The sequence below is a fragment of the Pseudomonas sp. efr-133-TYG-23 genome (assembly GCF_030209215.1).
GTDB classification, from domain to species: Bacteria; Pseudomonadota; Gammaproteobacteria; order Pseudomonadales; family Pseudomonadaceae; genus Aquipseudomonas; species Aquipseudomonas rhodesiae.
This window is the reverse complement of the sequence record NZ_JARVSL010000047.1, coordinates 1-57,539: the sequence shown is the minus strand read 5'-3', so window position 1 is coordinate 57,539 and position 57,539 is coordinate 1. Positions and strand designations below refer to the sequence as shown.

50 protein-coding genes are annotated in these 57,539 nt (G+C 64.2%); 14 read left to right on the top strand and 36 right to left on the bottom strand.

Features of this window, described 5'->3' with window-relative positions; genetic code table 11:
• Genes nadE through QRN41_RS25305 form a run of 3 tightly spaced genes read right to left on the bottom strand, consistent with a single transcriptional unit; the run spans nt 1 to nt 2,694 of the window.
• A complete protein-coding gene (gene nadE / locus QRN41_RS25315) occupies nt 1-816 on the bottom strand; it encodes an NAD(+) synthase (RefSeq protein ID WP_285422252.1) in 816 nt (271 codons plus the stop codon).
• Nucleotide 817: 1 nt separating this feature from the next.
• Nucleotides 818-2,035 carry a nicotinate phosphoribosyltransferase gene (gene pncB / locus QRN41_RS25310; protein ID WP_034138673.1) on the bottom strand — a complete coding sequence of 406 codons (1,218 nt, stop codon included), beginning with the start codon at nt 2,033-2,035 and terminating at the stop codon, nt 818-820.
• Between the two features lie 11 nt (nt 2,036-2,046).
• Complete coding sequence (locus tag QRN41_RS25305) at nt 2,047-2,694, bottom strand: isochorismatase family protein (RefSeq protein WP_094066893.1); 648 nt, start codon at nt 2,692-2,694, stop codon at nt 2,047-2,049.
• A gap of 145 nt (nt 2,695-2,839) precedes the next feature.
• Here QRN41_RS25305 and QRN41_RS25300 point away from each other — a divergent pair, with 145 nt between their 5' ends.
• Nucleotides 2,840-3,532, top strand: a complete 693-nt coding sequence (locus QRN41_RS25300) for an NUDIX hydrolase (RefSeq protein WP_123480841.1) — start codon at nt 2,840-2,842, stop codon at nt 3,530-3,532.
• Nucleotides 3,533-3,550: 18 nt separating this feature from the next.
• Here QRN41_RS25300 and QRN41_RS25295 read toward each other — a convergent pair whose 3' ends face one another.
• Nucleotides 3,551-4,324, bottom strand: a complete 774-nt coding sequence (locus QRN41_RS25295) for an L-iditol 2-dehydrogenase (RefSeq protein ID WP_285422251.1) — start codon at nt 4,322-4,324, stop codon at nt 3,551-3,553.
• Between the two features lie 16 nt (nt 4,325-4,340).
• Nucleotides 4,341-5,666, bottom strand: a complete 1,326-nt coding sequence (locus QRN41_RS25290; protein ID WP_034113067.1) for an ABC transporter substrate-binding protein — start codon at nt 5,664-5,666, stop codon at nt 4,341-4,343.
• A 209-nt stretch (nt 5,667-5,875) separates the two neighbouring features.
• Here QRN41_RS25290 and QRN41_RS25285 point away from each other — a divergent pair, with 209 nt between their 5' ends.
• The 3 genes from QRN41_RS25285 (at nt 5,876) to QRN41_RS25275 (ending at nt 8,954) form a co-directional block, all read left to right on the top strand.
• Complete coding sequence (locus QRN41_RS25285; protein WP_285422250.1) at nt 5,876-6,796, top strand: helix-turn-helix domain-containing protein; 921 nt, start codon at nt 5,876-5,878, stop codon at nt 6,794-6,796.
• A 172-nt stretch (nt 6,797-6,968) separates the two neighbouring features.
• The gene (locus QRN41_RS25280; protein ID WP_034138679.1) at nt 6,969-7,916 is read left to right on the top strand and encodes a nucleoside-specific channel-forming protein Tsx; all 948 of its coding nucleotides are present in this window, start codon (nt 6,969-6,971) and stop codon (nt 7,914-7,916) included.
• A gap of 15 nt (nt 7,917-7,931) precedes the next feature.
• Nucleotides 7,932-8,954: a purine-nucleoside phosphorylase gene (locus QRN41_RS25275; protein ID WP_167418363.1), complete on the top strand. Its 1,023-nt coding sequence runs from the start codon at nt 7,932-7,934 to the stop codon at nt 8,952-8,954.
• Nucleotides 8,955-9,007: 53 nt separating this feature from the next.
• On the opposite strand, the gene QRN41_RS25270 is transcribed toward QRN41_RS25275, so the two are convergent.
• The 3 genes from QRN41_RS25270 to QRN41_RS25260 all read right to left on the bottom strand — a co-directional run bounded on the left by QRN41_RS25270 (nt 9,008) and on the right by QRN41_RS25260 (nt 11,022).
• On the bottom strand, nt 9,008-9,967 hold the full coding sequence (locus tag QRN41_RS25270; RefSeq protein ID WP_167418364.1) for a quinone oxidoreductase family protein: 960 nt from the start codon (nt 9,965-9,967) through the stop codon (nt 9,008-9,010).
• 27 nt (nt 9,968-9,994) lie between these two features.
• A complete protein-coding gene (locus QRN41_RS25265; protein ID WP_080758717.1) occupies nt 9,995-10,168 on the bottom strand; it encodes a DUF1427 family protein in 174 nt (57 codons plus the stop codon).
• Nucleotides 10,169-10,257: 89 nt separating this feature from the next.
• Entirely contained in the window at nt 10,258-11,022 is a 765-nt protein-coding gene (locus QRN41_RS25260; protein ID WP_167418365.1) for an AraC family transcriptional regulator, read from the bottom strand.
• Between the two features lie 116 nt (nt 11,023-11,138).
• On the opposite strand from QRN41_RS25260, the gene QRN41_RS25255 reads away from it, so the two are divergent.
• A complete protein-coding gene (locus QRN41_RS25255; protein ID WP_034096942.1) occupies nt 11,139-11,381 on the top strand; it encodes a DUF6555 family protein in 243 nt (80 codons plus the stop codon).
• A 16-nt stretch (nt 11,382-11,397) separates the two neighbouring features.
• The gene (locus QRN41_RS25250) at nt 11,398-11,670 is read left to right on the top strand and encodes a hypothetical protein (protein WP_034096941.1); all 273 of its coding nucleotides are present in this window, start codon (nt 11,398-11,400) and stop codon (nt 11,668-11,670) included.
• 61 nt (nt 11,671-11,731) lie between these two features.
• Here the strand turns inward: QRN41_RS25250 and QRN41_RS25245 are convergent, their stop codons facing one another.
• The 3 genes from QRN41_RS25245 to QRN41_RS25235 all read right to left on the bottom strand — a co-directional run bounded on the left by QRN41_RS25245 (nt 11,732) and on the right by QRN41_RS25235 (nt 12,937).
• Entirely contained in the window at nt 11,732-11,902 is a 171-nt protein-coding gene (locus tag QRN41_RS25245) for a metallothionein (protein WP_080758716.1), read from the bottom strand.
• 89 nt (nt 11,903-11,991) lie between these two features.
• Nucleotides 11,992-12,444 (bottom strand): DMT family transporter, encoded by a 453-nt coding sequence (locus QRN41_RS25240; protein ID WP_034096940.1) that lies wholly within the window; start codon nt 12,442-12,444, stop codon nt 11,992-11,994.
• A 4-nt stretch (nt 12,445-12,448) separates the two neighbouring features.
• Nucleotides 12,449-12,937, bottom strand: a complete 489-nt coding sequence (locus tag QRN41_RS25235; protein ID WP_094066886.1) for a DMT family transporter — start codon at nt 12,935-12,937, stop codon at nt 12,449-12,451.
• Between the two features lie 117 nt (nt 12,938-13,054).
• Between QRN41_RS25235 and QRN41_RS25230 the strand changes: the two genes are divergently transcribed.
• The 3 genes from QRN41_RS25230 to QRN41_RS25220 all read left to right on the top strand — a co-directional run bounded on the left by QRN41_RS25230 (nt 13,055) and on the right by QRN41_RS25220 (nt 14,721).
• On the top strand, nt 13,055-13,987 hold the full coding sequence (locus QRN41_RS25230) for a LysR family transcriptional regulator (protein WP_167418366.1): 933 nt from the start codon (nt 13,055-13,057) through the stop codon (nt 13,985-13,987).
• A gap of 141 nt (nt 13,988-14,128) precedes the next feature.
• Nucleotides 14,129-14,347 (top strand): type II toxin-antitoxin system prevent-host-death family antitoxin, encoded by a 219-nt coding sequence (locus tag QRN41_RS25225; protein WP_167418367.1) that lies wholly within the window; start codon nt 14,129-14,131, stop codon nt 14,345-14,347.
• Entirely contained in the window at nt 14,344-14,721 is a 378-nt protein-coding gene (locus QRN41_RS25220; protein ID WP_034138684.1) for a type II toxin-antitoxin system VapC family toxin, read from the top strand. The genes QRN41_RS25225 and QRN41_RS25220 overlap by 4 nt, the downstream gene beginning before the upstream one ends.
• 12 nt (nt 14,722-14,733) lie before the next feature.
• Here the strand turns inward: QRN41_RS25220 and QRN41_RS25215 are convergent, their stop codons facing one another.
• Both QRN41_RS25215 and QRN41_RS25210 read right to left on the bottom strand, forming a co-directional pair.
• Nucleotides 14,734-16,053 (bottom strand): Nramp family divalent metal transporter, encoded by a 1,320-nt coding sequence (locus QRN41_RS25215; protein ID WP_034096936.1) that lies wholly within the window; start codon nt 16,051-16,053, stop codon nt 14,734-14,736.
• Between the two features lie 41 nt (nt 16,054-16,094).
• Entirely contained in the window at nt 16,095-17,648 is a 1,554-nt protein-coding gene (locus QRN41_RS25210) for a DUF726 domain-containing protein (protein WP_167418369.1), read from the bottom strand.
• Between the two features lie 282 nt (nt 17,649-17,930).
• Between QRN41_RS25210 and QRN41_RS25205 the strand changes: the two genes are divergently transcribed.
• Complete coding sequence (locus QRN41_RS25205) at nt 17,931-19,739, top strand: monovalent cation:proton antiporter-2 (CPA2) family protein (protein ID WP_167418370.1); 1,809 nt, start codon at nt 17,931-17,933, stop codon at nt 19,737-19,739.
• Nucleotides 19,740-19,811: 72 nt separating this feature from the next.
• Complete coding sequence (locus QRN41_RS25200; protein WP_034096933.1) at nt 19,812-20,366, top strand: DcrB/PsbP domain-containing protein; 555 nt, start codon at nt 19,812-19,814, stop codon at nt 20,364-20,366.
• A 135-nt stretch (nt 20,367-20,501) separates the two neighbouring features.
• On the opposite strand, the gene QRN41_RS25195 is transcribed toward QRN41_RS25200, so the two are convergent.
• The 22 genes from QRN41_RS25195 to gspG form a co-directional block, all read right to left on the bottom strand.
• A complete protein-coding gene (locus tag QRN41_RS25195; protein ID WP_167418371.1) occupies nt 20,502-21,221 on the bottom strand; it encodes an alpha/beta hydrolase in 720 nt (239 codons plus the stop codon).
• Between the two features lie 11 nt (nt 21,222-21,232).
• The gene (gene cobF, locus QRN41_RS25190; protein WP_040267982.1) at nt 21,233-21,988 is read right to left on the bottom strand and encodes a precorrin-6A synthase (deacetylating); all 756 of its coding nucleotides are present in this window, start codon (nt 21,986-21,988) and stop codon (nt 21,233-21,235) included.
• Nucleotides 21,985-22,587 (bottom strand): histidine phosphatase family protein, encoded by a 603-nt coding sequence (locus QRN41_RS25185; protein ID WP_167418372.1) that lies wholly within the window; start codon nt 22,585-22,587, stop codon nt 21,985-21,987. Before QRN41_RS25185 ends, cobF begins: the two co-directional genes overlap by 4 nt.
• 83 nt (nt 22,588-22,670) lie before the next feature.
• Nucleotides 22,671-23,648, bottom strand: coding sequence for a LysR family transcriptional regulator (locus QRN41_RS25180; RefSeq protein ID WP_047882897.1), 978 nt, complete (start codon nt 23,646-23,648; stop codon nt 22,671-22,673).
• 51 nt (nt 23,649-23,699) lie between these two features.
• Nucleotides 23,700-24,641 carry a peptidylprolyl isomerase gene (locus tag QRN41_RS25175; RefSeq protein ID WP_167418373.1) on the bottom strand — a complete coding sequence of 314 codons (942 nt, stop codon included), beginning with the start codon at nt 24,639-24,641 and terminating at the stop codon, nt 23,700-23,702.
• The gene (locus tag QRN41_RS25170; protein ID WP_034138689.1) at nt 24,638-25,114 is read right to left on the bottom strand and encodes a YbjN domain-containing protein; all 477 of its coding nucleotides are present in this window, start codon (nt 25,112-25,114) and stop codon (nt 24,638-24,640) included. The genes QRN41_RS25175 and QRN41_RS25170 overlap by 4 nt, the downstream gene beginning before the upstream one ends.
• A gap of 20 nt (nt 25,115-25,134) precedes the next feature.
• On the bottom strand, nt 25,135-25,761 hold the full coding sequence (locus QRN41_RS25165; RefSeq protein ID WP_047882895.1) for a hypothetical protein: 627 nt from the start codon (nt 25,759-25,761) through the stop codon (nt 25,135-25,137).
• Nucleotides 25,762-25,779: 18 nt separating this feature from the next.
• A complete protein-coding gene (locus QRN41_RS25160; protein WP_034138691.1) occupies nt 25,780-27,480 on the bottom strand; it encodes a putative porin in 1,701 nt (566 codons plus the stop codon).
• A 42-nt stretch (nt 27,481-27,522) separates the two neighbouring features.
• Complete coding sequence (locus QRN41_RS25155; protein ID WP_034138692.1) at nt 27,523-28,224, bottom strand: energy transducer TonB family protein; 702 nt, start codon at nt 28,222-28,224, stop codon at nt 27,523-27,525.
• A gap of 3 nt (nt 28,225-28,227) precedes the next feature.
• Complete coding sequence (locus QRN41_RS25150; RefSeq protein ID WP_010211136.1) at nt 28,228-28,653, bottom strand: ExbD/TolR family protein; 426 nt, start codon at nt 28,651-28,653, stop codon at nt 28,228-28,230.
• 11 nt (nt 28,654-28,664) lie between these two features.
• Nucleotides 28,665-30,464 carry a DUF2341 domain-containing protein gene (locus tag QRN41_RS25145; protein ID WP_167418374.1) on the bottom strand — a complete coding sequence of 600 codons (1,800 nt, stop codon included), beginning with the start codon at nt 30,462-30,464 and terminating at the stop codon, nt 28,665-28,667.
• Nucleotides 30,465-30,488: 24 nt separating this feature from the next.
• Nucleotides 30,489-32,072: a ShlB/FhaC/HecB family hemolysin secretion/activation protein gene (locus QRN41_RS25140; RefSeq protein WP_167418375.1), complete on the bottom strand. Its 1,584-nt coding sequence runs from the start codon at nt 32,070-32,072 to the stop codon at nt 30,489-30,491.
• A gap of 59 nt (nt 32,073-32,131) precedes the next feature.
• A complete protein-coding gene (locus QRN41_RS25135) occupies nt 32,132-32,725 on the bottom strand; it encodes a transposase (RefSeq protein WP_034096922.1) in 594 nt (197 codons plus the stop codon).
• A 240-nt stretch (nt 32,726-32,965) separates the two neighbouring features.
• A complete protein-coding gene (locus tag QRN41_RS25130; protein ID WP_167418376.1) occupies nt 32,966-45,532 on the bottom strand; it encodes a filamentous hemagglutinin family protein in 12,567 nt (4,188 codons plus the stop codon).
• Nucleotides 45,533-45,716: 184 nt separating this feature from the next.
• On the bottom strand, nt 45,717-46,898 hold the full coding sequence (locus tag QRN41_RS25125) for a substrate-binding domain-containing protein (protein ID WP_034138697.1): 1,182 nt from the start codon (nt 46,896-46,898) through the stop codon (nt 45,717-45,719).
• A 345-nt stretch (nt 46,899-47,243) separates the two neighbouring features.
• Entirely contained in the window at nt 47,244-48,449 is a 1,206-nt protein-coding gene (gene gspF / locus QRN41_RS25120) for a type II secretion system inner membrane protein GspF (protein WP_034138698.1), read from the bottom strand.
• Nucleotides 48,446-49,867, bottom strand: a complete 1,422-nt coding sequence (gene gspE / locus QRN41_RS25115) for a type II secretion system ATPase GspE (RefSeq protein ID WP_167418377.1) — start codon at nt 49,865-49,867, stop codon at nt 48,446-48,448. The genes gspF and gspE overlap by 4 nt, the downstream gene beginning before the upstream one ends.
• A gap of 139 nt (nt 49,868-50,006) precedes the next feature.
• Nucleotides 50,007-52,325 (bottom strand): type II secretion system secretin GspD, encoded by a 2,319-nt coding sequence (gspD, locus tag QRN41_RS25110; RefSeq protein ID WP_167418378.1) that lies wholly within the window; start codon nt 52,323-52,325, stop codon nt 50,007-50,009.
• A complete protein-coding gene (locus tag QRN41_RS25105; protein WP_167418379.1) occupies nt 52,322-52,834 on the bottom strand; it encodes a type II secretion system protein M in 513 nt (170 codons plus the stop codon). The genes gspD and QRN41_RS25105 overlap by 4 nt, the downstream gene beginning before the upstream one ends.
• Nucleotides 52,827-53,891, bottom strand: coding sequence for a type II secretion system protein GspL (gene gspL, locus QRN41_RS25100; protein ID WP_167418380.1), 1,065 nt, complete (start codon nt 53,889-53,891; stop codon nt 52,827-52,829). The genes QRN41_RS25105 and gspL overlap by 8 nt, the downstream gene beginning before the upstream one ends.
• Nucleotides 53,888-54,766, bottom strand: coding sequence for a type II secretion system minor pseudopilin GspK (gspK, locus tag QRN41_RS25095; RefSeq protein WP_167418381.1), 879 nt, complete (start codon nt 54,764-54,766; stop codon nt 53,888-53,890). Before gspK ends, gspL begins: the two co-directional genes overlap by 4 nt.
• A gap of 8 nt (nt 54,767-54,774) precedes the next feature.
• Entirely contained in the window at nt 54,775-55,224 is a 450-nt protein-coding gene (gspG, locus tag QRN41_RS25090) for a type II secretion system major pseudopilin GspG (RefSeq protein WP_034096914.1), read from the bottom strand.
• A 148-nt stretch (nt 55,225-55,372) separates the two neighbouring features.
• Here gspG and gspI point away from each other — a divergent pair, with 148 nt between their 5' ends.
• On the top strand, nt 55,373-55,738 hold the full coding sequence (gene gspI / locus QRN41_RS25085; RefSeq protein WP_034113028.1) for a type II secretion system minor pseudopilin GspI: 366 nt from the start codon (nt 55,373-55,375) through the stop codon (nt 55,736-55,738).
• Here gspI and QRN41_RS25080 read toward each other — a convergent pair.
• Entirely contained in the window at nt 55,725-56,156 is a 432-nt protein-coding gene (locus QRN41_RS25080) for a type II secretion system protein N (protein WP_167418382.1), read from the bottom strand. The two genes, gspI and QRN41_RS25080, sit on opposite strands and share 14 nt — an antisense overlap.
• Nucleotides 56,157-56,249: 93 nt before the next feature.
• Between QRN41_RS25080 and gspH the strand changes: the two genes are divergently transcribed.
• Nucleotides 56,250-56,702 carry a type II secretion system minor pseudopilin GspH gene (gene gspH / locus QRN41_RS25075; protein ID WP_167418383.1) on the top strand — a complete coding sequence of 151 codons (453 nt, stop codon included), beginning with the start codon at nt 56,250-56,252 and terminating at the stop codon, nt 56,700-56,702.
• The gene (locus QRN41_RS25070; RefSeq protein WP_034113026.1) at nt 56,699-57,301 is read left to right on the top strand and encodes a PulJ/GspJ family protein; all 603 of its coding nucleotides are present in this window, start codon (nt 56,699-56,701) and stop codon (nt 57,299-57,301) included. The genes gspH and QRN41_RS25070 overlap by 4 nt, the downstream gene beginning before the upstream one ends.
• Nucleotides 57,302-57,539: the final 238 nt, after the last annotated feature.

Below are 57,539 nucleotides of genomic sequence, written 5' to 3'. Positions count from 1 at the left end.
TTAGAGGGGAACGACAGGCAGCGCGCGTTTGTGTGCGGTCTTGCGGTAGGCGCTCTCCACTATCGTGCGTACCTGCTCACTGACGGGTTCGCCCATCAGGTAGGCATCGATATCGTCATAGGTGCAGCCGTAAGCGACTTCGTCCAGTTTGCCCGGCGCCAGTTCTTCGAGGTCGGCGGTGGGGGCTTTTTTGACCAGGTTGGCCGGCGCGCCCAGTGCGGTGCCGAGCAGGCGTACCTGGGTCTTGGTCAGGCCGGACAGCGGCGCCAGGTCACAGGCGCCGTCGCCGAACTTGGTGAAGAAGCCCATCAGCGCTTCGGCGGCATGGTCGGTGCCCACCACCAGGCCGTTGTGCAGGTTGGCCACCGCGTACTGCGCGATCATACGGGCACGGGCCTTGACGTTGCCTTTGATGAAATCCACCTGCGCGGCGCTGGCTTCGCTGGCCGCCAGGCTGGCCATCAAGCCGTCGACACTGGAGGCGATATTCAGGGTGTCGATCTGGTCCGGCTTGATGAAGTCCAGGGAGGCCTGAGCATCGTGCTCATCGGCCTGGCTCTTGTAAGGCAGGCGCATGGCGATAAACCGCGCGGGATAGCCATCGTCACGCAGTTGCTCGGCAGCCAACTGGCACAAACGGCCGGCCACCAGCGAGTCGACGCCGCCGCTGATGCCCAGCACCAGCGCTGTGCAGCCGGACTGGCGCAATGTGTGTTTGATGAAATCGATGCGGCGCTGGATTTCCTGGGGCTCACCGCCCTTGACCAGCCCGCGGTTGATGTTCAGCTCCTGAGCGATGCGGTCCTGGGTTTGCATGTCACACCTCCACTTTGCCAACGTTGAAGACTTGCGCGGCGTACTGCAAAAACGAGGCGTCTTCGCAGACGTTTTTCACCGGGTCATCGGAGAACTTCACCACCGGTTCGCCGTGGACCCGCACCAGCTTCATCACAATGCTCAGCGGCTCCACGCCGTCCACATCGCAGGCCAGGCTGGTGCCCATGCCGAAACCGAAGCGAGCCTTGCCGCGAATGTGGCGCAGGATCGGCAGGCATTTTTCGAAGTTCAGCCCATCGGAAAACATAAGGTCTTTGGTCATGGGGTCGATGCCGAGTTCCTTGTATCTGGCCAGCACTTTATCGGCCCACACGATGGGATCACCGGAGTCCTGGCGCAGGCCGTCGTAGAGCTTGGCGAAGTACAGGTCGAAATCCTTGAGGAAAAAATCGGTGCTGATGCAGTCGGTCAAGGCAATGCCGAGGCGGCCGCGGTATTCACGTACCCAGTTTTCCAGCGCGGCGTTCTGGCTTTCGCGCAGGCGCCCCAGTTGCTGGTGCACCATCAGCCATTGGTGGGCCATGGTGCCGATCAGCGGCAGGTCAAACTCGTAGGCCAGGTGGGCGTTGCTGGTACCGACAAACTGGCCGGGGAAATCGCGGCGCATGATGTCTACCACTTCGCGCTGGGCCTTGAACGACAGGCGCCGACGGGTGGAAAAATCGGACACCCGCAGGTCGGCGAGTTCGTCGCGGCTGAGGTTTTTTTCCAGCCAGTCGAATTTCTGATAGAGCTTGCGGGTGACGTCTTCCAGAGTCACGTCGGGGTATTTATCGCGGTTGCGCAGTTCGCTGACCAGGGCCAGCACCGGTTGCTCGAACATGATGCAGTGCAGCATCGGGCCGATCACGCGGATGTTGAGCTGGCCGTCCACTTCACTCACATGGATATAGCGCAGGTTGAAGCGGAACAGACCGAGGAAGCGCTCGTAGTCGGGTGTAAGGTATTCGCGAAAACGCGGGTTGAACAAAAAGCGCAGCTCGCCTTCGCGCATTTGCAGGCCAGCGAGTTTTTCCAGCTCGGCGCGCAATTCGGGGATCAAGTGGCCGAGCTTTTCCTTGGAACGCACGATGAAGTTGTATTCGACATCCACGTTGGGGTGCTGGTGCAACACCGCTTGCATCATGGTGAAGGTGTAGTAATCGGTGTCGAGCAAGCCCTGAATCACCGGGGATTCGTAGTCGTATGCACTTTCCATGGTGTCTCTCCTTAACGCGTGGCCATCGCGGCCAGTTCTTCGCGGGTGCGGCTGATAACGGCCCCCGCCTTGAGCAACTCATTGACGGCCTGCACACCGCCCTCCTCGCTGATCCCACGGCACGCCGGCAGGTGCAGGACCACTTCCAGGCCGGCCTTGAGCAGTTGCAAGGCGGTGGTCTTGACGCAGAAATCCAGGGCCAGGCCGCCGACGATCACCCGGGCCACGCCGTGGGCTTTCAAATATTCGATGACGCCAGTGGACAGCTTGTCGTGCAGGTCGTGGTAACAAGCGCCGTAGGGATGCAGGTCGGGTTCGACGCCTTTCCAGACGAAGTAATCGTAGTCATACGGGGTGGGCAGTTCGTCGAGCAAGGTGAAGCCTTCGGTGCCCGGCACGCAGTGGCTGACCCAGGTGAGGTCGGCGTGTTCCAGGCCGGTGGCTTGCATCATGTCGCTCTGCTGCTGGACCACCCACGGAGCGTTAGGGGTGTGCGCATCTTTGCTGCCGATACGGTGGCCGACCAGGCTGGCCATGTAGTTCAGCTCGGCACCAATCTGATCACCGCCGACCACGGGCAACTCGTTGGGGCACAGGGGCGTAAAGCTCTTCTGGGCATCGACGTCGAATGAAGCAATGGCAGTTTTGGAAAGGGTCATGGCGGTTCTCCTGTGGCCTGGAAACAAAAGTACACGTCATGTACTTTCATTGCAAGAAACATTTATCAATATGTATCAGCGCAAGTACATGACATATTTTTTCGATCTGTTAGACTGTCCCCACCGCTGTTTAGAAGGATGCCCCATGTCACTCAGCCCCTACCTCCACACCGTCGACCTATGCGTGCTGTTTTATTGCCGCGAATCGGGAGAGATCAAACTGCTGCTGAATCAGCGCGAAGCCGAACCGTTCGCCGCGCACTGGGCGCTCCCGGGTGTGGTGGTCAATGGCGACGTGCAAGATCTGAGCCTCAAGGATGCCGTGGAGCGATTGCGCGCCAGTGACAAGGTCGGCCTGGAACTGGCGTGGTGCGAACAGGTCGGCACGGTGGGCGATGCGTTTCGCGACCCGCGCTGCTGGTCGTCGTCGACGTACTACCTGGCAATCGTGGCGGGTGAGGTCAGCCTGGGTGAGCGTCAGGGCTGGTTTTCACTCAATGCCGTGGCGGACGGCAGGATCCGGCTGCCATTCGATCACAACCTGATCGTCGCAGCCGTGCTGGAGCGGTTGTTGTCCAAGTCGCTATACAGCAGCTTGCCGTTGATGTTCCTCGGCCAAGAATTCAGCGCGCCGCAAGCGACGGCGATCTTTTCCGTGGTACTGGGCAGACCGGTGCTCAAGACCAGTATTCGTCAGCGTTTGTTGAAGCTGACCGAGGCGGGCTACCTGCGCGAGACTGGCCGTAAAAAGCCGGGCGAAGGCGGCAGGCCCCAGGCGACGCTGCAACAACTGAAGCCTGGGGCGGTGTACTTTTTTGATCGCAGTTTTGCCGAGTAGCCTGGCTGCCCGGCTGGCTCAACTCATCCAGTTACCCCCGTCGACGTTGTAGGTCTGGGCCACCACGTAATCAGCGTCCTTGGTCGCCAGGAAGATCGCCATGCCGGTCAGATCCTCGGTAGTGCCCATGCGCCCGAACGGTACTTCGGCCCCCACGCGTTTTTTCTTCTCGCCCGGTGCCAGGCCCTCATGCCGGGCGAACAGCGCGTCGACACCCTCCCAGTGCTCGCCGTCCACCACGCCGGGGGCGATGGCGTTGACGTTGATGCCGTGTTGGATCAGGTTCAGCCCCGCCGATTGCGTCAGGCTGATCACCGCCGCCTTGGTCGCGCAGTACACCGCCACCAGCGGTTCGCCACGCCGTCCAGCCTGGCTGGCCATGTTGATGATTTTGCCGCCGTGGCCCTGGCGGATCATCTGCCGCGCAGCCGCCTGCAGGGTGAACAGGGTGCCGGCGACGTTGATCGAGAACAGCCGTTCGAAGCTTTCGCGGGTGATGTCGACGATGGGCGCCAGGTCGAACAACGCTGCGTTGTTGATCAGAATATCCAGCTTGCCGGCGTGGGCCACCACGGCGCCAATGGCCGCATCGATGGAGGCTTGGTCGGTCACATCCATGCCCACCGCATACGCCTGGGGGCCCAGTTCGGCAGCGGTTTGCCGCGCCTGTTGCAAGTTGATGTCGGCGATGGCGACCGTGGCGCCTTCTGCGATATAGGCCTGGGCAAACGCGCGGCCAATGCCCCGCGCCGAGCCGGTGATCAACGCGCTCTTACCGTCGAGTCGTTTCATGGTGATGTCCTGATCATTATTTGGGATAGCCGGCGCGTTTCATCTCGCGTTCGGTGCTGGTTTGCGCCTGCTGCAAGGCTTGGTCGACCGACATGCCGCCGGTCAACGCGGCCGAGAACAGCTTGCCGACCGACGTACCGATGGCCTGGAACTCGGGGATGGTCACGTACTGAATGCCCACGTACGGCACCGGTTTAAGCGACGGGTGGGCGGGGTCGGCGTGTTGCATCATCGCCAGGGTCACTTGGGCAAACGGTGCAGCTTTCAGATAGGCCGCGCTATAGGTGGATTGGCGGGTGCCCGGCGGTACGTTGGTGATGCCGTCTTGATCGGCGACCCATTGGATGTAGTCCTTGGACGTCGCCCAGGTGATAAAGGCCTTGGCCGCATCCTTGTGCTTGGACGTGGCCGGAATCGCCAATGACCAGGCGTATAACCAGGAAGAGCCTTTGTCGGTGACTTCGGTGGGCGCCGCCGCGAAACCTACGCGGTCGGCGACCTTGCTCTGACTTTTGTCGGTGGTGAAAGAACCAGCCACGCTGGCATCGACCCAGATCGCGCATTTACCGCTGTTGAACAGCGCCAGGGTTTCGTTGAAACCATTGCTGGACACGCCCGGCGGCCCGTACTGCTTGAGGGTGTCAACGTAGAAATTGGCCGCCGCCGTCCACTCGGGGCTGGTCAGTTGCGGTGTCCATTGCTCGTCGAACCAGCGCGCACCGAAGGCGTTGGCCATGGTACTCAGCAGCGCGATGTTCTCGCCCCAACCGGCTTTGCCGCGCAGGCACATCCCGTATTGGCCCTGGGCTTTGTCGGTGAGTTTGGCGGCGAATTCGCCGAGCTGGCTCCAGGTCGGGTGCGCGGGCATGCTCAGACCGGCTTGCTGGAACAGATCGGTGCGGTAGTAGGTCACGGTGCTTTCACCGTAGAACGGCAAGGCGTACAGGGTGTTATTGACCGACAGGCCCTGGCGCACCGAGGGGAAGATATCGTCGACATCGTAGTCGGGCGGCAGTTGAGTGAGCGGCTCCAACCAGTGCTTGGCGCCCCATAACGGCGTCTCATAAGTGCCGATGGTCAGCACGTCGAACTGCCCACCCTGGGTGGCGATGTCGGTGGTAAGGCGCTGGCGCAAGACGTTCTCTTCAAGCACCACCCAATTGAGTTTGATGTCCGGGTGCTGCTGCTCGAACACCTTGGACAAGCGCTGCATACGGATCATGTCGCTGTTGTTGACGGTGGCGATGGTCACGGTGTCGGCAGCCTGGCTGGGCAGTGCCAGGGCCAGGCCGCTGAGCGCGAACAGCGCATGGGCAAGTGTGGTTTTGCAGGTTGGGAGCATGGCGGTTTCCACCTGTTGTTTTTGTTGTTGAGCGCCGATTACAGCAGCTTGGTCACGCCCTCACAAACCCGTGGCGGATGCCCTTCTGGTACTTTTTTAACCCTTGGCGCCGAGGCAAAAAAGTATCAGTGGCGGGCCGAGGCGCGGGTAGCGCACGGGTGACCAGCGGCGTATTTTTAGGCAATCCCCCTCCAACAAGAGGCATCCCCATGCCCGTCAGCCGCGCCACCCTGTTCGAACATCGCCCGGCAGAGCGCGAAGTGATCCTGCCCGAGCCGGACCATTGCTTTCGCTGGTTCGAACACGACTATCCCTATGAACTGGCGCGCTGGAACCATCATCCCGAGTTTGAAATCCACCTGATCCGCCACGGCAGCGGCAAGTTGGTGGCGGGCGATTACATTGGTGCGTTCAACGCCGGGCACGTCGCGCTGATCGGCACCGACCTGCCCCACGACTGGATCGGCGACCTCGCCCCCGGCGAATACCTGGCCGGCCGCGACGTGGTGTTGCAATTCGACGGGGCTGCCCTGCTCGCCTTGCGCAACACCCTGCCGGAACTCGGCGACTTACAACGCTTGTTCGAACAGGCGAGGCGCGGCCTGGCCTTCAGTGGCGACACCGCCGTGCGGGCCGCGTGCCTGATGGAAGACATCGGTCGCGCCCAGGGCCTGCAACGCTTGATCTTGTTCCTGCAATTGCTCGACACCCTGAAAAACGCCCCGACGCATCAGATGCAAACCCTGGCCAGCCCCTGCTACGCCCCCACCCTGGACGCACGCAGCGCCGAACGCATCCACAAGGCGTTCGACTACCTCATGCGCGAACTGACCGGCGACGTGCGCCTGTCGGAGATCGCCCGTCAGCTGGACATGAGCGAGCCGGGGTTCTCGCGTTTTTTCAAGCGCAACACCGGCCATGGTTTTATCGACCTGATGCGCAAATTTCGCGTGCAGCGCGCCTGCCGCTTGCTGCTGCAAAGCGAGATGTCGGTGGCGGATATCTGCTTTGAAGTGGGCTACGCCAACCTGTCCAATTTCAATCGGCACTTTCGCATCGAGATGCAGCAAACCCCGAGCGACTATCGGCGCGACACCGCCGTGCACCTGTTCGACAGCAGCAAAAAATGACACCCAGCCAATGTTGATCAACAGGTCGACTATTAACCGAATTTCCCCGGTATTTCAGTGCGCTAAACAAAGTTGGTACAGCCTGTGCAAACGTTTGCGCTAAGAACTTGCCAGACAAGTTCCGAGCTGCCCGAAGAATCGGGTTCAAACCGCGCAAGAACAGGGATTTTCAATGCATCGCACCTCTCGGCTCCCCGCTCCATTGGCTGTTTCTGTGCTACTGGCCGCCGTTACGGGACTACTCAGCGCACCCATTTTGGCGCAGTCCAAGCCCACCGATGACTCAGCACAGGGCGAAACCCTGGCCCCCGAAGCCAGCCCGGCGAAAAAAGGCGTGTACCTGTCGGACTGGTTCAACCAAGACCTCACGCTGATCGGCAGTAAAGACATCAGCTTCGGCCCCAAGCCCACCGATGACATCTACCTGGAATACGAGTATTTCGGCCGCAAAGGCCCGTTTGAGCTGTATGGCTATATCGATGTGCCCAAGATCCTCACCATCGGTAACAGCAATGACAAAGGCGTGTGGGACCATGGCTCGCCGGTGTTCATGGAGCACGAACCGCGAATCTCCATCGACTACCTGGCCGGCCGCAGCCTGGCCGTCGGCCCGTTCAAGGAATGGTACGTGGCGTTCGACTGGATCTACGACCACGGCAGCAACAAGGAAAACCGCGCCAATACGCTGTACAGCGGGCTGGGCACCGACATAGAGACCCACTCGCGGGTCAACCTGTCGGCCAACTTCTACGGGCGCTACCAGTGGGAAAACTACGGGGCCAGCAACGAGTATTCGTGGGACGGCTACCGCGCGCAGATGAAGTACATCGTGCCCATCGGCAAGTTCGACAACGGCGCCTCGCTGACCTACATCGGCTTCACCAACTACGATTTCGGCTCGGACCTGCACAAGGACAACCCGGCGCGCACCGCCAACGCCTTGGTGGCGACCAACGTGCTGCTGTATTCGTTCACGCACCTGCGCTTCACCCTGGTCGGCCGCTACTTTCACAACGGCGGCAACTGGGAGGACGGCAGCGAGTTGAATTTCGGCGAAGGCAACTTCCGCGCGCGTTCCGACGGCTGGGGTTATTACGCCGGCGTAGGCTACCAATTCTGATCTAAGGAGCACTCGATGAATGTATTCAACCGCCTCTCAATCGCCATCGGCCTCGCCTTGCTGGCCCCTGTGGCGCTGGCACAGGCGCCGATCAAGCCCAAAGTGATGCTGATCACCATGTTCGCGCCCGAGGCGCAAACCTGGATCGACCGTCTGGCGCTCAAGCAGGAAGTGCGCGTGCCGGGTCTGTCGGCCGAATATCCAGTGATCCGCTGCAATACCCAGGACGTGTGCCTGCTGGTCACCGGCATGGGCCAGACCAACGCCGCCGCGTCCACCCTGGCGCTGGCGTTGTCGTCGCAGTTCGACCTGCGCCAGAGCTACTTCCTGGTCGCCGGTATCGCCGGTATCAGCCCCAAGCACGGCACTCTCGGCACCGCCGCGTGGGCCCATTACCTAGTGGAATTCGGCACCCAGTGGGAGTTGGATTCACGGGATGCACCCAAGGCTTGGCCGACCGGTTACCTGGGTATCAACACCAAAGGCCCCAACGAAAAGCCGCCGCTGGACTACAAGACCGAAGTATTCGAGCTAAACCCGGCGTTGCAGGCCAAGGCGTTTGCCTTGTCCCATAAGGTCGAACTCAGCGAAAGCAAAGAGTCGGCCGCCTGGCGCAAACACTACCCCGCCGCCCCCGCCAACCAGCCGCCGCAGGTCACTCGCTGTGACACCCTTGCCGGCAATACCTGGTTCTCCGGCACGCGGCTGAGCGAACGCGCCGAGGTCTGGACCAAGCTGCTGACCGACAACAAAGGCGAGTACTGCACCACCCAGCAGGAAGACAACTCCACCTACGAAGCCCTGCTGCGCGCCAGCCGCGAGGGCCGGGTAGACATCCAGCGCCTGGCGGTAGTGCGTGCCGGCTCGGACTTCGACCGCCCCTACCCCGGCTACAGCGAGGTGGATAACCTGCTCAAGTACGCCGACCAGGGCGGCTTCGTGCCGGCGCTGGAGAACCTGTACCGCGCCGGTAACCCGCTGGTGCAGGCGATTTTGAACAACTGGTCGGCGTGGGAAAAAGGGGTACCAGACGCCTGAGCCGATGGCCCTGCGCGAGGGGCTTGCTGTATCAGGCAAGCGCCCTCGCCCTCTCACGGCAGCAGAATGAATTTATCCGCGCTGCCCCGGTTCACCGCGTCATAACAGGCTACCCCATCGGCCAGCGCCACCTCGCGCAGGCCCGTCGGCAGCGGCAACGTACCTTCATCGAAGAAGCGCCCGAATTGCGCGAGCATCACCGCGCATTGTTCGCAGTTGTAGAGCAATGAATTGATGCCCACCACCGAGCCGCCCTTGCGATACAGGGCCAGGGCCGGCAGTTGCACATGACCGTCCGCCGGCGCGGCGATGATCGCGATGCGCCCGAACGGAGCCAGACCCGCTACCGCCGCCGGCAGCCAGAAACCGGTGGTGTCGAAGATCACCTCTGCGCCGCCCTCGAACACCCCATGTACCTGGGCGCCCAGCGCATCAGGCTCGCCCAGGGCAATCGCGGTGTACCCCTCGGCCTGCAACGTCTCGACTTGATCCGCACGGCGCACCGCCGCCAGTACCTGGGCCCCACGAATCTTCCCCAAGGCCAGGGCCGCGCGGCCCACGGCGCCATTGGCACCGATCACCAGCAACCGTGTGCCGCTGCCGACACCGCTGCGCTCCAACGCATCCCACGCGGTGGTGTACGGCACGCCGAGGCTGGCGGCCTGAGCAAAGCTCAACTGCGCCGGTTTACGCGCCACACCTTGGGCCGACACGGTCAGATACTGGGCGTGGGAGCCGTCGGCAAAGAACCCCAGGTCCCGACCCGTGCCCCACACTTCCTGGCCGAGCAGCGCCTGGGGGCCCTGCACCACCACGCCGGCAAAGTCGCGGCCAGGGATGCGTGGCAGTGTGGTGTAGGGGAAACGCCCGAGCACGTTTTTGACGTCGCTGGGGTTGAGGCCGGCGGCTTTGATCTGCACCAGCACGTCACCCGCGGCCGGAACCGGCGTGGGGATGTCAACCAGGCGCATCGCGGCGAGGTCGCCGGTGGCGGAAAATTGCAATGCGTTCATGTTCACTCTCCAGCAGAAGAAAAGGCTTCAGGACAACCAGCCGCTGACCAGATGCCGGCCCATGGGCCAGAGCTTTTCGCCCAGCAGCATGCCCAGCAGGCCCACCAGGGCGATGGCCGGCGGTGCGGGCGAACGGAAATCCAGGGCGCCGTAGAGCACGCCCACCAGCAGGCCGATGGCAAGGGAAATCAGATAGTCCATGGGGATTACGCCGTGTCAGTTGAAGGCGCCAGTCTAGGCAGCGCGCCGCGCCGGCATCGGCCAACTGCTTCAGGATTTCGGCCAACTCTTCAACTGCAGTACTGCGACGGCGCCACTCCCAGCTCGCGGCGGAACATGTCGCTGAAACTGCTCGGCGAATAGCCCAGCGCGCGGGCGATGCCACTCACCGACTGCCCCTGGATCAGCGCAGCCACCGCCGTGGCCAATTGCACCTGACGTCGCCACTCGGCGAAGCCCATACCCAAGTGAGTCTGGAACAACCGCGCCAGGGTACGCACACTGGCACCCGCCGCTTCGGCATGCTGCTCGAACGCGATCGCCAGGGACGGCGCCGCCATAACCGCCTGGCACGCGTTGATCAGGCGGCGGTCGGCGTCTACCGGCATGGCGATGCGGATCGACGAACGCCGCGCGCGGTGCAGTTCCAGCAGGGCCAGGCCCACCACCGCGTCGTAGTAGGCGCCATCGCTGCTGTCCCCCTGCTCCACCAGCGTGACGATCAGCTCGCGCAGCAGCCCTGCGACCTCAATCACCTGTACCTCGGCATCCAGCGTCGCCGCCAACGCCGGGCGCAGGTAGATGTTGCGCATCTGCAAATCCGACACCACGCGAATCCCGTGTTCCACCCCCGGTGGCAGCCAGACCGCACGCTGGGGCGGCACCACCAGGGCTTCGTGTGGGGTTTCCACCCACATCACGCCGCTCATGGCGTAGAGCAACTGGCCCCAATCATGACGGTGCGGTTCGATGTACAGGCCGCGCGGGTAAGTGCGCGCCAACGGCTGCACGGGAACGGCGTGATCGGTGAGGTCGGGGGGCGAGGCCAGGGCCATGGTCGGTCAGTCGGTGGTGAATGAGCCGCCATGGTAAACAGCACCGCTCGACAGTCCGAGTGAATTTTTAGCGCGCCCCAGGATCACTTGCTTACACCACCAGGGACGATGGCCCCATGAATAACGCAAAACTGTTTGTGATCGACTACACCCTTCATGGCGAAGCCAAGTCATTCATTATCCGCCTGGAAAAACTCGACACTCTGGAAGCCTGGCATTGGGCCAGTTGTGACGCGGGCGTCGGCCGTATTGGCCGCTTCGCGCGGGAACAGGTGAAAAAAACCAGCCCGGCCCAGGCTGAGAAATACGGCATCCAGAATGTGCAATGGCGCCGCTCGGACGCGCGCGCCCAGGCGTGAACAAGGAGATAACCCCATGGTTTTACCGCAAAGAGTCAACGGCAAGGCGCGGATCGATTACACCCAAAACACCCTGTTCGGTCCGCTGGCCAAACATGCCGAATGTCAGGTCAGCCTTCAGCACACACCCGATTGGCTGGTGCTCGATGTGTTCCAGCCTTTACCTGAAGATCTTCAAGACGCGCAAACCGTGGTGTTCGCACTGGAGGGTCGACGCACCAGCGCCGTGGTCAAAGACCGTCAGCGCCTGGCCGACCATAGCCTGCGGTTGGAGCTGGAGACCCAGTAACGCCTGAAGGCCTGCGTGGCGAGCAAGGCTGCTCGCCACCATCACCGAACTTACGGCGCCTTCAGGTTTTCGCCGATTTGGCGCACTCACACCCCGTGGCCGAAGCACAAGGTTCACCGTGGGCATGGTGCTCGGCACAGCCCTGGCAGCAATAACCCTTACCGTCCTTCATTACCGCATCGACGCCCAGTACACATTTGCAGTGTGGGCAGGCACAGGTTTGATCTGGCATGGTCAGACTCCTCGTTCATGGTCGTCACGGTGCGGCGAGCGCCGGCACCATAAGCACTGACTGCCAGCCTGCGCGGATCGTTCCAACCATCAGTCGGTGCGCGTATTGCTGCGGTACATGAACACCAGCGCCAAGGCCAGACAGGCCATGGCGACGAGACGGCTGCCGGACAGTTCGATGGCCGGGTTGCCCAGCCAGCCGAAATTGTCGATCAGCATGCCCATGCCCAATTGCCCGACGATCACCGCCACGGTGGCCACCGCCGTGCCGACCACCGGCACCGCGCCCACCATCACCATCATGTACACCACGCCGAACAACGCCCCGGTCAATTGCCACTTCGGCACGTCCAGCAGGCTGACGGCCTGGGCCGGCTCAAAGAAGAAAATCAACAGCGCGGTGGTCAATGCACCGACCGCGAAGGTCAACAGGCTGCTGCGCAGCACGCCGACTGTCTGCCCCAGGCGGCCATTAATCGCCGCCTGCACGCTGAGGACAGCGCCGGCGGCAATCACCAATATCAGTAAAAAAATCAGATTCATCGCCTTACCCTCGTGCAATCAAAACAAGTGCCGCCACGATCAACGCCAGCGCAATCCAGCGCTCACCGTTGACCTTTTTGCGCGCCGTGCCGAACCAGCCGAAATGGTCAATCAGCACGCTCTTGCCCACCTGCCCCGAGAGGATCGCGATCATCGTCATTGCAATGCCGATGTGCGGCGTGGCCAGGGTCAACACCACCACGTACATCGGCCCGAGGAAGCCGCCGATCAACTGCCAGCGCGGCAGTTCGGTGAGCGCCGGGCCTTTTTGCGGGCCACTGAACAACAGCAGCAGAAACAGAATCGCCGCACCCACGCCGAAAATGCTTAAGGTCGCCCACAAATGCCCCACCTGCTCGCCCAACGGCCCCAGCAAACCGGCTTCCACCGATAAGCCCATGCCGGCCAGGATCACCAGCGGCAACAGCAGCAAGCGCAATAGATTTCTTTTCGGCCTGGCCTGGGCCGCGCCTTCGATGGAACTTGCCTGCATACATCACCCGCGTTTCAAGATTGAAAAGATGGCGGGGATTATCCGGTGGCCGCGCTGTGCGATAAATGGGAGTATGCGGACAACACCTTTGCGAAAAACGCACAGCACGGAGCCACCATGCAGGGTTTGAATGAGCTGAGTTTCAAGGCGTTGCGCCTGTTTGTCGCGGTACTGGACCACGGCAGTTTTTCCGAAGTGGCGCGTCGTGAGGGCCTGGCGCCCTCTTCGATATCGCGTCAGATCCAATTGATGGAGCAGGCCCTCGGGCAACAGTTGCTGTATCGCCACACCCGCGCGGTCAGCCCCACCGAGGCCGGGCGCCTGCTCGGGCGGCACGCGCGCCTGGTGCTGGAGCAATTGGAAGCCGCCGGGCAAGCCCTGCAGGAGCAAGACAGCGAACCCAGCGGCCTGGTGCGCATCAACGCGCCGATGGTGTTCGGCCAGCGCCACCTCTCGCCATGGCTGGGCGAGTTATGCCGGCGCTATCCGAAGCTGCAACTGGATATCCAGCAAACCGACACCTATGTCGACCCCTTGCAGGACGGCACCGACCTGTTGTTTCGCATCGGTGTGCTCAACGACTCCAGCATGCAGGCGCGCATTTTCGCGCCGCAGCGCTTTCGCATCGCCGCCAGCCCCGCGTATCTGGCCCGGCACGGCACGCCCAGTCATCCCGACGAACTGACACGGCATCAGTGCCTGGCCTACAAAGGCGTCACCGGCCAGCAACGCTGGTTTTTCCGCCGTGCCCAGGGCGACTGGACGCCGTACAGCGTCAAAGGCCCCATCACCGGCAACCACGCCGACACCCTCACCCACGCCGCCGAACAAGGCCTGGGGCTGGTGGTGTTCCCCTCCTGGTTGATTGGCGACAGCCTGCGTGCCGGGACCTTGCAGGCGGTACTGACCGACTACGACGTGGCGACCACCCTCGAACCGCAACAGATCGCCGCGTTGTGGCCGGGCAGCCGGCGCCTGTCACTGAAGGTGCGTACGGTGATCGATTACTTCGTGGAGTGTTTTGGCACCGTACCCTATTGGGACAGGTGACCGGTACCTATGACGAGGCGTGCGACTGTTGAGGATTTTTCTGATGGAAAAAAGTAGGCTCGTTCTGATTTCACGGGCCACTATTTAAGGGCAAGTACGGGTTACGGCAGACTTTGACGACATCTTTTCAGGAGAGGCGCCATGGGCTTGACCTATAAAAAACATTCACGCACTGAGCGGGCCGCTGCGGTAAATGCTGGGTCCGTTTCCGATAGTTCACAGGGTTTTGGCTATAGCTGGCCAAAGGACGCGCAACGTCGGCGGATTGGCGCCATGAAGGGAAAGCTGGAGATCCCCGATGACTTCGATGATCCATTGCCAGATGAGTTGCTAACTGCGCTTGAGGGCAGCCTTCCATGAGAGTGTTGTTGGACACTCATATCCTGCTCTGGGCCTTGTGCGACCACCCGAAGTTATCCCACAAGGCCCGAAAACTGATCGAAAGTGCCACAGAGATTTACATCAGCGCCGCGACATTCTGGGAAATGGCGATCAAGGTCGGCCTGGGAAAACTCGATGTGGACCTGGAAGAAATGCGTGAATACTGCCTGGAAAGTGGCTTCCTGGAACTGCCCATCACCTCAGAGCACGCCATCGCGGTAAAAAATCTCGACCATCACCACAAGGACCCGTTCGATCGCCTGATCGTCGCAACCGCTATGAATGAGCCGATCAAACTGTTGACTGCCGACCTGCGCCTGACTCAATACACAGCATGGGTGATCCTGGTGTGACGATGCCTGGATTCAGAACAACCACTGCCCAATCAACCACGCATTAGCGCCACTGATAAGTGCGAACAGCAGCCACGCCAGCAAACGCGTCGGTAGCCGATTCACAAAGGGCCCCATCAGTTGTTTGTCACCGGTCATGCGAATCAACGGGTACAGCGCAAACGGCAATTGCAAGCTAAGCACCACCTGGCTGAGCACCAGCAGTTTGCCGATCGCCTCATCGCCCATCAGCCACACCCCGACAAACGCCGGGATCAGCGCCAGCCCACGGGTGATCAGGCGGCGTTGCCAGCAGGGAATACGCAGGTTGAGGTAGCCCTCCATGATCACCTGCCCGGCGATGGTGCCGGTAAAGGTCGAACTTTGTCCGGACGCCAGCAAGGCGATGCCGAACAGAATACTGGCGAAGGCGCCGCCGACCAGAGGGTCGAGCAGGTGATAGGCGTCCTGGATTTCCACCACATCGGTGTGGCCAGTCTGGTGAAACGCGGCGGCGGCCAACACCAGGATCGCGCCGTTCACCAGCAGGGCCAGGGCCAGGGAGCCGATGGTGTCGATGCGCGCCAGCTTCACCGCGTCCTGTTTGCTGGCGAGGTCCTTGCCGATCAGGCGGGTTTGCACCACGGAACTGTGCAGATAAAGGTTATGGGGCATCACCGTGGCGCCCAGGATGCCGATGGCCAAGTACAGCGGCGCCGCATCGCTGATCGCTGACAATGACGGCACGAAGCCGCTGAACACCTCGGGCCAATGGGGTTTGATCAACACCAGCTCGACGAAGAAACACACGCCAATGGTCGCCACCAACGCCAGCATGATCGCTTCCAGGCGACGGAAACCACGGTTTTGCAGGGCCAGGACCAACAAGGTGTCGAATGCGGTAATGACAATGCCGGTGGTCAGCGACACCCCCAGCAGCAAATGAAACGCCAGGGCGCAGCCAAGCACTTCGGCCAGGTCTGTGGCGATGATGGAGATTTCCGCCAGCACCCACTGGGTGCGCGCCGAGCGTCGGCTGTAGCGTTCGCGGCACAGTTGCGCAAGGTCTTTGCCGGTGGCGATGCCCAACCGCGAGCACAGGCACTGCACCGCCATGCCCGCCAGGCTGGCCAGCAACACCACGAACAACAGGCTGTAGCCGTAACGCGAACCCGCCTCGATGGCCGTGGCCCAGTTGCCTGGGTCCATATACCCGATGGAGATCAATAGCCCAGGACCGGCGAACATCAGGGCGCGCTTGAAAAACGACGCCTTGGGATCAACGATGACGGAGCCGGCCACTTCCGGCGGGCAGAAAGGGGCGGTAGCGATTTTTGGCAGGCTGAATTTCACGCGGTATCCCAGGCAAACACACTCGACAAGCGTGCAGCTTATCAGTCGGACGCGACCGTGCGCATCACCGTCTCCCGAGGCAGGTCATACGCTTCCACCACTTGCACCACCAGGTCCAGCTCCTGATTCAGCGCTTCGCGCTCCATGCGTTGGCGAATCGCGCCGATCACCAGCACCGCCAGGGTGGTGACCGAATACGCCGGGCCGGAAAACGCCCGCACACCGGTCACCAGCAGCATCGCGGCGGCCAACGCCTGGCCCACCACCGGAATAGCCGTGGCCGCCCCACGCCGCAGGATAAAACCGGTCAGCCCGGCCAGGGCGGTGCCGCTCAATGCTGCGGTGGCCGAACGCCCCTTGTCGAAACGACTGAAGACACCCTGCTCTTTCTGCGCGGCCACCTTGAGTTCCGCATCGAACACCAGCCGGTCGGCGTTGCTGAGTTTGTCTTTGTACTGCGCAATCAGTTTTTCCGCGATCCGGGCCTCAAGGTCAGCCAACGCCAGGGTGTCGAGTGGCACGTCGAATGTGATGCCCAGGCGCCGCGCCACATCGTCGGCAATTTGCCGGTAGCTCACGCCATGGCCACGGGCAAGGTTCATAAAGCTGTCACCGCCCATGCGTTGCAAGGCGATGGTCAACTTGAGCGGGTCACGCACCGTGGCGTCGATCGAGGCACTGCGTTTTGGCGCCAGCAGCTCGGCCAGAAACTTCAACTCCTCCGGCCGCCCTTGCACCAGGGCCGTATACAGATCCGCGTCCTCCTCGGCAAAGCGCACTTCGCTGCTGCGCTGGTCTGAACGGATCATGCCGCGCCGCTCGTGCAGCAGATCGGTGTACTGCACCACTGTTCGTAATTGCGGCCAATAGGCCGCGTGATCGAAGGTGGCCAGGTGCACATTGCAGACCTTGGCTTTAAGCGCAGGGGTGACCGGGATCGGATAGCGGCCGATGCAACGCTCGGTGTCCGGCTTGATGGCCAGGGCCCAGTCCTTGCTGGAATGGCAGTTGATCACCCGCCCTTTCAGCAGCGCCGACACCTCATCCCACGGGCTTGACGTGCAGATCGCCCCGCCCATCAGCAGCAGGTTGTCCAGCGGCAACTCGCGAGCGGTGTCCGGGTTGGCCAGCAGGCTCTTGACCAGAATCCGCGCGCCCAGGGAATGCCCGATCAGGTTGATACGCTGCACCGGCAACGACGCTTGCTGCAGGTAGCTGGCCAATTCGGGCAGCAAACTGTTGGCCACTTCATCGACCCGCGCCTCAACGCTTTTGTAGTGATCGAGGAAATAGGCAATGGCCTTGCCTACCCCCACTGTCGCTGCGCCCAGGCTGCCGCCGCCGAGCATGGCCGCGATCACGTCCTTGAACGGCGCGAACAGGTTCTCCAGAAAATGTCCCGCTGGCCAGAACAGCATCAGATTGGTCGAGCCTTCGATGCCGGCCAGTTGTTGCGTGAAATTGCCCAACTGCTGCCGGTTGAAGAATGCCGAATACCCGTGCACGTAGAGATTGAGCACCTCGCCCTGGGGTTCGCCGCACAGCAGAAACGTGGGCTTGCGGGTGCGGTGCATGTCATCCCACTGGTGCTGCATGGGGTAAAGACTCCGGGTAACGAGGGACGGCGATAGTAACAAACTGTGAGCGGCGGCAAGGTGAATCCTGACCGGCGTGGCCGTTTCTAATGCTCGGCCTCCATGCATAAGCCCGAGACAGGCTCGGGCGACTGCAAAACACTCAACCGATGAAGTTATAGATTTTCCCCTGCCCATCGGGGAAGGTAGCGACCTGCTACGCAGCAAAAACACAATTCTCATCCTGTAAAAAGCGCTCTAATACCCGCCTGTTGATTGGTTTTGAAGATTTTGGAGTTCGCAATGCCCCATGAAGGCAACCTGTTACAAGCAGCCGTGGTGTTTCTGCTCGCGGCTGTGCTCACTGTGCCCCTGGCCAAACGCCTGCAATTGGGCGCGGTGCTGGGCTATCTGTTCGCCGGGGTGATCATCGGCCCGTCGGTGCTGGGTCTGATCGGCAACCCGCAAAGCGTGGCGCAGTTTTCGGAACTGGGGGTGGTGCTGCTGCTGTTTATCATTGGCCTGGAACTGTCGCCCAAGCGCTTATGGGTGATGCGCAAGGCGGTGTTCGGCGTCGGCCTGGCCCAGGTGCTGTTGACCGGTCTGGTGATGGGCGTGGTGGCACTGTGGCTATTTGGCCAGACATGGAACAGTGCCATCGTGCTGGGCCTTGGCCTGGCGCTGTCGTCCACGGCGTTTGGCCTGCAAAGCCTGGCCGAGCGCAAGGAGCTGAACCAGCCCCACGGTCGTCTGGCCTTCGCGATCCTGCTGTTCCAGGACATCGCCGCGATCCCGCTGATTGCCATGGTGCCGCTGCTGGCCGGCAGCGATCACCCCACCACTGAAGCCCAGGGCCTGCAGCATGTGTTGCAGATCCTCGGCAGCATCACCGTGGTGATCGTCGGCGGACGCTACCTGTTGCGCCCTGTGTTTCGTATCGTCGCCAAGACCGGCTTGCGCGAAGTGTCCACCGCCACCGCACTGCTGGTGGTGATCGGCACGGCGTGGCTGATGGAACTGGCGGGCGTGTCCATGGCCCTCGGCGCCTTTCTCGCCGGCCTGCTGCTGGCGGACTCGGAGTACCGCCACGAATTGGAAGCGCAGATCGAACCGTTCAAGGGCCTGCTGCTGGGGCTGTTCTTTATCAGCGTGGGCATGGGCGCCAACCTCAGTCTGCTGCTCAGCTCACCGCTGATTGTGATCGGGCTGACCCTGCTGCTGATCGGCCTGAAGTTGCCGTTGCTGTACGCAGTCGGCCGTCTGGTGGGCGACCTCAATCGCGAAAGCGCCCTGCGCCTGGGCGTGGTGCTGGCGGCCGGCGGTGAGTTCGCCTTTGTGGTGTTCAAGATCGGCCGCGACCAGGGCCTGTTCGAGCCGCACCTCTACGACGTGCTGGTGCTGACCATCACCCTGTCCATGGCCGTCACGCCGCTGCTGTTGCTGGTGTGCCCAAAGCTGTTCAGGCCCAAGGTCAAACCGGTGGAAGTGCCCGAGGAATACCGCGCCATCGAAAGCGACGCGCCGCGCGTGGTTATCGCCGGCATGGGCCGTATGGGCCAGATCGTGGCGCGGATCCTGCGCGCGCAGAACATCTCCTTTATAGCCCTCGACACCTCGGTGGAAACCATCGAATTGACCCGCAGCTTTGGCGGCATGCCGGTGTTCTACGGCGATCCGCAGCGCCCCGAGATCCTGCACGCGGCCAAGGTCGACCAGGCGGAGTTCTTCGTGATCGCCATGGACGACCCGGAGATCAACATCAAGACCGCCGAGCTGGTACGCAACCTCTACCCGCACATGAAAATCATCGCCCGTGCCCGTAACCGCCAGCACGTCCATCGCTTGGTGGACCTGGATGCCTCACCGGTGCGCGAGACCTTCTACTCCAGCCTGGAAATGAGCCGCCGCGCCCTGGTCGGCCTGGGGCTCAGCCAGGCCCAGGCCGATGCGCGCATTGCGCGCTTCAAGAACCACGACCAGCAAGTGCTCGCCGCCCAACACGCGGTGTACGACGACGCCGCCAAAGTCATGCAGACCGCCCAGGAAGCCCGGGCAGAGCTGGCGCGGCTGTTTGAAATGGACCGACTTGAGGAAGAGTCCGACAAGGTGTGAGGTGAGGGATAAACGATCTTGCGAAAATTCTGACAGAATACGCCGCAATTTCGTTTATCCCTGGAGCGCTTCATGGCCACTTTCACCAAGACCGCCGTCCTGCTGGCCCTTGCGCTTACCGCCGGCAGCGTATTCGCCGCCGCCAAACCGACCACGCAAACCATCACCACCCTGGGCGGTAAGTTCAGCTTCACGCTGCCCAAGGCCTATGCCGCCGACACCCTGCCGCCGGACAAGGCCCAGGACGGCAGCGGTGTCACCCAAGGCACGATGTACGCCAACCAGACCACGAAAAGTGTGGTGATCGTCGCCGAAACCGTACGCAACGACGCTATCGACATCCAGGACAACGACCCGCAGTTCCTCGATGGTGCCGTGGCCGGCTTCGTCAAAGACCAGAGCGCCGCCCTGCCCGACTTCAAGAAACTGAGCGAGAAAAAACTCACCTTCAAGGGCCTCGGCCTGCGCCAGGTGGACAGCACTGCCACCCAGGGCGGCGGCAAGACGCTCAACTCCACATTCCTTGGCGGTTCGGGCAACCATCTGCTGGTGATTCAAGCCATTTCTCGGGCCGACGACGCGAAGGGTCATGCGGCACTGGTCAAGCAAATTACCGGCGGCAAATAACCCGACTTGCTAGTTGTGCAGAAGATGAGTATCGACCCATCGGGGGCAAGCCCCCTCCCACATTCGCGATCTACTGTAGGAGGGGGCTTACCCCCGATGGCGGTGTGAAGTGCGCCCCAAAAGTTAGCTCAGGCGTTACTTCAGGCTGTTTTCCAACCACAGCTTCACGTCCTGCACTTCCGCTTCGCTGATGGTATGCGGCATCCCCGGATACCCATGAAACGACGGTTTAAGGCCCAGCCCCCTCAACACCTCGTTCGCCCGCGTCGCCGATGCGTAGGGCAGCGCCTGATCCAAGGTGCCGTGGCCAATAAAGATCGCCAGTTCATTCAAGCGCGGATCGGGCTTGAGCTCAGCCTTGAGCACGGGCAGAACGCTGCCGCTCAACGCCGCGATGCCACGCACCCGCTGCGGATCACGCAACGCCACTTCATACGCCATGATCGCGCCCTGGCTGAACCCAATCAGGAACACCCGATCGCTGCGGGTGTGGTATTTGGCGGTGGCCTGGCCCACGAAGTCCTGGATCAGCGCGGCACTGCGCTGCAGGTCGGCGGTCTCGCCGTCGTATTCGCCCTCACCCGAGGTCTTGGTGAACCAGCGATAACCGCTGGGCGCCACCGGCATTGGGGCGCGTGCCGACAGGTAAGTCCAGGTCGACGGCAGCGCGTCCTTGATGCCGAACAGATCTCGCTCGTCGCTACCGAAACCGTGCAGGAAAATCACCAGCGGCTGGTTGCGCGCCTCGCTCTGGGTCTGTTCCAGGTAGGCCAAGGGCAAGTCAGTGTGCAGCTCGGTGTCGGCATGGGCGCCGCCGGCCATCATGGCCAGCGCCAGGGCGAAGAGTTTGAACATCGGGCGTTACCTCAGGGTTTGCGCAGCAAATAGGTGTCCATGATCCAGCCATTGGCTTGGCGCGCGGCCTTGCGCACCCGTTGGATATCTTCGGCCACGTCAGCCACTTTGCCGCTGATGAGGATTTCATCCGGCGTGCCCAGGTAGGCGCCCCAGTAGATGTCCAGGTCTTGATCGGCGACGGTGCGGTAGGAGTCTTCGGCGTCGAGCATCACCACCAGGGTATCGGCATCGCTGGCCTGCCCCGCCGCCAGGCGTCGCCCGGTGGTGATCTCCACGGACTTGCCGATGCGGTTCAACGCCACCTTATGCTGGGCCGCCAGGGCCTGCACGCTGGTGATGCCGGGGATTACTTCGAACTCGAACACACACCGGCCACTGGCCAGGATCGCCTGCAGGATACGAATGGTGCTGTCGTACAGCGCCGGGTCGCCCCAGGCCAGGAACGCACCGACTTCGTCATCAGCCATTTCCTCGTTGATCATGCGCTCGAAGGTGGCTTGCTTGTCGCGGTTGAGGTCTTGCACGGCGGTGGTGTAGTCGATATCGCCGCGCACGCGCTCGGGGCAGTCGGCCTCGACGAAGCGGTAGCCGGGTTCGGTGATGTAGGTCTCGCAGATCTCGCGGCGCAGGTCGATCAACTTGTCTTTGCTCTGGCCTTTGTCCATCAGGAAAAACACGTCGGTGCGATTCAGCGCCTTCACGGCCTGCATCGTGATGTAGTCAGGGTTGCCGGCGCCAATGCCGATGATCAGGATGCGTTTCATGGGGTGCTCTCAGTGCGGGGCGTGGATTTTGCCATGTTCACGGCTTGGGCGTGAGTTTCCAGACGCAGGCGCCACACCTCATTGAAGCGCAGCTCGGTGGCCGACAGTGGCTCGACATCGATGCGGTAGAACATCGACATCGGCAACGCCATAACCGATAGCAGCGCCGCACGAATCACAAACGGATGGGTGACGGCCACCACATGGCCCGGTTGCCCTTCAAGGGACTTCAGCCACAGCGCCACCCGCGCGCACAGCTGGTCGACCGACTCGCCAGCGTGGGGCGCACTGGCGCTGTCGGTGTGCCAGGTACTCAACTGGGCCGGCTCGATCCGGCCAATATCCCGGCCCTTCCAATGCCCCAGGTCGAGATCGCCCAGGGCCTGGTGGATCTGCACCGCCGCGCCGAACAACCCCGCCGTCTGCCGGGTACGCGCCTCCGGCCCACTCAACAGTTGCGAATTGGGGCCGTATTGGTCGGCCAGGGACAACGCCGCGCTTTGCCAATCCATAAGCACCGACTCGTCATCGGCAAAGCGCCCCTGCTTTTGGTGGGGGGTGACGGCATGGCAGATCAGGGTCAAACGGGTGGCGCGCATCGCAGGCGGCTCCAACGCAGCAGTCAAGACCGGCAAGCCTGGCGCAGTTGCCGCCAGGACGCAACGACGGCTGCCCGATGGCACTAGTCAAACCAGTCGCGCCGCCCCTCGAATGTTCCGACGATCAGCTCGACGATCATCTGCACCGCTTCGGGGTGGCGCACCTGCGCATTCACCGCCAACCAGACCTGGCGCTGCATGCTGTCGGCCAGTAACCCCGGCAGGGCCACCAGGCCGCGGTCGACACTGCTCATATACTGCGGCAACAGACCGATGCAGGCGCCGCAGCGGATCATCTCCAGCATCAGCGCATAAGCGTGCACCTGCACCATGGCGGCCAGCCGTTGCTGCACCAGTTGGTTCCACGGTTGCAGCGCATCGACCTGGGCATCGGGTTGCCATTGCACCAGCATGTAGTCATCCAGGTCTTCCACACTGTCCGGGCGGGTGGTCAGGCGTGAATAACGTTTGGCGATATGCGGCAGGTAGCGCAGGCGCGCCAGGGCCTGTGGCGCGTGGGTGGCAAAACTCGGGCCGGATGCACGCTCGTCCATATCAGCCAGCCACAGCACCACGTCTGCCTCAACGGCGTGCAGGGATAGATGGCTGTCGAGGGCGATGATCTCCAGGCGCACGCTGGCGTTGCGTCGCAGCAAGGCGATCAGGTCGCGCCCGAGGATGTCATGCAGAATCGGCGCGGCCACCGCCAGGCGAATCAGCGGCTGCTCCACCACCGGCAAGCGCCGCTCATTGGCCAAAGCGAGCAGTTGCGCCTGCAAGTGCTGACCGTCGCGGCTGAGCACCAGGCCGTTGCCGTGGTAGCTGAACAGCCCACGGCGCAGCTGTTCTTCCAGTTGCGCCAGGCGTTTGCGCAGCAGGGTTGCCTTGACGTTCAAACTGCGCGCCGCCTGCATAAAACAGCCGCAACGGGCGCTCACGAGGAAATAGCGCGCCACCTCCGGGTCGATCTCATCGGCCAATGCCAGCCAATTGCGCCGCGACTCGGCGGGCACGCGATAGGCGGCGGTGCCCTGTGGGCCGGACGGTTCCAGTAATGCCATGGCAGACTCCTTGTCTTGTGGGTCGGTGCATCCAATGCCGCTTGCCGCGTGTCACTCCAGCACTTTGTTGAGTTCGGCGCCGTCGATGCTCAGGGTCGCCGTGTTGAGCATGCCCTCCAGATAAGCCTTGGCGATCTGTTCCTGGCGTTGGGCACGCAGGGCCTGGGTCAAGCGTTCACGCACCTCGTCGAGGGTGGCGGTGCGCGCCGGTTGCTGGGCGGTGAGTTTCAGCACATGGAACCCGGCGGCGCTTTGCACCGCGTCCGAGACCGCGCCGACCTTGAGGCGCGCCACCGTCTCGCGCACCTGAGGCACCACTTGCTGCAAGGGTTGCAAGCCCGAATCGCCACCGCGTGCGGCGGTGTCCGGGTCCTGGGAAAACTGCGTGGCCAGGGCGGCGAAATCCGCCGGCGCGGCCTGGGCCTTGCGGCTCAGCTCTTGGGCCTGGCGGCGTACCGTCTCCAGGCTCTGAGGGTCATTCACGCTGAGGAAGATCTGACTGACGCGGTACAACGGCGGCGTCACCCATTGCGCCTTGCCGCTGTCATAGGCTTGCTGCAATTCGGCGGCGCTGGGGTAATCGGCCGGCACCTGACTGACCGACAGCATGTAATCGCGGAACACGATCTGCTCAGTGGCGGCGCGGGTCTGTTGCTCGACCTCCGGGCGTTGCCGCCAGCCCTGGGCGTCGGCCTGTTCGAGCACGGCCTTCTGCGCCAGGCGCGAGCGAATCCAGGTTTCCAGCGCGCCGCGGTTGCCGCGCAGTTGCTCGCGGGTTTCGGCGGGCAAGCTGGCCAGCACACTTTTCAGCTCTTGCGGGTCGATCTGCTGGTTGCCCAGACGCGCCACCGCCGGGCCCGCAACGCTGGGGCTGGCCACCGGCGCCGGGGCTTGTGCGGCGACCGGGTCGCTGCCCGGGCGCAGGCTCAACCCCACGGCCACCACCAACAGGGCCAGCGCACCCGCGCCGACCATCAGGGTTGGCTTTTTCACAGCGTTGCCACCTCCTCTTCAGCCACCGCCGGAGCGGCGCTTTGCGCCTGCAGCTGCGCGGCGTTCTGGCTGTATTCGCGCAGGTAGACGATAAACTCCTGCAACAGGCGGTCCCACAACTCCAACTGACTGCGCAGATGAGTGGCCGCGACACCCGCCACCACCACGTCCATTTCCATCAGCAAAAACTCGCCTTGCAGCGACAGCCGGGCGAAACGGCGCGAAGCGTTCCACACCTGGGCCAGGCCCTCAGGCAACTGGCCCTGCACCCGCAGCGCGCAGCTGTAGGTGAAATCCACATAGGCGCCCTGCTCCGTCGCCGGGTTGCCGAAGCGCACGGCAAACCCGATGCCCTGGCTGGCGCTGAGCAATTGCACGATGCCGTTCTGGTCGGTCTGATTGACCCGGTAGCCGGCCTCTTGCAGCAGTTCGGTCAGGCTCTGGGCGGTGACGTGATTGATCAATGCGTTCATGTTCGGTGCTTCCTTGTCGATCAGGGGTGGGCGCCCGCCTGGGGCGCATCGAAACGGCTCTTGTACAAATCGTCGCCAAAGCCCTGGGCCAGTTCTTCGAACTTGACCCGCGCGCTGCTGGCGAAGGGCTGGCGGATGCTCATCACCTCGGCCACGTCGATTTTTTCGTAGGCCGCCAGCAGCTGCCGGGCCACGCCGTACATCTGTTGATTCTTGACTGAACATTGCTGCACTTGTGTGTCACGTTCGGCCAATTGCGCCTGCAAGCGCGCACGCTCGGCCTCCTTGCCCTTGGCCAGCACCAGCAGTTCGTCATAAGCCTTCTTGAACTTGCCGATCTGCTCGTTACTCGCCGCCACTTGGGCCTGGGCCTGGTTGTGCAGGCTCTGTTGCTGGCCGGCCAGCTGCTCGGCCACGCCGCGCGCCTTGTTCAGCTCGGCGGTCAGTTGCTGGATTTGCACCTGGGCCTGCTTGGCCTGGTTTTCGGCGGCCAGCCGCGCGGCACTGGCCTGGGCTTGCTCGCTTTGCAGGGCCTGCAATTGCTGGGTGGTGCTGCGCAGTTGCGTGCGCAGGCGCTCCTCCATGCCTTCGGCCGAGGCCGCGCCGGCGACCAGCAGCAATAACAACCCGCAGATTCGCGTGTTCATGGTGCATCTCCCTGCGCATCAGAAGCGCGTGTTGAGTTCCAGTTGCATCACATCGACTTCGAACGGCTGGCCATAGACTTCCGAGGCGCTCAACCAACGGGCGCTGGCGTAGATGTTCTTTTCGATGCCGTAGTTGGCGCCGATGAAATAGCCCTTGGCGTTGGTGCCGCCCAAGTGGAACGAGGAATCGTTGAACCCGTCTGGCAAGGCGTCGGGCTGGATGTACTTGTAGCCGGCCAACAGGTTCCAGTCGCCGCGCTTGCGCATCTCCAGCGCGCTGCCGAGGGTGAACGAGACCATCAAGGCATTGCCGCCACTTTCAAACTGGCCGTTGCTGTTGATGTTGTTGACGATCTGGCCCTCGCTGCGCTTGAGCATCTCGCCTTTGTCGTAGGCCAGGTTGTGGATGAAGTTGGCCTGGGTGCGCAGCTTGAAGTCGCTGGGCAACTCGCTGTCCCATACCGCGTTGAGGTCCAGCACGTTGAACTTGGAGGCCAAGCCGACGTATTGCGGTTCCGGCGTCGTGCCGGGCGTGGCCGGGTTGGGCGTGATATTGCGCAGGTTGAACACGCTGTTGCCCTTTTGCATAAAGGCCACCCGCGTGCCGTCGGTGTCGCAGCCGGGTTGACCGGCCCATGGGCTGCACGGGCTGGAGCGCTCGCCTTCGATGTCCTGGAACTGGTAATAGGCCGCCGCGAGCTTGAGCGTGTTGGCGCGGTTGATCTTCCAGTCCGCGCCGATCTGCCCGCCAAACAGCCACTTGGTGTCGCTGCTTTCCTTGTCGATGCCGTTGCTGCTGGCGGTGTCGGAGGTGTACTCCACCGGGAACGCGCCGAGGGTGCCGAACAGGCCCCATTCGTTGTTCAGCCGATGATTGAAGATCGCCGCCACACCGTCGAAGTTGAGGTCGTTGGAATACATCATGTCGGTGGAATAGAACGGGTTGCCGATCCGCCCGCCGGTCAGCGTCACCCCGTCGGCGGCTTTCCAGCTCAGGTAACCCTGATCGAGCCAGATGTCTTTTTTGCCGAAGCCACCGCCCAGGGTCTGGGTGGTGGACACTGGGTTGTTGTCCGAGCCCGTGCCCAAGCGAATGCCCGCGGTCCACTCCGGCGAAATCACCGCTTTCATGCCCAGGCGTGCGCGCAGGCGGAACAGGTTGGAGCGGTCCTCGCGGGTATTGAGCAACGGCGGGAAGCGCGTATTGGAGCTGGGGTTGACGTCATACGGGCCGTTGTCGTTGAGCTTGGCGTAGTCGGTGATGGTGTCGTCGTTGCGCCCTGAGAAGTAACGCGACTCGTCACGCAAGCGGATATCGCCATCGAAACTCACGCGGGACACCCAGTCCGGGAACGTGTTGGGTTGCGCCCAGTTTTCCTGTTTGGCAGTGGCCATGACCTCAGCCTTGACCTGGTCGCGGATCTGGTCGCGCACCGCCTGCGGCACATACTGCACGCGCACATCCCCAGGCGCAGTGGGCGGGCCGCTGGCGACCACCGGCGCGGCATTGGCCTGGCGCGCCTGCTGGGCCTCTTTTTCGGCCTGGGCGATCAAGCCGTTGGCGGTGTCCTGGGTGAGCACACCTTGCTGCACCAACAGGCGGATCAGGTTGACGGTGACGTTTTCCGAAGGCGCCACCGGCGCTGCCGCCGCGGTGCCGACGAGGGTCGCGATGACCATGCCGACCGCCAGGGTCAGTCGATTCACGGGGGAAATCATGTGTACGCAACTCCTGTAAAAAACCGTAGAAAAAGGGTTCGATCAATCCGGGCGACGGCCCTTGAGCGCCAGGCGCACCGGCATGGTCACGGCCGCCGGCACTCGTTGTGTGGCATGGGGCGCACGCAGGGCCGCCAGCACTTGGGCGTCGGTCTGGGCATCGCCGCTGGACTTGACCAGCTCGGCGCGCACCACCTGGCCCTCGGCGTTCAGCCATAAATCCGCCTGCACCGCATACGCCTTCTTGCGCAGCTCGGGGTCGTCGCGCAGCAAGCGTTGAAACACGCCCGCCAGGTATTGCTTGTAAGTGCCGGTACCCAGGCCACCGCCGCCGGACCCGGCCATGCCGCCGCCCTTGCCCGCGCCGATGTTGAAACCGTCGGTGCCGGACTGGGCGTCGCCGTCGATCTGCATCGGGTTGGCCAAGTCATCGGCTGGTGACGGCGGTGCCTCCTCGGCCGGCTTGACCTCTTCCGGCGCCGGAGTGGGCTGCGGCTCAGGGATTTTTTCTTCCACCTTGGGCTCTGGTTCCTTGGGTTTTTCCGGCGGCGGTGGTGGCGGAGGCGGCAACGGAATGATGGTCGGCACCTTGGGCGCCTCGCGGCGCACGCCGCTCATGTCGTTGGCCCACTGCCACAACAACCAGGCGGCCACGGCGCCCAGCAGCAGGCCGGCGCCCCACTTCAGTGGGCGCAATGGCCGTGGGGTCTTGGTCGGCGGTGTGATCGGCATCTGTGCGGTCATGGCTCAACCCTGGCTCGGTTTGCCGGTGACCAGCCCGACCTGGGACAGCTCCAACCGGCGCAGCAGGTCGAGCACTTCGATGACTTTCTGGTACTGCACCATGGCATCGCCACGCACGATCACCGGGAAGTCCGGGTTCAGCGCTTTTTCGATACGCAGGCGCTCTTCCAGCTCGCCGAGGGTCACCGGGTAGGCATCGAGAAACACCTGGCCGCCGTCGTTGACGGAGATGGCCTTGGTCTTGGCCTCCGATAACGACACCGAGGCGCTGGCCTTGGGCAGGTGAATCTGGATCCCCGACACCTGGGCGGTGGCGGTGAGGATAAACATCACCAGCACCACCATCAGCACGTCCACCAGGGGCGTGATATTGATGCTGTCGACGGCGGCATCATCGTCATCGTCGTGGGAGGCATTTACGGAAGCCATGGCGATTCTCCTCAGGCCGGAACCGATGCGTGCGGCGCGCGCCGATGCGCCGCTTCACTGTGCTGGCTTTCGCCGTGCATCTCGGCCAGGCGGGTGATGAACTCGTCGACGAACACCCGCATGTCGGCGCTGACTTCCTTGTTGCGCGTGATCAGGCGGTTGTAGCCGAACAGTGCCGGGATCGCGACGAACAGACCCATGGCCGTGGCCAGCAAGGCCGCCGCCATGCCGGGGGCGATGGCATTGATGTTGACGTCACCGGCCATGGCCGTGCCGAGGAACACCACCATGATCCCCAGCACCGTACCCAGCAGGCCGATATACGGGCCGCCGGCGATGGCATTGGACAGGGTCGAGAGCTTGGCGCTGAGGGCCTGGTTTTCGCGGGTACGCACACCGTCCATGGAGCAACGGATGGCTTCGATGGTGGCCGCCGAGACCGACGAGGTGTCGGCCCCCTGGGCGCGGCGGGTGCGGATTTCCTTGACCGCCACGCAATACAGGCGCCACAGCGAGGAGTGGCTCAGGCGCTCGGCGAGCAGCGCATCGTCGTAATACATTTCCAGGCGGGTGCCGATTTGCGCGAACTGCTCACGGAACGCTCCGTTGGCGCGGCTGACCCGGCTGACCTGGCGGTTCTTGCGCAGCATGATGAACCACGACTGCACCATCATCGCCACCAGCACCAGAATGATTACCCAGGCATCCACCGGCACCGCGTTGAGCAAAAAGCCCAGGCTGCCGAAGCCAAAGCCGGACTGTTCTTCATCCACGCCATACGCCACCAGCTTCGACTCGGCGCCCTGGGCACTGGCATCGGCCAGCAACAGGGCCGCCGGCCGCGCCACCTTGGACAGGCGCAGCTCGTCGATAGCCCCGGCGAACGGCAGATACGTGCTCGCGGCGTCCGGCAGGTCGGCGCCGATAGCCAGTGGCGTATTGAACGCCGGCAGCGCCACGCCCAGGCGTGCGGTTTCGCGGCCGTTCACAAACAGCAGCCCATTGGCGCCCTCGGCGGTGAACGCCAGGTGCTGCCATTGTCCGGGGTTCAACTGCTGGGTCGACACCGCACGTTGCCCATCGACTTCCACAAACGGCACACCCTGGTTCAACCCCAGCAGCAGGCTGTGAGCACCGTCGCGGCGGGCCAGGACGATCTGCTCGCCACTGGCCTGGTCCAGACGCAGCCAGGCACTGAAGGTAAACGCCGCGCCGGCGGCGTGTTGCAGCGAGGGGCTGGCCGGCAGCAACAGCGCCTGGCCGCCAAATTGCAGCGCGCGGCCGATCACGCCGTCGATGCTGCTGCCGGTGGCGTTCGATGCGGTGTTGGCATAGGCCGTGGTGTCGCGCGGCGGCGTGGCCGGGGCTCCGTCGAAGTGGTACAGCGCGGTGTAATCGGGGTCGAAGGTCAGTTGGCCATTGGCAGTGGCCGGGGCCTTCTGGTTGCCGTAGTACATCCACAAATCCTGGCGTTGGCCGCCTTCGACCTTGGGTACATCGACCCAGATCAGCGCCATGCCCATCAACGGGTCGAAGCTTTCGATCTGGTGGTTGAACACGGTCTTGTCATCGGCACTCACGAAGCGCAGGTCGGCCCCGTCTTCCTTGACCCCGTCAAAGCTGAAATTGCCGGTATGCAGGCGCACCAGCAGCGCGGTGCGGCCCAGGGCCTGGTTGATCGCGGCGCCTTGGGCGGTGGTGTCCACGGAAATCTGTTTGCGGTAATGCCAGTCATCCTGCCACCAGGCGTGGGCGGTGGCCGGGAGCGCGAAGCCCAGGCAGATCAACAGGCTCAGAAATAGGCGTTGCATGGGTGAAGTCTCCGGAAGAAAAAGTCAGAAAGTCGCCTGCACACTGAAGTGCAGCCGCGAGTCCTGTTTCTGGGTGTTCGGTCCATCGAGCAGCGGGTAGCCCCAATCCAGGCTGCCGGACAACCATTTGCTCAAACTGGCGCGGGTGCCCAGGCCGACGCTGGCCAGGCTGTATTCGTCTTCTTGCTCGGGCAGCGGGTCGAGCAGACGCAGGCGCGCGCCCTCGGCGAACGCGTAAAAGCGCCACTCCTGCACATAACTGCCGAGGAACTTGGCCAGGGACGGCGTGCGCAGTTCCTGGGAGAGCAAATAGCCCTCGTCCCCGGTGCGCTCGGCCGCCAGATAGCCGCGCACTGACGTGGCGCCCCCGGCCGAGTACTGCTCGTTGGACACCAGCGGCCCCGAGGCCAGCTGGAAGCCGGCCTTGGACGCCGATTGCCAGTCGTTGGCGAAGGTGTAGGTGTAATTCAGGTCGCCCTTGAGCACGGCAAAACTGGCGCTGGCCTTGTAGCGCTTGTACGCAAACGCGTCGTCGTCGCTGCCGTAGCCAAAGAACGCACGGGTGCCGACCACCAGGTTCAGGCCCAGGCCCAGTTGGGACTGTTCGGTGTAGCGGTAGCCGTTGTAGCCCAGGGTCAACGGCGCGTACTTGAGCGGCACCTGATCGCCGCTGGCGCCGAAGTTGAGCTGCTCGTCGAAGTCCTTGAAATCCACGCCGAGGGAGAACGAGTTGGCCCAGTTGTCGGCGGCCGGCAGGTTGTAGATCGCCGACACTCCGTACGAATGGCCCTTGCCCAGCACGTTGCTGCCGCCGATGGTGGCGATGTTGCTGTCGGACTGATAACCGGAGAACTGCAAGGTCCAGCGCTCATTCAGCGGCGCGCTGTAAGTGGCCGACCAGACCTTGGCGTTCTCGGTCTCCTGGGGCGCTGTGAAGTAGGTCAGGGAAATGCTGTGGCCCAATTGCCACAGGTTGTCATAGCCCAGGGTGGCGACCGAACGCAGCTTCTCGGTGTCGGCGCTGTAGTCGTTGTTCAGGCCCAGGCTGGCGTGCCAGGGGTTCTGGTCTTCCACTTGCAGGTCCACGTCCATGGTGCCGGGCCGCTGACCTTCGCGCACCAGCGGCGTAACCTGGCGCCCCGTGCCGCGATTGAGGCCGGCCAGTTGGGTTTGCACGCTGGCGAAGTCCGGCACGGCGCCCTCCTCCAGCGCCGGCACCTGCTCGCGGATCTCCACCGGCGAGTAATGCTTGGCGCCCACCACGCGCACCCGGCCGACCTTGGTTTCGCTGACCTGCAAATAGACGATACCGTCGTCGACCTTCTGCTCCGGCAACTCGACAAACACCGACTGGTAACCGCGCGCCTGGTAGATCTTCTGCAACGCATCGCGGGCGCCTTCGATATCGTCCAGGGTCTTTTGCGGGCCCAGGAACGGGTACACCGCTTCCTCGATGGTCGCCGCGTCGAGCACGGTATTGCCGCGCACGAAGTACTCGTTGACGTCCACCCGGCGTACCGGGGCGTCGCCCTCGGCCAGCGCCGGTTGAACCGCACTCCACAGCACCAGGCCGCACAGCGCCAGCGTTGATTTGAACAGATGCTCCACACCGCCCCCTGAACTAGTTATGTTGTGCGTCGCCGCGCTATGCGCTGCGTCTGGCCGGCTCAATGGCTAGCGATCGCAGGGTTGCCATGCCGTGCCAGCCAGGTGTGCAACAGGGCGAAGTTCAAGGAGAACTCCGGCATGTGCAGCAAGGCGCCACAGAACACTTCACCGATGATTTTCTGAATCAGTTGCACCGCGCGCGGGTTGCTCAGCAGCGTGGCGATGTCGCGGGTCAGCACCTGGATGCTCCAGACCTTCTGGTTCAACCCCAGGCCGACGAACCAGCGGAACAGCAGGTTGTAATTGAGCTGTTCATGCAGTTGCTGCTCGCTGGGCACCGAATACAGCAATTGCAGCAGCAGGATCTGCAGCACGGTCTGCGGCGCGATCGTCATCGACGGCTCGGCCGCCAGCCAGTCGCGGTGCTGGTCGAGCGCCTCGTCGATCTGCGGGCGCAGCAGCACCAGGGAATGACCGGCGGGGATGTAACTGGAGACCTCTTTTAACGCGCCCTGCCAATCTTCCTGGGACACGATCCACACCCAGGGCGCCCCGTAGCGATAGACCGACACCGGCTTCTTGCGCGCCGCTTCGACGATCTTCGACAGGCGCTGATCAAGCTCCTGCATGCCCACTTTCGAATAACGTTCCATAGTTCCCATTGCCCCACTCCTGGCCTGCCGCATGCGCGTGATGAGCACCTTGTGGATGCTGTCGAGCGCGTTACACAGGAGAGACGGGAGTGGCCATGGGCTACCGAACTTTTGTCATGAAAGCTTCATTTGGGATTGGGTCGGGGGCATTTACGCGCTGATCACGCAGGGCTGCGCGCCGAAAAAAAACGGGGCGATCATAGATCGCCCCCAAGGTCCATCGAGAGGTTCTGGCGCCCGTTAAAGGCTGATTTGTCTGCGCTCCTCGTCGGTCAACCGCGCCCGCGCCTGTTCGCTCAGCGGCCCGGCGCCCAGCACCTGCACAGGGCTGTCGGGGTTGTAGGCCGAGGTTTTCTGCTGCTCTTGCGGCTCACGCGGCACCGGCTCGGAGCCGAAGCTCAACACCTCCACGGTGACGATCGACGCCCGGCTCTGCCTGGCCGCCGCCTGCTGGCTGCGCGCGGCGTCTTCCGCAGCCTGGGAGGCGGCCGCCCCGGCGGCGCTGGCGGAACTCAGGGCGCCGGTATTGACCGTGGCCGTCACCGGCACGCCGCTGGATTTGCCCTGGGTCTGAATATTCGTCGCGTTCACCACGCGCAAGGCGGCGATGTTGACGTTGCCGGACACGCGAATGCCCGCCTCGCCCGCATCGATGGTGCCCAGCGGCGCGATCAGGTCGATATCTCCCGCCGGCACTTCCGGGATCGGGTTCAGGGTGGCGATCCCCGCCCCGGTGCTCGGTACCGACGGCGACAGGCCGACGTTGCCCCAGTTGTCATAGACACGCTTGGGCGGCGTGTACACCACGGTGGTCTTGGAGCCACGGCCGGCGTTGATATCGCCCTGGGCGGTCCAGCCCAGGATCGAGCCGCCGAAGGTGGTCATGATGCGGCTTTGCCCCAGGAGAATGCTGCCCATCGAGTACAGCTGGATATCCCCCGCGCCTTGGGTGATCACACCCGCCGTCGACGGTGGCGCCGCGCCTTCGATACCGAAGGTCTGGCTGCCGCCCGGAGTGAGCATCTGAATCGCTCCGCCAGCGTTGGTGTGTACACCCGAGCCGTTGAACAGAGTGATATCGCCCTGATACGTGATCGGGTTGCCGGCCACGTCCTTGGTCGGAAACAGCGCTGCAATCGCTGCGCGACCTCGCACGTAACTGCCCTGGCGCACGCCGCCGGCCTGGGTGTATTCGCGACCGGCGGCCTTGAGCTCAGCGAAATACACGTCGCGGGCAAACACCCGTTGCTGCTCGGCGGGCAACGCAGCGTAGTAGGCGCGAGCCTGGACGGTGTCGCCGACAAAGCCGAAGCGCTCGGCGAGCCAACTGACCAATTCATCGTCGTAGGTCTTGGCGACTTTGCCGCTCTGCAAGGATTCACCGGCCTGCGCCTGATTGAGCGGGTTCAGGTAAGCCTCGACGAACCGACTGTAATCCGGCCCACTGGCGCCCACACCGGCCTGCATAACGATGCTCGCGCCGGGGCGGTTGTCGCCCGGCAACACCGCGCCGAGGCTGGTTACGCTGTGCTCACCGCCGACACCGGTAAGCAGGATATTGCGCCCGGCCGAGACTTCCAGCAGGCCAGGGCCGGCCACCTGGAAGCTGCTGTAGAGAATGTCGCGCCCGGCGGACACGATGGAGATGTCCTGGGTCGCGTCGTGCATAAACAGGTTATTGCTCGAACGGCCAAACATCATGTCATCGCCGAACGCGCGCCCGCTGCTGACGATATCCCGCCCGGCCAGCATGCGGACCGGGCCGCTGCCTTCGTACCAGGTCTGACCTTCATGCAAGCTGCCAGGGGAGGTGTCGAACCGAATGATCCGGCCACTGCTGACCCCCACCAAGTCGCCGTCCATGGCATAAAACCGCGCGGGCTCGCCACGCCCGCCGGTGGATGCGGACGTGGTGCCGGGCCCGAACGCGAACAGCGCGCGGGCATCCAGGTTACCGCTGGCCGACAGGTTGCTCGCCACCACCTGGGTGCCGAGCATGCCTTGGAAGGCCGGATTCCAAGGTGTCGCCATGGCGCTGCCAGCGGTGCCGGAGCGGCTGACGGTCATGCCGCCAGCGTAGATTGAATCCTGGGCGAGGAACTGCAACTGGCCATTGTCGGCGGGCGCCAACAGCAAGGGGAACATGTAGGTGTTATCGCCGTTGGCCTGGGCCTCGGCCGCTTTACCGTAATACAGGCTGCCGCCGGCGGCGGTGGCCCTGAGGATCGAGGGATACACCACCGCCAAGTCGGGGAGCGCGTCGATGCGGCTGAAGGGCGTGAGGTTGCCGCCCAGGGAAAACAGGTCGATGGCCGTGTCTCGGGTCCACAGCGTAAACCAGCTGGAACCGCCGCCAAGTGAGGCGCCTTGGGCAAACGGCGACACATGGGAGAGCACCACCCGGCCTGGGTCTTCGACGTTCTGCACCACCAAATCACCCAGTGTCTGCAGGTTGAACGTGGCATCACCGGGGACCAGGGTCATGCCGCCACGGGCAACGCCACGGGTCGCGACCTGCGGGTCGAACGCGCGGGTTTCACCCGGGCTTTGGCTTCGCGCCGTGCTGCCGTACAGCAGGTCGACACTGCCCACGGTCGCGCTGCGCAACTGCACGTCGCCGCGCAGGTTGACCAGCACGCCGTCACGGTGGTCCGTGGTGGCGGCCACGCTGGCGGGGTTCAGCGCGCCGCCGATGCGGACACGCAAATCGCCGCCACCGGTCAGCTGCTGGCTGCCATCGGCGGCGATCCGTCCGGTACTGCCGACGGCCAGAACCAAGCCCTGGCTGTGGGGGTTCACTTCGGGGCGATAAACGCTGTACCCCAAGGTATCCAGCACCCCGGCGTTGCCGCTCACATTGACGTCCAGGTTGCCGCCGCCCAGGGTGCCAAAGCCGGTGAAACCGAGCAGTTTGTCCGCCGCCGCGGTGGCGGTGTAACTGCCGAAGTTGATCCACCAGGCCGTCGGTTGCGCCGGCCCGCCCGTCGCCACGGCACCGCTGCCCTGGCGCCATAGCCAATTGCCGACGGCCGCCGAGTCGACCCCGACATCCTTGGGGTTGGGGCGCACGCTGCTGGCTACGCTGCTGGTGATATGCCCGGTCAGGTCACCGCCCACATTCAGGGTCAGATTGCCGCCGGCCTCCGGGTACCAAGCGCGGTACAGACTGGTGGACGAGCCGTTGACGAACTGTTCGAAGAAGCTGCCGGCGTCGTTCAGCACCGTGCTGGTCAACGGATCGGCGCCCGCCCGCTTTGCCTTCGGCAGGTTGTAGGGGTCACCGGCGAAGGTGCCGGTCGATGAGGTGCCCGCGGTGTACACGCCGAACAACGAGTCCATCTGCAGGTTGCCCGCGCTCAACAGTTCAAGGTCGCCGCTGCCGGTGCGGATCACACTCCAGCGCGTGCTCGACGGCGTGGCGCCGTATTCGGTCTTGTTCTGGGCCGCGCAGTATTCCGGCAGTTGGCCGCACACCTCGTCCACCCCCGGCAATTGCAGGTCGGCCAGGAATTCATTGGTGATCACCGCCCCCACCGGAATCACGATACCGGCCTGTTCCAACAAGTCATCGGCCGCTTTCTGAGTCCACACGTAGGTGACTTTCATTGCGCAGTAGTCCGGCGAACTGGCACAGAAATCCTCGATAGAGCCCGCGCCCAACACGTCAAGCAACGATTGCTCGATGGGGTCACCTACCTTGACATCCACACCGGCGCCACTCAGTTCAGCCACCGCCAGGGCGGTCCAGGTCTGAACGCCCTTGCTCGGCAATTGCTTGGCGAACATCCCGTAGTGGTTGTCCGCCAAGTGCATATCGCCACTGCGCGGATGAGCTTGCAGCAGGCGGCTGTCCGCCGCCTCGGTATCGGCGCCCGCCACCAGGCGCAAAGACCACGACTGGGTACCTTCGGCCAGCATCGGCGAAATCGCCCAGACCTGCCCGGCCGGGCCGGAAACCCCGACGCGCAGGGCGACCGAGGTCGCATTGTTGGGCAGTTTCACATCGGTCCCAGCCGGGATCAGTGCGCCCTTGGGCAAGGCTTTGCTGCCACTGAGCTGCACCGTGTTGTTGGCCGGGTTCGCCTGGTGTATCGCCGGCAGCGGCACACCCTTGGGCCAGGTCATACCGTCCAGTCGGGTGCCTTGGGCCAACAGTGTGCCGGCGCCCAATTGGGTGCCGATCGCCAGGGTCTGCGCCTCACGCAACAGGGTGCCCGCAGCGAGCAACAGGTTGCCGCCGGCATCGCGCACATCGGCCGAGACCACGCTGCCCGCTGGCAATACCAGCTCCTGGCCCAGCGTCGCGGCCACCGGCAAGCGGGTGCCGGCGGCCATGGTCAGCGCTTTGATAGGCAGGTCGTAATTTAACGTGCTACCGGCCGGGAACGCCGTGCCATCGGCCAGGGTCACGCCGTTGCCCGGCACCACGATGGTGCCGCCGCTGAAGTCGACGCCCGGTAGCAGCACCCAGCCTTTGTCATCCTCGGACACCGGCGGTTTGGCGAAGCCATCGTTGAGGCTGCCGTAGATATTCAGGTCGCCGCCGGCGCGCAGGGTCAGGCTGCCGGATTCACCGGAGCCGTAGACCGCGTTGTCCTTGACGCTATGGGGGTTGAGGCTGGCATAGCGGTAGCCGGACAGGTCCAGGTCACCCTGCACCACCAGGTCGCCATCCAGGGTTTTACTGACGATTTCCACCCCGGGGCGCAGGTGGAAGGCATCGGCGTAGGTGGCGTTGTTCAGGCCGGCGAGTTTGTTATCCAGCAGGTTCTGGTTGAGCAGCGCCGCATTGATAAAGGCGTCGCTCAGGGCGTGTTTCTGGTCCAGGTAGCCCTGGGTGATTTCCTGGTACGGCCTGCCGCTGGCGGTCGGGTCGGTTTTTTCCGGCGCATCGTCATAGCGCGCCATGCCGTTGAGGGTGATGGAGCGCGCGCCCTGGATGGTCAACCGCCCGTGAGCGTCGATGGCCACGTCATTGCTGCTGCCATCCGGGTTGATCAGGCGCGGCGCATTCAGCTCCAGGGTGCCGCGCGGGCGCCCGTCGTTGCCGCTGGCGGCAGTGCCGTGGCGCAGGTCGATGCGCACGCCGTCGGCCAGGGTCAGTTGGCCATCGCCGGACCCCAGCACCACCATGGCACGGTTCGGCGCGTCGATGATCTTGCCGTAGCTGTCCACCCGCAACTTGCTGCCGTGGGCATCGAGCACGGCGCTGCCGTCCAGGGTCAGGCCGTGCTTGCCGGCCAGGTTGATACTGCCGACGCGCTCGCCGCTGGCATCCACCAGGCCAGTGACCCGCAGGCTGCCGTTGTCCACCGACACACTGATGCTGCCGGCCTTGAGCCCATCGCCGATGGTCAGGTCGCCTTGTTTGAGTTGGAAACTGCGCGCGCCGAACACCTGGCCCTGGTTCAGGCGTTGGTTGAGGTCGGCGAACTGTTGGTCCAAGGCACCGCTGCTGCCCAGGCGCTGCGCCTGGATCTCCACGCTGCCCGCCGGTTGCGGCATCGAGGTGCCGCCGGCGTTGAAGTAGCCACTGCTGCTGCCGAGGATCTTGCCTCGCAGGTCGACGATACCGCCCGCCGCATCCGTGGCCACCGCGCGCAATTTGCCGGCCTGGTTGTGCTGGGCCGACAGGTCGATGGTCGAGCCCGCCGCCTGCAGGATATTGCCGCTGCGGCTGTCCAGCAGCACGTCGCCGCCCCAGCCGTATTGGGTCACATCGTTGAAGCGCATCGCACGGCCGGCCACATCGATCAGGGCGTCGTCGGTCAGCACCAGATCACCCCGTGTACTGAGGCTGACTTTACCGCTGGGCAATACCACCGCACTGGCCACGCGCAGGCTGTCGCCTTGCAGGGACAGTTGTGCGCCCTGGCCGTTGGCGTTGCCACGGGGGCCTGATGACGCACCGATGTCAATCGCACCGCCCGCCTTGATGTTGTTCACCGAACCGGCCTCACCGGTCATCAACGGCGTGCGAATGGTCAAGTTGCCGCCGCTGTACTGGTAACCGCTGACCGGGTCATAGGCACCCTGGCGCTGGTACACCGACAGGCTGCCTTTGTGGTTGGCGGTAATGCGTTCGCTGGCGTTGAGATTCACCGTGGCAAAGCCCAGGGCCAACCGGTCGAAGCTTTTCACGTTGCTCGGCTGACCGAAGGCGCCATACCCGAACTCAATGCGCTCGGCGTTGATATCCAGGCGCCCGCTGCCGGTGCCCGCACCGCCCGTTACCACTGCGCCCGGGGCCTGGGTGGCGCCCAGCCAGATCAGATTGGTGGTGTGCAGGGTCGCCACGTCGTTGGCGTCGCCGGCGCCGTACAGCGCCGGAGTGGACAGCATCAGGTTGCTCAGCAGCGATTTGCCGGTCAGCGGGTCATAGGTGTCGAGGCTGGCGTTGCCATACAGGTTGAACCCGTCGCGCGCCGACAGTTGCAGGGTTTCCAAGGCCGGGGCGCCGAGTTGCGTGTCGCCGCGCAGTAGGCGGTCGAGCAGTGCCTGGTTCAAGGTCAAACCGGCCGGCAAGCGGTTGCCGGCGGCCGCCGCGGCCAGGGCTTCGACGCTGCCCAGGTTGATGGTGCTCACGCCCAGGTTGAGGTGACGGGTGCCATAGCGCACTGGGTCGCCCAGTTGGAACGTGCCGTCGGTCAGGGCCACGATACTGCCCTCGGAGTACAGCCCGGTCTGGCCGACGCAAGATTGGGCAGCGCAGGCGCCGACGTTGATCCCCTCGCTGATCACACCGCCGGGCCGCGAGGCACTGACCACGTTGAGCAAGCCGTTGGACACCCCGAGCATATTGGCGACCTGATAAATAAACCCGTCGCGGGCATCGTAGCTGGCCTTACCCCGGCCCAAGGTGTTGAGGGAGGCGCCCTGCTCCACCACGATGGCGCCGGTGTCGCTGACCAGGAACACTTCCGGCGCCGCCAGGGTGGCACCGGCCCGCACAGTGATGTTGCTGTTGGCGGCATTCACCCCGCTGGCCAGGCTGATGAAGTTACCCGACTGACCGTAATCCACCACCGTCATGCCGCCGATCATCAACCGTGCGGCACCGATAGCATTGAGGGTGTCGGCTCTGAGGCTGATGCCGCCGAAACCGGCGGTGGCAGACGCCTGCGGCGCCACCACCTCGATACCCAGCCGGCTCTGGTCGAGCACCGCGACCGTACCGCCGTAGCCGCCGGTGGCGGCGTCAAAGCGCCCGATACCGTTGAATGAAAACCCGTCGGCCCCCGCGCCGGGGCGCAGGGCCAACTTCAGGGTTTTGGCGTCGGCTTCCAGCAGAGGGCGCGGTACGCCCAACCGGGCGGCATCGGCCTTGGCGAACTGGGCGTAACTGGTTTCGTTGTATTGGGAATAGCGTCGCAGGGTGTCCGCCGAAGTCAGGATCAACGGGGTGGCGACGCTGTTGCGGATGCCGGTATGGGCAATCGACAACTGCCCGGAGGTGGCCCATGAGCCGTTGCGCATCAAGGTGGTCGCGCTGTCGCTGCCCAGCCCCGCCAGGCCATTGATCTCCACGCGATAAGCCCCCGGCATCAGCGCGTAGGTGGACGGCATCAAGGTGTAGGTGCCGGCCGGCAAGCCCGGCACCCCGGCGCCGATGGTGACCTGTTGGCCCACCAACGGCGCCACGGCACCGCCCTCGGCCGCTACCGGCGCCGCACCCGGCTGCGCCCCCGGCACAATGGCGTAGATCGGGTTGGTGGACAGCCCCGGCAGCACGAACCCGGCACTGGCACCGAACTGCACCAGGGGGTTGTAGCGCGCATCCGTGGAGCCGCCGCGTCCGGAGATAAACCCGGCGCCCAGCAGCTCGCCACCGCCCGACAGATCGACGACCGCCCCCGACTGCACGGCCACCGACTGGCCGCCCAGAATCACGCCGACGCTCAGGTCGCTGTTGGTATTGACCAACCCACCCTGACCGAGAAAGGTCACGGTCTTGCCGTTATAGGTGTAGACCTGCCCGTCCAGGGTGCCGCCATAGGGCAGCACCAACCCCTTGCCGCTCACCGAAGTGACGCTGCCCGGCAGCAATTGCACCTGGCTGCTGCCCATGCTGCCGATATTGATCAGGCCCAGCGGCGCGCGCACCACGCCGCCTTGCTTGACGGTGGCGGCGCCCAGTTGCAGGCGCCCGAACGCCGAATACGGCAACGCCGCATCCGTGCTGCCGACGCGGCCAAGGGTCAAGCTGCGCAGCGGATTAAAGTCCAGGCCCTGGGTAATGGTGCTGGACTCACCGAGGTAGCCGGCAATCACCCGGGCACTGACGTCCGTGGCGGGGTACACCTGCGCCGCGCGCAAGGTCATGTCGCCCTGGGTCAGCAACTGGGTGCTGACGCCGGTGATGATGTCGTTCACGGAAGTCCCCGCCAGAAAGCGCAAGTCGCCCTGGCTGGTCAGGTTGACCTGGTCGAAGCCACGGCGCTCAAGGCTGGCCTGGCTGGCGTCGGCGCGGTACAGACTGCTGCGGTTACCGAAGATCACATTGCCACGCACTTCGACCAACTGCCCCTCGGCGTTGAACTGCGCCTGAGTGGCACGCTGGGACGGCACCGGCAGCACCGGCACCGGACGTACGTAGAAATCCTTGCCGCTCTCGGGGGGCGGCAGATAGCCCGCCAGCAGCAGGTGCGGCGCCGACAGGTCAATGCGTGCCGTGGCGGCGGCGTTGTCGCTCAGGCCATAGCCACGGCTGTACAGACGCAGGCTCTGGCCCATATTCAGGCGGATGTCGCCGTCAAAGCTCAGCAAACCATTGCTCAGCAGCGCGAGGTTATCGAAGCCGCCGGCCTGGACTTGATCCACGCCCAGACGTGCGTGCCCATAGTCCAGGCTGTCGGCCGCCGCTGCGGGCGTGCCGGCCAGAGCGCTCGGTGGATGCCCTTGGCCGAGCACCAGTTCACGCACCTTGAGCACCCGGTCAGCGACCCCGGTCTTGGTGTAATACGGGCTCTCCAGCGCCAGGTTAAGACTGCCGCCCGCCGCGCCAGCGCCACCGGCCCTGGCCATCACGCTGCCCTCCAGGTACAGGCCGTTGTTGGAGGCCAGGCTGATGCTGCCGCCGTTGCTGGCTACCGACACCGTGCCCTGCCCCGGCACCGTCAGCTCGGCTTGGGTGCCGGAGGCGTCCAGTCGTGCGCCGTCGCGGACTACCACAAACAGGTCGCTGGCCTTGGCCAGGCCGGTGTTCAGGTCCAGCGTGCCGCCCAGGCTGATGCTGCCGCCGTCACGCACCACGCCATAACGGCGCCCTTGGCTGTCCACCGCCGTGGCTGCCCGCGCTGCCACATCGATCAGTGCGTGCTCGCCAACCCAGATCGAGCGGCCATGACCGGCCGCATTCACCGCTTCCGAAGTGGCTGCAGTCAGCCCCTCAAGGCTGACGCTGCCGCCCCAGGCATTGAGCGTGCCATCCATTGTCAACTGACCGACGCTGCGCAAGTTGATGGCCTGCCCAGGATCGACGTTGATCACCGCCCCCTGGCCCACGGTCAAGGCCGTGCTCGCCAGTTGCGCCGCCGTGGCGAATACATTGCCGGCGGTAAGGCTCAAACCGGCGCCGCGACGCTGGGTCAGCACGCCTTTGGCGGCATCTTCCTGATACAGCGGCGAGGTCCACTGCTCCAGGGCCGTGGTCGGTGCGTCGCCGGTCGCCACCGTGGATGCCTGCGCGCCCAATCGATAGGTCGGCAGGCTGACATTCACTTGAGTGCCGTCGGTGACGATCAGCCCTTCGTTGCCGGTGATGTCGTAGGCCGAGAAGCCCTTGTCGAAGAAGTCGCCGGCCAGGTGCAAGGTGTCCGGGTCCATCGCGCCGACACGGTTGCCGATCTGCACCGTGCGCGCCTGCAAGGCCAAGGTGCCGCCGCCATTGACGCCATAACCGCGCACGTCGCCATCCAGGGCCAGAGCGCCGAGGGCGCCCAGGGTCACGTTGCCGCCTTTGCCGCCGATCAGCTTGCCGTCTACCCCCAGGGTGGCCCCGGAGGACACGTCCACCCCGCTGCCGGCCGCCAAGTTCAACTGGCTCGAACTGCGCAGCGAAACCTTGCCGCCGTTGATATACGCCAGGCCGCTGCCATTGCCGGGTTCCAGCAGCAGGTTATTCCAGCGCCCGCTGGTGTCGAGTTTGACGCCTGCGCCCAGCGTGACCTGCGCGCCACCGGCCAGGGTGGTGTCCTCGACCACGCCGGCCTTGAACGGGTTGACCTGGCTGAGAATGTTGCCGGCGTTAAGGCTGCCGCCGTGGGCCGTGAGGTTGGCATTGATGTCGACGCGCGGCCCGAACAGGGTGATATCGCCGCCGTCGGCCACGCGCAGCGCGCCATTGACGCTGACCTGCTGGCGAGCCGCGACCTTGATGGCGCCCAACGGCGCGGCATTGAGCAGGTCGCTGTCGAGCACGATCTTGCCCTGGCGGTCGGCCGGCAATGCATTGGCGAGGTCCAGGCCATCGGCAATCGCTTGCGTGTCGTTTTCGAGCGTCACCTGATCGGCGTTCGCCCCCAAGGCGTAGCGCAAGGTGCCGTTGGCTTTGTTGTAGAACGGCGTGTACTGGCCCACGATCAACTGCGCGAGCTGGGCCATGGCCTTCTGGGATTGCTGGTAACCGTCCAGGTTGGGCATGGGCGCCTGGGTCTGGCGGTCACCCTGGAATACATCGCTGATCAGGCGGCCTTCCAGCACCGCGCTGGAGGTGCCGACCACCAGTTTGCCGGCGTCCCGGCCCACGGTGTACCCGGCCTCATTGCGGCCTTGGGGGGCGATCAGCGGGTTGTAGTAATACTCGGTCTGGCCCCAGCGCACGCTAGTGTCTTCGTAACCCTTGTAGATACCGGAATAGAGAATGTCGCCGGGCGCTTTGGACAGCTCGTACAAACGCCGATTCGGCCCCTTGAGCCAGGTCTGGCGGATATAGCCGCCTTGCACGTCCACAGTGCCGCCCGACAGATTGATCTGCGCGCCCTGTTGGGTCACCGCTTCCTTGCCGGTAAAGGTCACGGTGCCGCCCTGGGCCATCCATTCACCCACCGAATGGCCCTGGGTGCCAAGGTAACCGCCGACTTCCAGCAGGCCACCGGCGGTGTACCAGCGGTCGGTGGCGTAGCCATTGGTGCCGGCCGGCACAAACACCAGGTCGCGTAGGTCGACCCACACATCGCTGTTGATCAGTTGGCCGTTGTCGCGGTTGACCGACGCATCGCGCTGCTCGTTACCCTGCACGTTGATCTTGATGTTGTTGGCTTCCATCGCCACCTTGACGCCGACGGCCCCCGATACATCGATCATCGCCCCGTCGCGCACCAGGCTGCGCTGGCCGGCACTGACGGCCACCTGGCCGCCGGTGGCGAGGGTGATCGAGCCCTTGCGGAAATCCACAGTGCCGCCGCTGACGATCTCGATCCGTGACTGGTCCGTGCGGTCGGCTACCGCGCTGAGGTGGTTGAACGCGCCGCCGATCAAATTGGCGGGGCTGCCGTCGAGTTTGATCAGGCCATTGTCTTTCTGACTGTTGAGTGCGGTGCTGCCACTGGCGTCCAGCAGGATCGCGGTGGTGCTGCCCTCCCCCAGGCTGACGCTGCCGCTGCTGTCGCTGGCCGCGTTGAGCAAGTGCACGGTGCCGCGAGTGTCCACCGAGGTGCTGGCCAGGGCCACGCCGTTCTGCTGCACCTGATGGCCGGTCAGGGTGACGTCGCCGGTGGACGCCATGATCAGGCCGCTGTTGGTCACCGCTCCCGCGGTGCTGCCCGCCTTGAGGCTGGTGGCGACTTCATTGCCACGGGTGGTGGAACGCTCGTTACCCGCCGTGCCCACGCCTTTGCGGATGTAGAAACTGTCACCGGCCGCCAAGGTAGTCTGGCCCTTGGCGGTGATGATGATGCCGGCGTTTTCCACGTCGCTGCCCAGCAGCAAGGCATAGCCGCCGGCGTCGGTGGAGGTGGCGGCGTTGTGGGTCTGGATCAATGCGCCGCGCTGCACCTGGACCTTGCCCGCCGCGTCGGTGAATGTCGGTTGGGTGCCATTGGTGTCGACATACAGGCCGCGCTGGGTGAACTGTTCATCGGTGATGTTCGCCGCCGCCGCTACCAGGTTGCGCACGTTGACCTGGCTGGTGCCGCTGAACACCACCCCGTTACGGTTCATGATCATCACCGTCCCTGCGCCCTTGATCTGGCCCTGGATTTCGCTGGGGCGAGCCTGGGCGTCGTTGACGCGGTTGAGTACTGCCCAGGTGGACTGCTGCTGGAAGTCCACCGTGGTGTTGCGCCCGACGTTGAAGGTTTCCCAATTGAGGATCGCCTTGTCGGCGGTCTGCTCGATGCTCACCGTGGTCTTGCCGCCGGCCTGGGTCTGGGTCGGCGCCTTGGCGTTGGTCCAGCCCTGGGTCAGGCTGTTGTCCACTTGCAGGCCGCCTTTGCCCAGGCCATCGGGAACCGTCGACACCTGGCCGAACGCCGCTTGCCGGCCGGCGGCCTGAGCGGCCTGCTGCGCCGCAATCGCCGCGACGCTGGTGTTCAGGGTGCTGATGGAACGCGCCAACTGCTGATTGACCCGCGCCTGCTGGTTCAGGGTCGGCACCGACGGCATCTGCCCGGCACTGATGCGCGCCGCCGTGGTCGCCTGGGTCGCCCCCTTGGCCGCGAACCACGCCGGACTGAACGCAGTCGCCGCCGAGGCGTTGCCCGCCACCACCCATAAGGCGATGACCTGCGCCAGCGGCTTGAGACGCAACACAGTCTGGGCCCGTGAGCCCTGGACATTCAGCTTAAGCGTGGGTTTGCAGCGGACCATCGGGACACTTCCTTCTTTGTTATCGCCAGGAGCAACACAGGCTCACGTATGAGGGTTAGGCGGTTGGCGAGAGGCCGGACTGAACTTCTGTCACGCAAAGTTCATATACGGCTGTTAGCGCAAAAAAAAATCAGCAACGGCACGGGCCGTTGCTGATTGGTAAAGCGATGCTGAACAGCGGGGGTTACAGCGGACGACCGATGGCGTTGCACACGCTGGTGTTGCCGATGCCTTGAGCGCTGGTGGCGGTGGCGAAGGTGTCACGCACGGCTTTTTTCCAGTTCGCTGGCAGCGGCACGAAGCGGTTGTTGTTGATGGCGGTGTCGTTGTTCACCAGGCTGCCGTAGTGGCGGTTGAAGAAGCCGCGCACTTGGGTGGTCTGGGTCGCATCGGCATAGCACTGGCTGAAGATCAGGTTGGTGAAACCCAGGATCGGATAGCCGCTCGAAGGGTAAGCGAAGGTGGCTGAGCCGCTGGCCGTGGCCGCGAAGACCGGTACCCAGTTGTCCTGGTTGGTCGCGTCGATGAACGAGCCGTCAGCCCGCGCTTCGGTGGGCGCAGGAATCTGGCCGATGGCGGTCGACACGTTGGCAGGCGCAGGGGAAACACCGGCGACTTTGGCGACTTTGGTGGCGTCATCCAGGCCGGCCAGGGTGGTCGCGGCGTAATCCGGGCTCATGTAGGTGATGCGACCTTCCACAGCGTTCAGCGCGTCCATCACGCCTTGGCTACCGGCGGCGGCGACAGCGGTCGACGGCAGGCCACCACCGTAGCTGGACGAGAACGTGGTGGTCACGGCGAACGGTTGAGCTTCGGCGCACTTGGCGTTCAGGAAGCGCGTGAACAGTTCAGTGGTGCCGCTGGACTCGCTGCGATACACCAGGGTGATCGGGCCGGTACGGCCAGCGCCGGTGATCTGGCTCCAGTCGGTCAGGCGGCCGGAGAACACACCGCACAGCTGGCTGACGCTCAAATCGACGGCGTTGGCGCCCGCCTTATTGAACGGAATCGCCACCGACGTGGCCACCGACGGCACCTGGATCAATTTGCCCCAGGTCGGTTGCTTGTTGGTTTTGTAAGCCAGCAACTCAGCGGCGCTCAGCTTGGAATCGCTGCCGGCCCAATGCACGTTCTTGTTAGTCACGCCGGCCACGAACTTGGTGTAGTCGTTGTTCAGGAACGCCGACTTGCCGTTGCCGCTGCCCACACCGATGTAGGGTGCGAAGCCGGTGGTGAGTACGCCAGCGGTCTGGTACAGCGGTTGTGGCAGCGTGGCGCCGCCGCCGTTGATGTCCGCCATGGCCGCCTGGGCCGAGCACAGTGCAGCGAGGGTCATGGATACCGCGAGAACGTTGCGCTTAAACATGAAGAATCTCCTTTCATCGTGTTTGTACGTTTGGGGTAGATGGCTCTTGCATGACGCCATGGCTTCGGACCCAGGCCGTGTTCCGGGGGTGGCGAAGGCGGAGGCCATGGGTAGGAAATTTCGCAGCATCCGATGACAGCTAAAGGAAAAAACCTCGGGAGAAAGCGCTTGATTTTGAAAAAGATTCTCGGGTGTTTCGGTCATCGTTTTGAGCGGTTTGGGCGCCGCCGAGCGCAATGGTTTTCGCCACTGGCCGCAGGGCCATGCATGGAGTTGAAAGATGACGGAATGAGGAACCCGAGCTTGGCCCCGCGCCATCGGGAGCCAGGCAAAACCCGGCGCGTATCAGGTGACCAATTGGTTGATTTCGATGATCGGCAACAGCACCGCCATCACGATCACCAGCACCACCGCGCCCATCACCACGATCATCAGGGGCTCCAGCAGCGCGGTCATACCCATGGCGCGACGTTCGATGTCCTTGGACAGGGTCTGTGCGGCGCGTTCGAGCATCGGCGGCAGCGACCCGGTTTTTTCGCCACTGGCGATCAGGTGGATCAGCACCGGCGGAAAGACTTTCTCCACCGCCAGCGCCGGCGCCAGGTTGACCCCTTCGCGCACCTTGGCCGTGGCGTCGCTCACGCATTGGCTCAGGCGCTCGTTGGACAGGGTTTGCCGCGCCGCTTCCAGGGCGCGCAGCAACGGCACGCCGGCACCGCCGAGAATGGCCAGGGTCGAGGCAAAGCGTGCAGTGTTCAAGCCCAGCACAAAGCGCCCGATCAGTGGCAAGCGCAGCACGCGGCTGTGCCAATTGAGGCGCGCCAGCGGATTGCGTAGGTACAGGCGCCAGCCCCAGAACGCACCGACCAGGCCGCTAAAGCACAGCCAGCCCCAGGCGCGAATAAAGTCGCTGGCGTTGAGCATGGCCAGGGTCAGCCCCGGCAGGTCCTGGCGTGCCTGGGAGAACGCGCTGACAACCTGGGGCACCACGTAGCTGAGCAGGAAGATCACGATGCCGATGGACACCAGCCCCACCACGCCGGGGTAGATAAACGCGGTAAGGATCTTGCCCCGCAGGTTGTTGCGCTCTTCGATGTAGTCGGCCAGACGCTCCATGACCTGGGCCAGGTCGCCAGACTCCTCCCCCGCTGCGATCAGCGCGCGGTAAATCGACGGAAAATCCCGTGGCCGCGCAGCCAGGGCATCGGCCAGGCGCATGCCGCCGCGCACATCGGTGCGTACCGCACTGAGGGTCTGGGCGATGTGTTTTTTCTCGGCCTGCTCCACCGTGGCGCTCAAGGCCGCTTCCAGGGGCAGGCTGGCACCGAGCAGACTCGCCAGTTGCCGGGTGGCCCAGGCCAGGTCGTTGTCGGAGAGCTTGGCAGTGAACAGGCCGCCGCCTGCCGTTGCCGGGGTTTGCTCCTGTAACGCCAGCACGGTCAGGCCGCGACCGCGCAACAGGCTGAAGGCCGCGCTCTGGCTGTCGGCTTCGGTTTGCCCGGTCTCGATGCGGCCGCTGGCATCGGCGGCTTCATAGCGATAGCGATTCATCCGGCGTCCCGGGTCACGCGCAGGATTTCTTCCGGCGCGGTGGTGCCGCTGCGCACCCAGCGCTCGCCGTCTTCGCGCAGGCTGAACATGCCGGCGCGGCGTGCCGCCACTCGCACGTCCTGTTCCCCGGCACCTTGATGAATCAGCCCGCGCACCGCATCGTCGACATAAAACAACTCATGGATCCCCGTGCGTCCGCTGTAGCCCACCTGATTGCACTGCGCACAACCCACCGGGCGCCAGGTGCCCGGCGCGGTCGGGTCCGGCTGCTTACAGTGCGGGCACAGCCGCCGCACCAAACGCTGGGCCAACACCCCCAGCAACGACGACGCTAACAGAAACGGTTCCACGCCCATGTCCACCAGGCGGTTGACCGCCGACACCGCGTCGTTGGTGTGCAGGGTGGCGAGCACCAGGTGCCCGGTCAGCGAGGCTTGCACGGCGATCTGCGCAGTTTCCAGGTCACGGATCTCACCGATCATGATGATGTCCGGGTCCTGGCGCAGGATTGCGCGCAGGGCCAGGGCGAAGGTCATGTCGATCTTGGCGTTGACCTGGATCTGGCTGATGCCCGGCAGGTCGTACTCCACCGGGTCTTCCACGGTGAGGATATTGCGCGTGCTGGCGTCCAACCGCGCCAGGGCGGCGTAGAGGCTGGTGGTTTTGCCGCTGCCGGTGGGGCCGGTCACCAACACGATGCCGTGGGGCTGGCGGATCAGCGTATCGAGGCGCACCAGCAACTGCGGGTCCATGCCCAGGGTTTCCAGCTGCAAGCGCCCAGCCTGTTTGTCGAGCAGGCGCATCACCACGCGCTCGCCGTGGCCGGTCGGCACCGTCGACACGCGGATATCAATCGGCCGCCCGGCCACACGCAGGGCGATACGGCCGTCCTGGGGCAGGCGTTTTTCGGCGATGTCCAGCTGCGCCATGATCTTGATCCGCGACACCAACGCGCCGTGCAGCGCCTTGCGCGGCGACACCACGTCGCGCAGGGTGCCGTCGACGCGGTAGCGCACCACCGAGTGGCTTTCATAAGGTTCGATATGAATATCGCTGGCCTCGTCCCGCGCGGCCTGGGTGAGCAAGGCGTTGATCATGCGGATCACCGGCGCGCCGTCCTGGGTGTCGAGCAGGTCGGTGATCTCGGGGATGGCCTGCATCAGGCGGTCGAGGTCGACTTCGTTTTCCGCCGCGCCCACCACAGCGGCGGCGCTGCCGGTGTCGGCGTAGGCCGTGGCGAGCAGGCCGTCCAGTTCGTCGTCGCGCACCTGCTCCACGGGCGACTCGCCGAACTGGCGGCGCGCTTCACCGATGGCCCAACCGGGCGTCGAGGGGCACACGGTGAGCAACAGGCCGCTGTCACCGGGGCGCAGCAGGATGCGTTGGGCCTTGGCCCAGGCGTAAGGGAGAAGGCTCACAAGGCATCTTCCTGACCGAGCGCGGTGCAAATATGGGAGCGGGCTTGCCCGCGATAGCGGTGGATCAGTTTGTCCATCTGTGGCTGAGACACCCTCATCGGGGGCAAGCCCCCTCCCACATTTGGATCTTCATTTAACTTCATGGTCGTGCGTCCACCGGCACTGCGCGGATAGCAGCCCTCGGCCCCGGTTGCGCGCCCGGAATCGCCTTCTCCACCGCCGGCAACTGCGGCGCCTGCACATCCGGCATGGCCCAACTGTGTTCCGGTTGCAATGCGCCCTGGGCGCGGCGCATGAAGTTGTAGCGGTTCACGGTAATGCTGCGCCCGGCGCCGCTGTCGCGGATGATGTAGGGCCGCAGGAACACCATCAGGTTGGTCTTGTTGACGCTGCGCTTTTGATTGCGGAACAGCGCCCCCAGCCCGGGGATATCCGACAGCCACGGCACCGCGTCGTTGCTCTGGCTGTAGCCATCCTGCAACAGGCCGCCGAGCACCATGATCTGCCCGTCATCCAAGAGGATGCTGGTGTCGATCGCGCGCTTGTTGGTCACCGCGCCGGCACTTACGGTTGCCCGCGCATCCAGGCTGCTGACCTCTTGATAGATATCCAGCTTCACCGTGCCGCCTTCGGAAATCTGCGGGCGTACGTTGAGCTTGAGCCCGACCTCTTCGCGCGTGACGGTCTGGAACGGGTTGTTGCTGGTGCCTCCGCCGCCGGTCACATAGCTGCCGGTGACGAAGGGAATGGTCTGGCCGACGAAAATACTCGCAGCTTCGTTGTCCAGGGTCAGCAGGTTCGGCGTGGACAACACATTGGTGCCGCCTTTGCTTTTCAACGCACGGGCCAGCACCTTGAGGTCCAGCACTTTGCCGATCCCCGGGATATCCACGGTGCCGTCCACCAGGCCGATATTCAGGCCCTTGGGCAGCACGTCGATACTGGTTTTGCTGGCGGGGCTGCCATTGATACCAGTGCCGCCCAGGTTGACGCCGCCGAACCCACCTTTACCCCCCAGGTTGCCGGCCTGCCATTGCACGCCAAACTCGGTGGCGTCATCTTCCCCTACCTCGACGATCAGGCTTTCGATCACTACCTGAGCGCGACGCTGATCGAGCATATCGATCACCTCACGCAGGTTGCGGTACAACGGGTCCGGCGCGGAGATCAGCAAGGTATTGGTGGTGGCGTCGGCCTGGATGGTCACGCCGCCGGCACTGAACGCGGTGTTCTGATCGCTGGCGGCGCTGGTGCCGCTGGTTGCGGTGGTGGCGGCGCCGGTTTGCCCATAAACCGGCTGCACGCCGCTGCCGGTGGGCGCGCCGCTGCCGGCCGGGGCTGCGCCGCCAGCTGTCGTGTTCAGGCTGTTGCCGCCCATGGCGCTGAGCTTGTTGCGCGCTTCATCACTGACCCCCGACTCACTTTCGCCGGTGAGCAACCCACGCAACGACTGCGCCAGTTTGCCGGCCTGGGCGTTGCGCAAATACACCACATGCATATTGCTGGGGTTGCTCTGGGCATTGTCGAGTTTGTAGATCAGGTTGCGCGCCAGCTCGGTGCGCTCGGGGCTGCCGGCGCGGATGATGATGGCGTTGGAGCGCGGGTCGCCCACCACATTGATCTTCTGGGTCGGGTCCGCGCCCTGGGTCTCCAACAGTTCGGCGACCATGGCTGCGATGTCCACCGCGATGCCGTTCTGCACCTGCACCACATCGGTGTCGATGGCACTGGGGGTGTCGATACCGCTGATGATCTGCGCGACGCGCGCGAGGTTGTCGGCGTAATCGGTGATCACGATGCTGTTATTGCCGGGGTATGCGTTGATCGGGTTGTTTGGCGACACGATCGGGCGCAGCACCGGGATCAGGTTCACCGCGTTCTCATATTGCAGGCGAAAGGTGCGGGTCTGCATGCCGCTGCTGCCGGCGCTGTAGATCGGCCCGCCGAGCAGCTTGGCATCCGCCTCCGGCACCACTTGGGCCACGCCGCCCACATCCACCACGCTGAAACCTTGCATGCGCAATGCCGCCAGCAGCATGTCGTAAGCCTGATGGGCCGGTACCTGGCCTTCGCTGACCAGGGTCAGGTTGCCTTTGACCCGAGGGTCCACCAGGAATTGCTGGCCGGTGGCACGGGACAACGCGCGCACCACCGCCTGGATATCGGCATCGACAAAGTTGAGCTGCACCGGCTGGTCCCCCAGCGGGTTGCGCACCTTCACGGTGGCCGGGGCCTGGCCACGGGCGCTGCTGGTCACCGCGTGTTTGACCGGGGGCCTGGCGGCCGGCTCGCGTTGGCGATCCAGCGCGGTTGCACCGCTACGGCGGGTGTCGGCCAAGGGCTGGCCGAGTTCGCTGTCCACCAGCAAGGGTTTGTGCGCCTCCTGGGAACTGCACGCACTGAGGGCCAGCAACAGCAGCGGCGCAACGGTGCGAAACGGGGGGACTGACCACTTCATGAAGCGTCCTTAGCGCCAAGCGCCTGATCCATGCGAACGGTCCCGGACACAGTGCCGGCCGAGTTGTCGACGGCATCCCCGGCACGTTGTAGACGCGCCTCGGACACCTCCAGAGAAAACGTGCGTACATTGCCCAGCAGCCAGCCCAGCGCCGCGTCGGCCGGGGCATTGTCGAAGGTCAGGCGCCATGCGCCGGGGTCCAGAGTCTGCAATTGGTAATGGCCGCGCAGACCGGCGCCATCAAGGGCCTGGCGCAGCGCGTTGTCGTCGGCGACCTGGGGTGCGGCCACATCCTGCAGCAGCACCTGCAAGGCCTCGGCCTGGGCGCGCAGCTTGGGGGTTTCGGCCTGCCAGTAAGCGATTTTTTTCAAGGCCGGCTGCACCAGTACCAGCCAGGTCAACAGGCTGGCCAGCAGCAGCCCGGCACCGATCAGCAGGCGTTTTTCACGCTGGGCCAGAGCGGCCCAGAACACCTGGGCCTGGCCGCGCACGCGTAGCCACTTATTCATCGCTGGCCTCGGCGTTCTCGACAGGTTGTGTGGGGCCGATGCTCCAGCCCTGCTCATCGCGCGTGGCGGCATACCCGGCCTGGGCCAACGCCGCTTGCCATTCCCCCGGCTGCGCCGGCTGACGACTGCCGGCCAGCAGCGCCAGGTGCAGGCGGCCTTGCTCGAAGGTCAATTGCTCAACACTGCCGACCATAAACGGCAGGTGGTTGCCGACCAGTTGCAGCAAGGCGCTGAAACGTGGGCCGGTGTCCGTACCGCCCTGGCGCGCGGCCAATTGTTGTCGCGCCTGCTGCAAAGGGTTGAGCACCACCGGCAATTCGGGAAACGCCTGGCGCACTTGCTGGCTCATCTGCGTCTTGAGCCGTTGGCCCGCGTCCGCCTGGCGGGCAGCGTACAAGTTGAGGCCGAGGGTCCAGAGGGCGACGGCCAGCGCGACGCACGCCAGCGCCCTACCCCAGCCGGCGCCCGACGGTTGGCTTGGGCGCGCCTGCAAGCCCCAGCCGGGTAGCGCACCGCTCCAGCGCTGCGCGGGCTCCAGCGGGGGCGTCGCCAGTGGCGGCAAGCCCAGCGGATGCACCGTCGCCAGGTGCAGGCTGTCGCGACTCAGGCCGTAGCCGTCCTCTAACGCTGCGCCGCCCACCGGCAAGGCATAGGGCGCCGGATACAGACCGCGCAGCTTCAATTGTGCCTGGCTCAACACTTGATCCAACCGCGCCAGCCCGGCCTTGGGCACCCAGCCCACCTGCACGCGCCCATCGCTGCCCCGTGGGCCGTGAGCGACGTGCATCTGCTCCAGCGGCCCCAGCACCAGCGCCTGCGCCGCGCAGGTCACCGCTGCATGGGTTTTGCTCGGCGGCAGCGGCGGCAGATCCAGACAGGTCAGCAGGCTGTCGCGCGGGTGCAGAAAACAGTCCAAGGGCTGGCGAGTCTTGCCCAGTTCGGCCAGGCTGGCCTGCCCGTGGGCCACCACCGCGCCACGTTCAAGCCAGACGAAGGTCACCGGGCTGTCGACACTCAGTTGGTCGAGGGGCGGCAAGCCGATACGCAGGCGCTTCATGCCCCCACCCGCGACCAGATCACTTGGGGCTGGCGGTTTTCCGGGCGGTGCAGCAAGGCGTCGAGGGTTACCCGGCGCTGTTCGCGGCGGGTCTGGCCTTGCAGGCGAAACCACTCACTGGTGATGCCCACCAGCACCGACTCCACCGCCACCTGGGGCAAGTGCAGGCGGTTGACGAAATCGCCACGGTTGATAAACCAGCGCCCGCCGTCCCGTTCGGCCACCAGCGCCTGGGCCTGGCTCAGGCTCAACCCCGGTACCACCGCACTGAGCACTTCGGCGCGGGCGGTGTTGCCGTTGACCCAGGTGACCCCGGGCAACACGCTGACAAACCCCTGCATGCGCTGCAACAGCAGCGGGTCGAGCCCTTCCACACTGCTCAGGTCGTCAAGGTTGCGCAGCATCGGGTACTTGGCCGGTTGCTCGGTTTGGTCATACGAGGCGATCACCCGCTGACTGATGCGGCGACTCAACGCCCCGTCGACGCCGATCAAGCCGCACAACCGTTCGAAGTTCTGCACCTGCTCGGCATCCGGCCGCCCCCGGTTGACCAGATTGCGCAGGTTGAACTTGCCCTGCTCGTCTTCCAGGCGCCCTTCAAATAGGCCTTTTTGAGCACGCGCCCACGGTTGGTCGAGACGGGTCAGCACGTCCTTCTGACGCGCCTCCCATAGCCGCTGCCGACTGTCCTCCAATGCACCGAGCAATAGCCACTGGCCCTGGATACGCAATTGTTCGGCCTCCAGGCTGCGGGTGAACACGCGCTGGCGCGTCAGCAGGCCGGCGGCAATCACCGCCACCACCGCCGCGATCAGCAAGGCGCTGATAATCGCGATGCCGCGCTGCTTCGCCGTCATGGGCGAATGCCGTTTCATGGCGGGCCTTACAACTGCCAGGAGCCGATATCGGCATTCACACCGTCGCCATCGGGTTGGCCGTCGGCGCCCAGGGAGAACACGTCGATTTCACCATTGGCACCCGGGTTGAGGTAGTGATACGGGTGGCCCCAAGGGTCGTTGGGCAAGCGGTCGAGGTAGGCACGCCAGTTGCTGTTCTTGGCATCCGCCGGGCGCTCCACCAGCACTTTCAGGCCCTGGTTCATGCTCGGGTAAGTGCCGTGATCGAGGCGATAGAGCTTCAGCGCCTGCATCAACCCGCCGATGTCCTGCCGGGCGGCGGTGGCGCGGGCCTGGTCCGGACGGTCGAGCACTTTGGGCACCACCATTGCGGCGAGAATCCCGAGGATCACCACCACCACCATGATCTCGATCAGGGTAAAACCACGCTGGCCGCGAGGACTGGGCAGTGGGCAGGTCAGGCGCGCGATATCCATCTCGACATTCCTTGGGGTGAGTGCAGTTCGGGGCGCAGTGTTGCAAGAAGACATGTCAGTCGTATTGAAAATCCTCGGGAGTTTCGGTCGCCAATCGGTCAACTCGCCGCGCTAGTCTGCGGGCCTGTTTCCGGGCTTGGAGAGCGCCATGCACGGCTATCGCCACGCGCAAGGTTTTACGTTGATTGAAGTGCTGGTGGCGCTGGCGATTATCGCCGTGGCCATGGCCGCCGCCGTGCGCGTGGCCGGGGTGATGACCCAGAGCAACGGCCTGCTGCGGGACAAGTCCATGGCCTTGCTTGCGGCTCAGAGTCGCCTGGCGGAGCTGCGTCTGGAGGGGCAACTGCGCAGTGGCAGGAAGACCTTCGACTGTGATCAGGGCCGCTTGAAATTACGCTGCGAGCAGACCATCGAACGTGCGGGCCCGCTGTATCAGGTGCAGGTGCAAGTACTCGACGCCAGCCGCGAGGCGCCACCGCTGGCGCGCCTGACCACCCAGGTCAGGGCCGAGTGAGCGGCGCCAGCGCCGGCGCATCCGGCAATTTGTTCATCTTGACCTGCAGGGTTTCGCCGCCGCGCTCGATCTGCACCGCGTCGCCTTCAATGAGCGTCAAGCGCACCCCTGGGGCGAGGCGTTCGCCCACCTGGAAACTGCGCGGCGGGCCGTCGTTGAGGCTGAGGATCGCCACCGCGCCACGGGCCCCGGCCAGCACCCCGGTAACCTTGACCTGCACTGCCGCCGGCGTGGTGGAGAACCATTGCAATGCCGGGTTATCGCTGCGCGCCGCCAGGGCCTGGGGCGTGGCAGCGGGCGTATGGGATTCGGCGGACGTGAGCAACAGCGGCGTCCACACCACCACAGCAGCCAACGCGGCCAGCAGCGCGCCGAGCTGCACGCCGTGGGCTGCGCAAAAACGCAGGGAAATTGCCATGAGCGGGACCTCCTGTTTGTCCGTGCCATCAGCCTACCGCGCAATTCGCACGTTTTTATTTCACAAACACCCTGACTTACCGGGCACCGACCGATGAACCAACGCGGCTTCACCCTGATCGAGCTGATGGTGGTGCTGGTGATCATCGGCATCGCCAGTGCCGCCATCAGCCTGAGCATCAAGCCCGACCCGCTGCACCTGCTGCGCCAGGACGCCGAACGCCTGAGCCAATTGCTACAAGTGGCCCAGGCCGAAGCCCGCGCGGACGGTCGCCCGATTACCTGGCGCGCGGACGCCAAGGGCTTTCGCTTCAGCCGCCGCAGCGACGATGGTTTAAGCCTGGACACCTTCCAAGGCGATCCTCAATTGCGCCCGCGACCGTGGCAAAGCACGCCCATGCACATCGATATCGAGCCCCGCCAAACCCTGGTGCTTGACGCCGAATGGATCAAGCCGCCGTTGCGAGTGCTGCTGTCCGACGGGCAACACCGCCTCAGCCTGCAACGGGACGCCGCCGGTGTGCTGCGCGTGGTGAGCGCACCATGAACCGCGCGCAGCAAGGCTTCACCCTGATCGAAGTGATGGTGGCGATTTTGCTGATGGCGGTGGTCAGCCTGATCGCCTGGCGCGGCCTGGACAGCGTCACCCGCGCCGATCAACACCTACAGGCAAGCACCGAACAGACCGAAGCATTGCTACGGGCCTTGAACCAGTTGGAGCGCGACATCAGCCTACGGGCCAGCGTGGAATTGAGCGTTCCGACGGACGAAACCAAGACCCCGGACGGACTGGCCGCGCTGACGGTGCGCAGCTCCGACACCAAGGGCTTCAGGCTAGAGGTGATCCGCAGCGCCGCCATCCCCGGCACTGGCTTGCAACGGGTGCGCTGGTGGCTCAAAGGCGACGACCTGTACCGCGCGGCCGCGCCGGCACGCGCGCGCTTTCCATTGCCGGCGGCCAAGGATGGGGTGCTGGTATTGAGTGGCGTCAGCGACTTGCAAGTGCGGGTATGGGAAGCCGACAAAGGCTGGCGCCAACTGAGCGGCAACCGCCGCGATGACCCGTTGGGGCTGGAGATCCGACTGGTCAGGCAGACACCTCAAGGCGTGGAACGCTATCGCCAGGTGGTGGGGCCGTTGCGGTAGCGTTTCTGCCCAGCAAGAGCAAACTGTGGGAGGCGGCTTGCCCCGATGAGGGCGTGTCAGCTGATACAGGTATGGCTGACCCACCGCCATCGGGGTCAAGCACCCTCCCACAGTTAAATTCCTCTGGGCCACCAACCTGTAGCTCGGTGCATTTGGCCCCGATAGCCATAGATCTCTACACAGGTTTCAAAGGCTGAAATAACTCTGTGGTGAGCGGGCTTGCCCCGCGCTGGGCTGC

Bases quoted from the DNA above. Each gene is read 5' to 3' on its own strand.
- nadE (WP_285422252.1), bottom strand. From the start codon at position 816: ATGCAAACCCAGGACCGCATCGCTCAGGAGCTGAACATCAACCGCGGG.
- pncB (WP_034138673.1), bottom strand. From the start codon at position 2,035: ATGGAAAGTGCATACGACTACGAATCCCCGGTGATTCAGGGCTTGCTC.
- QRN41_RS25305 (WP_094066893.1), bottom strand. From the start codon at position 2,694: ATGACCCTTTCCAAAACTGCCATTGCTTCATTCGACGTCGATGCCCAG.
- QRN41_RS25300 (WP_123480841.1), top strand. From the start codon at position 2,840: ATGTCACTCAGCCCCTACCTCCACACCGTCGACCTATGCGTGCTGTTT.
- QRN41_RS25295 (WP_285422251.1), bottom strand. From the start codon at position 4,324: ATGAAACGACTCGACGGTAAGAGCGCGTTGATCACCGGCTCGGCGCGG.
- QRN41_RS25290 (WP_034113067.1), bottom strand. From the start codon at position 5,666: ATGCTCCCAACCTGCAAAACCACACTTGCCCATGCGCTGTTCGCGCTC.
- QRN41_RS25285 (WP_285422250.1), top strand. From the start codon at position 5,876: ATGCCCGTCAGCCGCGCCACCCTGTTCGAACATCGCCCGGCAGAGCGC.
- QRN41_RS25280 (WP_034138679.1), top strand. From the start codon at position 6,969: ATGCATCGCACCTCTCGGCTCCCCGCTCCATTGGCTGTTTCTGTGCTA.
- QRN41_RS25275 (WP_167418363.1), top strand. From the start codon at position 7,932: ATGAATGTATTCAACCGCCTCTCAATCGCCATCGGCCTCGCCTTGCTG.
- QRN41_RS25270 (WP_167418364.1), bottom strand. From the start codon at position 9,967: ATGAACGCATTGCAATTTTCCGCCACCGGCGACCTCGCCGCGATGCGC.
- QRN41_RS25265 (WP_080758717.1), bottom strand. From the start codon at position 10,168: ATGGACTATCTGATTTCCCTTGCCATCGGCCTGCTGGTGGGCGTGCTC.
- QRN41_RS25260 (WP_167418365.1), bottom strand. From the start codon at position 11,022: ATGGCCCTGGCCTCGCCCCCCGACCTCACCGATCACGCCGTTCCCGTG.
- QRN41_RS25255 (WP_034096942.1), top strand. From the start codon at position 11,139: ATGAATAACGCAAAACTGTTTGTGATCGACTACACCCTTCATGGCGAA.
- QRN41_RS25250 (WP_034096941.1), top strand. From the start codon at position 11,398: ATGGTTTTACCGCAAAGAGTCAACGGCAAGGCGCGGATCGATTACACC.
- QRN41_RS25245 (WP_080758716.1), bottom strand. From the start codon at position 11,902: ATGCCAGATCAAACCTGTGCCTGCCCACACTGCAAATGTGTACTGGGC.
- QRN41_RS25240 (WP_034096940.1), bottom strand. From the start codon at position 12,444: ATGAATCTGATTTTTTTACTGATATTGGTGATTGCCGCCGGCGCTGTC.
- QRN41_RS25235 (WP_094066886.1), bottom strand. From the start codon at position 12,937: ATGCAGGCAAGTTCCATCGAAGGCGCGGCCCAGGCCAGGCCGAAAAGA.
- QRN41_RS25230 (WP_167418366.1), top strand. From the start codon at position 13,055: ATGCAGGGTTTGAATGAGCTGAGTTTCAAGGCGTTGCGCCTGTTTGTC.
- QRN41_RS25225 (WP_167418367.1), top strand. From the start codon at position 14,129: ATGGGCTTGACCTATAAAAAACATTCACGCACTGAGCGGGCCGCTGCG.
- QRN41_RS25220 (WP_034138684.1), top strand. From the start codon at position 14,344: ATGAGAGTGTTGTTGGACACTCATATCCTGCTCTGGGCCTTGTGCGAC.
- QRN41_RS25210 (WP_167418369.1), bottom strand. From the start codon at position 17,648: ATGCAGCACCAGTGGGATGACATGCACCGCACCCGCAAGCCCACGTTT.
- QRN41_RS25205 (WP_167418370.1), top strand. From the start codon at position 17,931: ATGCCCCATGAAGGCAACCTGTTACAAGCAGCCGTGGTGTTTCTGCTC.
- QRN41_RS25200 (WP_034096933.1), top strand. From the start codon at position 19,812: ATGGCCACTTTCACCAAGACCGCCGTCCTGCTGGCCCTTGCGCTTACC.
- QRN41_RS25195 (WP_167418371.1), bottom strand. From the start codon at position 21,221: ATGTTCAAACTCTTCGCCCTGGCGCTGGCCATGATGGCCGGCGGCGCC.
- cobF (WP_040267982.1), bottom strand. From the start codon at position 21,988: ATGAAACGCATCCTGATCATCGGCATTGGCGCCGGCAACCCTGACTAC.
- QRN41_RS25185 (WP_167418372.1), bottom strand. From the start codon at position 22,587: ATGCGCGCCACCCGTTTGACCCTGATCTGCCATGCCGTCACCCCCCAC.
- QRN41_RS25180 (WP_047882897.1), bottom strand. From the start codon at position 23,648: ATGGCATTACTGGAACCGTCCGGCCCACAGGGCACCGCCGCCTATCGC.
- QRN41_RS25170 (WP_034138689.1), bottom strand. From the start codon at position 25,114: ATGAACGCATTGATCAATCACGTCACCGCCCAGAGCCTGACCGAACTG.
- QRN41_RS25165 (WP_047882895.1), bottom strand. From the start codon at position 25,761: ATGAACACGCGAATCTGCGGGTTGTTATTGCTGCTGGTCGCCGGCGCG.
- QRN41_RS25160 (WP_034138691.1), bottom strand. From the start codon at position 27,480: ATGATTTCCCCCGTGAATCGACTGACCCTGGCGGTCGGCATGGTCATC.
- QRN41_RS25155 (WP_034138692.1), bottom strand. From the start codon at position 28,224: ATGACCGCACAGATGCCGATCACACCGCCGACCAAGACCCCACGGCCA.
- QRN41_RS25150 (WP_010211136.1), bottom strand. From the start codon at position 28,653: ATGGCTTCCGTAAATGCCTCCCACGACGATGACGATGATGCCGCCGTC.
- QRN41_RS25145 (WP_167418374.1), bottom strand. From the start codon at position 30,464: ATGCAACGCCTATTTCTGAGCCTGTTGATCTGCCTGGGCTTCGCGCTC.
- QRN41_RS25135 (WP_034096922.1), bottom strand. From the start codon at position 32,725: ATGGAACGTTATTCGAAAGTGGGCATGCAGGAGCTTGATCAGCGCCTG.
- QRN41_RS25130 (WP_167418376.1), bottom strand. From the start codon at position 45,532: ATGGTCCGCTGCAAACCCACGCTTAAGCTGAATGTCCAGGGCTCACGG.
- QRN41_RS25125 (WP_034138697.1), bottom strand. From the start codon at position 46,898: ATGTTTAAGCGCAACGTTCTCGCGGTATCCATGACCCTCGCTGCACTG.
- gspF (WP_034138698.1), bottom strand. From the start codon at position 48,449: ATGAATCGCTATCGCTATGAAGCCGCCGATGCCAGCGGCCGCATCGAG.
- gspD (WP_167418378.1), bottom strand. From the start codon at position 52,325: ATGAAGTGGTCAGTCCCCCCGTTTCGCACCGTTGCGCCGCTGCTGTTG.
- QRN41_RS25105 (WP_167418379.1), bottom strand. From the start codon at position 52,834: ATGAATAAGTGGCTACGCGTGCGCGGCCAGGCCCAGGTGTTCTGGGCC.
- gspL (WP_167418380.1), bottom strand. From the start codon at position 53,891: ATGAAGCGCCTGCGTATCGGCTTGCCGCCCCTCGACCAACTGAGTGTC.
- gspK (WP_167418381.1), bottom strand. From the start codon at position 54,766: ATGAAACGGCATTCGCCCATGACGGCGAAGCAGCGCGGCATCGCGATT.
- gspG (WP_034096914.1), bottom strand. From the start codon at position 55,224: ATGGATATCGCGCGCCTGACCTGCCCACTGCCCAGTCCTCGCGGCCAG.
- gspI (WP_034113028.1), top strand. From the start codon at position 55,373: ATGCACGGCTATCGCCACGCGCAAGGTTTTACGTTGATTGAAGTGCTG.
- QRN41_RS25080 (WP_167418382.1), bottom strand. From the start codon at position 56,156: ATGGCAATTTCCCTGCGTTTTTGCGCAGCCCACGGCGTGCAGCTCGGC.
- gspH (WP_167418383.1), top strand. From the start codon at position 56,250: ATGAACCAACGCGGCTTCACCCTGATCGAGCTGATGGTGGTGCTGGTG.
- QRN41_RS25070 (WP_034113026.1), top strand. From the start codon at position 56,699: ATGAACCGCGCGCAGCAAGGCTTCACCCTGATCGAAGTGATGGTGGCG.